Origin of the sequence: Streptomyces flaveolus, assembly GCF_000716535.1 — a bacterium.
Lineage (GTDB): Bacteria > Actinomycetota > Actinomycetes > Streptomycetales > Streptomycetaceae > Streptomyces > Streptomyces flaveolus_A.
The window spans coordinates 1-56,427 of record NZ_JNWV01000027.1 but is presented as its reverse complement, the minus strand read 5'-3'; the positions used below and the strand labels follow the sequence as shown (position 1 = coordinate 56,427).

The window sequence follows — 56,427 nt, the reverse complement described above, 5'->3', positions numbered from 1 at the left end:
TTTCCAGGACACGCACGCCACCGCCGAGAAGGTCGCCGAGGTGCTCGGCCGGGGCGCCATCGAGGTCGCCGTCTGCTCCACCGGCCTGATCGGTGTGCTGCTCCCCATGGACAAGCTCCTCAAGGGCGTGGAGACGGCCGCCGCCTCCCTGAGCGAGCACGGCGGCGAGAAGGCCGCCATCGCCATCAAGACCACCGACACCGTCCACAAGACGTCGGTGGTGACCAAGGACGGCTGGACCGTCGGCGGCATGGCCAAGGGCGCCGGCATGCTCGCGCCGGGCCTCGCCACCATGCTCGTCGTCCTCACCACCGACGCCGACCTGGACGACGAGACCCTGGACAAGGCGCTGCGCGCGGCCACCAGGGTCACCTTCGACCGCGTCGACTCCGACGGCTGCATGTCCACCAACGACACCGTCCTGCTGCTCGCCTCCGGTGCCTCCGGCGTCACCCCGGAGTACGAGGAGTTCGCCGAGGCCGTGCGGCAGGTCTGCGCCGACCTCGGCCGGCAGCTCATCGGCGACGCCGAGGGCGCCAGCAAGGACATCAAGGTCGAGGTGATCAACGCGGCGAGCGAGGAGGACGCCGTCGAGGTGGGCCGCTCCATCGCCCGCAACAACCTCCTCAAGTGCGCGATCCACGGCGAGGACCCCAACTGGGGCCGCGTGCTCTCCGCGATCGGCACCACGAAGGCCGCCTTCGAGCCGGACCAGCTCAACGTCGCCATCAACGGCGTCTGGGTCTGCAAGAACGGCAGCGTCGGCGAGGACCGCGACCTGGTCGACATGCGCTACCGCGAGGTCCACATCGTGGCCGACCTCGCCGCCGGCGCCGAGACCGCGACCATCTGGACCAACGACCTGACCGCCGACTACGTCCACGAGAACAGCGCCTACTCCTCATGACCACGACGCGGAAACACACGGCACTGCCGAAGGCACAGATCCTCATCGAGGCGCTGCCCTGGCTGACCCGGCACCACGGCAAGATCGTCGTCATCAAGTTCGGCGGCAACGCCATGGTGAACGAGGAACTGAAGGCCGCCTTCGCCCAGGACGTCGTCTTCCTGCGGCACGCCGGCCTCAAGCCGGTCGTCGTGCACGGCGGCGGCCCGCAGATCAGCGCCGCCCTCGACCGGCACGGCATCGTCAGCGAGTTCAAGGCGGGCCTGCGCGTCACCACCGAGGACGCCATGGACGTCGTACGGATGGTGCTCGCCGGGCAGGTGCAGCGCGAGCTGGTCGGCCTGCTCAACCAGCACGGCCCGTTCGCCGTGGGGCTGACCGGCGAGGACGCGCACACCATCACCGCCACCAAGCACACCCCGGAGATCGACGGCGAGCCGGTCGACATCGGACGCGTCGGCGAGATCACCGCCCTCGACACGGGCGCGATCGAGGCGCTGCTGGCCGACGGCCGCATCCCGGTCGTCTCCTCGATCGCCCGCTCCCAGGACGACGGACATGTCTACAACGTCAATGCTGATACGGCGGCTGCGGCACTCGCTGCGGCACTGGGCGCCGAGACCCTCATGGTCCTCACCGACGTCGAGGGCCTCTACGAGGACTGGCCGAACTCCGACGAGGTGATCAGCCGGCTCACCGCTTCCCAGCTGGAGAAGCTGCTGCCGGAGCTGAGTTCCGGCATGGTGCCGAAGATGGAGGGCTGCCTGCACGCCGTGCGCAACGGCGTGACGACCGCCCGCGTGATCGACGGCCGGGTCCAGCACTCGATCCTGCTGGAGATCTTCACCGACGAGGGCATCGGCACCATGGTCGTGCCCGACGAGCTTGAGGGGGACGCGCAGTGACGGGCAACCAGGAGCTGACCGAGCGCTGGCAGGGCGCGCTCATGCACAACTACGGCACCCCGCGGCTGCCCCTCGTCCGCGGCGAGGGCACCAAGGTGTGGGACGCCGAGGGCCGGGAGTACCTCGACTTCGTCGGCGGCATCGCCACCAACGCGCTGGGCCACGCCCACCCCGCGATCGTCGAGGCCGTGACCCGGCAGATCGGCTCCCTCGGCCACATCTCCAACTTCTTCATGGCCGAGCCCACCGTCGCCCTCGCCGAACGGCTCCTGGCGCTGTTCGGCCGGGAGGGCCGGGTCTTCTTCTGCAACTCCGGCGCCGAGGCCAACGAGGCCGCCTTCAAGATCGGCCGGCTCACCGGGCGCACCCACATGGTCGCCACCGACGGCGGCTTCCACGGCCGCACGATGGGCGCCCTCGCGCTCACCGGCCAGCCCGCCAAGCAGGAGCCCTTCCGGCCGCTGCCCGGCGAGGTCACCCACGTCCCCTACGGCGACGCGCAGGCGCTGGCCGCCGCGGTCACCGAGGACACCGCCCTGGTGGTCATCGAGCCCGTCCAGGGCGAGAACGGCGTCGTCGTGCCCCCGGCCGGCTACCTCAAGGCGGCCCGCGCGATCACCGCCGCCACGGGTGCGCTGCTCGTCCTGGACGAGGTGCAGACCGGCATCGGGCGGACCGGCACCTGGTTCGAGTACCAGGCCCACGAGGGCGTGCTGCCCGACGTCGTCACCCTCGCCAAGCAGCTCGGCGGCGGGCTGCCGCTCGGCGCGACCGTGGCCTTCGGCCGGGCCGCCGAACTGCTGCGGCCCGGCCAGCACGGGACCACCTTCGGCGGCAACCCGGTCGCCTGCGCCGCCGGACTCGCCGTGCTCGACACCATCGAGGGCGAGGGCCTGCTCGACAACGTCAAGCGGCAGAGCGGGAGGTTGCGGGACGGCGTCGAGGCACTGAACCACCCGTTGATCGATCATGTCCGGGGTGCGGGCCTGCTCCTGGGTATCGTGCTCACCGGGCCGCGCGCACCGCAGGTGCAGCAGGCGGCCCAGGAGGCCGGGTTCCTGGTGAACGCGCCCGCCCCCGACGTCGTACGGCTCATGCCGCCGCTGAATCTCCGCGACGACGAGGTGGGTGCGCTGCTCCGGGCGCTGCCCGGCATCCTCGACGCGGCGAGCCCTGTGGACGGGGACGGACGATCCGGAGAATGAGACGACGATGAGCGAGGCGCAGGACCACGAGGCGGCCAACGGGGCCGGCCCCGCCGTGCCGCAGACCCGCACCGCACGGCACCGCCGGATCGTGGACATCCTCAACCGGCAACCGGTGCGGTCGCAGAGCCAGTTGGCGAAGCTGCTCGCCGACGACGGGCTGAACGTCACACAGGCGACGCTCAGCCGGGATCTCGACGAGCTGAACGCGGTGAAGATCCGCAACACCGACGGCGACCTGATCTACGCGGTGCCGAGCGAGGGCGGCTTCCGTACCCCGCGGGCTCCGCTGGGGGAGTCGGCCAAGGAGGAGCGGATGCGCCGGCTCTCCCAGGAGCTGCTGATCTCCGCGGAGGCCTCGGCGAACCTGGTGGTCCTGCGGACTCCTCCGGGGGCCGCGCAGTTCCTCGCCTCCGCCATCGACCAGGCGGAACTGCACGACATCCTGGGGACGATCGCCGGTGACGACACGCTGCTGTTGATCAGCCGCGATCCCAGCGGGGGCCAGGCCCTGGCGGACCATCTGCTGCGGCTGGCGCAGAACGGGCACTGACCGCGTGCGGGGCCCGGCCGACGGACGCAGAATGGGCATGTGATCTTCCGCGGCGAGCGGCCAGGGGGACGGTCAATCCCCTGGCGGCCGTCGAACGTATACAGAGGTGTGTCGGGATTTCGGTTCCCCGTCGGCCGCCTCCCGGACGAGGCTCTGCTGTCCGGGCTGGCCGCCGGAGATCCGGAGCTGGCCGTCATCTTCGTACGGAGGTTCCAGCACCGGGTCTTCGGCGTGGCCGTGGCCGTCACCGGGGACCAGCAGCTCGCCGAGGACGTCGCCCAGCAGACGTTCGAGCGCGCGTGGCGTCACGCCCAGATCTACGACTCCCGTCGAGGCTCGGTCATGACCTGGCTGACGACCATCGCGCACAACCTGGCCGTCGACGCGGTCCGGGCCCGGCGGACGGAGCCGCTGGCGCCCGAGGACCTCGAAGAGCTGCTGGACGTCGTCACCGAGACCCCCGAGCGGTGGGCGCTGGCCGACGAGGCCTCCGCCCAGGTCCGGGCCGCCCTGGCACGGCTGCCACGGGAACAGGCCAGGGCACTGATGATGGCCGGCATCTACGGCATGACGGCCCAGCAGGTCGCCGACGTGGAGCGGATCCCGCTGGGTACCGCCAAGACGCGGATCAGGACGGCGATGGCACGGCTGCGCACCACCGTCGCTTCTCCGGAACGAGGCGACCATGTCCAGTGACGCGAACTGCGAGAAGCTGCGGGAGATCGGTCCCGAGCTGGCGCTGGGCGTGCTGCCCGGCCGGGAGCGGGCCGAGGCGGTCGCCCATCTGGACCGGTGCGCGGACTGCCGGGAGTACATCCGGCAACTGACGCTGGTCGGCGACCGGCTGGTCGGCCTGCTGCCGGACCGCGAGCCGCCGCCCGGTTTCGAGACCCGGGTGGCGCGTGGCCTCGCCCAGTCGATGACGGCGCCCGAGGGGCAGCGGCGGCCGGCGGGCGTCTTCGGCCGCTCGCGCCGGGGCCTGCGCCACGGCGCCCGGCGGGCCCGGGTACGGGTCGCCGCGGTCGGCGCCGCGTTCGCCGTCGCCGTCGGATTCGCCGGCTGGGCGGTCGGCACCGCCGTCGAGGAGGTCACCGCCTCGCCGCCGCCCGCCGTCGAGTCGGAGCCGGTGCTGGTCGGGGACATGACCCCGGTCGGGCGCGGCGGGGAGCCCGTCGGCGAGGTCTACGCCCACCCCGGCAGCCCCGGCTGGATCTTCGTGTCCGTCGCCATGACCCGCCCCGGCACCCGGTACACCGGAACGGTCAGCTGTCTCCTGGAGCGCACCGACGGCACGCGTGTCCGCGTCGGCGACTTCGCCGTGCGCGACGGACACGCCAACTGGGGCGTGGCGGTCCCCGTCGACCTCACCCGGTACTCCGGCGCCCGTCTGACGTCGCCCGACGGCACCGTCCTCGCCACCGCGCAGCTACGGAAGGGGGAGGTCCGCACTCCGGAGGCGTGAACCGGCCGCTCAGCCGCCGCGGGGCTGGACGGGCAGCGCCGCCTCCAGGGCGGCGGCCAGCGCGGCGACGGTGGGCCGCGCCGCCGGATCGGCGCGCAGACAGCCGTCGACGGCGGCGGCGAGAGGGGCCGGCAGGCGCCGCCGGGACGCGATCGGCGGCGCCGCACGCTCCAGTTGCGGGTACCAGTCGCCCGGGTCACCGGTGCCGGTGCCGTCACCCGGCTCGTCCCCGGCGTAGGGCCGGTGTCCCGTCCCTCCGGTCGTGCGGCACTCGAAGGGCAGGTCACCGCACGCGACCTCGTACAGGGTGACCCCGATGCCCCACACGTCGGCGGCGGCCGTGAGCGTCCCGCCGCGGGCCTGCTCCGGGGCGAGGTAGCAGCAGGTGCCCAACCCCGCCGGAGCGGGCCCCGGAGGCCGCGCGACGCTCAGGTCCAGCACCTTCGCGAGACCGCGGTCCACCACCACGTTCGACGGCTTGAGGTCCAGGTGCAGCAGGCCCCGGCCGTGCAGATAGTGGACGGCGGAGCAGAGCTGCGCCCCGAGGAGCGCCACGTCGGCCGCGGACGGCCGGCGCCGCAGCCGGTGCAGCAGGTGGGACAGCGTCTCGCCGGTCAGCGTCTCCAGGACGACGAGCGGCTCGGGCTCGGTGAAGACGTCGTAGGCGCGGACCAGATGGGGATGGGTGAAGTCGCGCAGCCACCGTCCCTCGCGCAGCAGCCGCTCACCGAGCCGCCGTTCGCCCCGCCGGTCGGGACGCACGGTCTTGAGCACACACCGGCAGTGCCGTTCCTCGCTCCAGGCGTCGTAGACGTCGAGCCAGCCGGTGCGCGTGAGCCCCGCCAGGACCCGGTAGCCAGGGACCGGCTGTGCGCCGGGGGCCAGGGGCGGCATGGCCGTCCCGGTGGTGACGCTCATGACCGCGCCGCCCCCGAGTGCAGCCGGTGCAGCCGGGCGTAGGTGCCGTCGTGCCCCAGCAGGTCGTCGTGGGTGCCGTGCTCGATGATCCGGCCGTGGTCGAGCACCAGGATGCGCGTGGCGTCGCGGACGGTCAGCAGGTTGTGGGAGATGACGACGGTCGTCCGCCCGGCCATGAGCCGGCGCAGCGGGTCCATGATCCGCCGGCCGGAGCGGACGTCGAGCCCGGCCGTCGGTTCGTCAAGGAGCAGCACGGGCGCGTCCCGGATCATCGCGCGGGCGATGGCCAGGCGCTGGCACTGTCCGCCCGAGAGGGTCCGGCCGCGCTGGCCGACCAGGGTGTCGTAGCCCTCCGGGAGCAGCTCGACGAACGCGTGCGCGTCGGCCGCCCGTGCCGCCGCGACGATGTCCGCGTCCGTGACGCCCGGCCGCCCGTAGGCGATGTTGTCCCGGACGGTGCCGTGGAAGACGAGCGTCTCCTGCAGCACCACCGCCACGCTCTCCCGCACGTCGGACAGGCTGATCCGGCGCAGATCCGTCCCGTCGAGGCGGACCGCGCCCCGGTCGGGGTCGTAGAAGCGGAGCTGGAGCTTGGCGATCGTCGACTTGCCCGCCCCGCTGGCCCCGACCAGCGCCAGCGTCTCCCCGGGCGCCACGTGGAAGGACACGTCCGCGAGCGCCCAGGAGGAGCCGCCCGGGTAGCGGAACCACACGCCGTCGAACTCCACGTCCCCGCGGGCGCGGCCGGTCCGCCGGGCGTCCGGGGCCTCGGTCACCTGGGGCCGCTGGTCCAGCAGTTCGATGATCCGTTCCGCCGAGGCGGAGGCCGTGTAGAAGGTCGTGCCGAGGTGGGACAGGCCGCGGACCGGGCCGTACAGCTTGCCGATCAGCGCGAGGAAGACCAGCAGTCCGCCGAGCGTGAGCTGCCCCTGGGCCAGCTTCCAGGTGCCGAGGCCCATCACCGCGAGGCCGCCGGCCACCTCGATGACCTCCACGACGGGTCCGTACACGGCACGGATCCGCGCCGAGGCCATCGCCGCCCGGAACCGGCCGAGGTTCTCCCGCTCGAACCGGTGCTCCTCCCAGCCCTGCCGGTTGTACGCCTGCACGAGGGCGACATTGCCCAGCGACTCCTCGGCGATCGCGCTGAGCGAGCCGCTGCGGCGCCTGCGCTCCCGCGACGCCTCCTTGAGCAGCCGCGAGAAGTGCCGGGCGGCACCCCAGAACAGGGGCACGATGACCAGGGCGAGCACGGTCAGGTCCCAGCGCAGGTAGAACAGCAGGCCGAGGAAGACGGCGAGGCGGACGACGTAGTAGAGGGCGTCCGCCACCCCCGAGAGCAGGAACGTCTCCACCGCGTCGACGTCGCCCGTGACCCGGGACAGCACGTCACCGAGCCTGCGGCGCTCGAAGAAGCCCAGCGACAGCCCCTGGACGTGCCGGAACACGTCGGAGCGCAGCGCGAGCAGGAAGCGCTCGCCGACCCAGGTGGACGTCACGTCGTCGGCGAAGCCGAGGATTCCGGAGCAGAGGACCAGGCCCAGGTAGGCCGGCGCGATCCACAGGAAGGGGTGCAGGTCCCGGGGGACGAGCACGTCGTCCACGAGGACCTTGAAGAGCCACAGCTCCGCGGCGTCGACGGCGGGACCGGTCAGGCTGAACAGGACGACGGGCGCCAGCCAGCGCCGGCCGCCGCGGGTGTACGGCCAGAACCGCCGGAACACCTCGCGCGGCGGCACCGGGGGCGCGGCCGCGACGACGGCGTCGGAGGTCTCGCCCGCGGAGAGCAGACGCCGCAGGACGTGCGCCATGGCAGCGTTCCTCGTCGCGTTCTTCGGTGCGTTCCCCGTCGCGTCTCGGGGATCGGCCGAGCGGACCGGGTCCTTGGGCCCGCGGTCCGCTCAGCGTCGTACGCGATCAGTAGTTGTCGTGGCCGTGGCGGTCGCCGTGGTCATTGCCGTGGCCGTGGCCGTGGCCGTGGCCCCGGCCGGTGTGGCGGTCGCCGTGGCCGTGACGGTGCCCGTGCCCCGAACTGTCGTGCCGGGACGTGTCGTTGTCGCGGTCCCGCATCGCGGGCAGCAGGCTGCTGAAGATGGCCATGTCGTTTCCTCCTGGAACTTGCCTCACAGGGGATACGTCCCAGGGCGGAAGTCGGATGGCGTCACGGAGGAAAAACTTCCGGACGGTCGACCGGGAGCCGCGTGAACCAGGAGCCGGCCGCTCTCAGCCCAGCCGTGCGGCCAGCCCCCCGGTGCACCGCACCTCGTCGCCCGCGGTGATCAGCAGGGCCTCCACGTCCGGCAGGGACTCCAGCCACGCCAGCCCCGCCCGCGAACCCATCGCGAACGCGGCCGTGGCCCAGCAGTCGACGAACGTCAGACGCGGCCCCACCACCGTGACCGCCACCAGGTCCGTCACCGCGGACCGGCCGGTGCGCGGATCCACGATGTGCGCACCCCGCTCCGCCGTACCCGAGGTGGCCACGGCCAGCTCCTCGGTGCCGGCCGCCGAGACCACCGCCGCCAGCCCGCCGGGCCGGAGCGGATCGGACACGCCCACCCGCCAGGGGCGCTGCGGCTCCGGCGCGCCCAGCAGCTGCACGTCCCCGCCCCCGTTGACGCTCACCCCCCGCACCCCGGCCACCGCCGCCAGCACCCGCGCCGCACGCTCGGCCGCCCAGCCCTTGACGATGCCGGTGGGGTCGAGCGACCCCCGGTAGCGCGTGCTGAACCATCCCTCGCTCACCCGCTCCGCCTCGGCCGCCAGCTCCAGCACCTCGGCCACCTCGGGAGCGCACCGCGAGACGTCCAGCTCACCCCGGGCCAGCCGCGACACCTCGCTGTCCTCGCGGTAGGTGCTGAAGAGCGCGTCCGCCCGGTGCAGCCCGGCGACGGCCTCGGCGAGCGCCGCCCGTACCGCGTCCGGATCCCCGCCGCGGACGTCGAAGGAGAAGACCGTCCCCATGACCTCCTCCGCGTGACGCACCGCGGCGGGTGCCTTCGCCGGCTCGGCCACCGTGTCAGCCACCGCCGCCACGGCTTCCTGGTTGAGCCTGGGGACGGCGAGCTGCGTCTTCTGGTCGCTGAGGCCGCCCTTGGGCGCCTGCACCGCCTCCGCCTTCGTGATCTTCCCGCCGCTGACCGTGATCCGCACCTGGACCGGCCCGTACTGGGTCCGCACGGCCTTCCCGGTGACGGTCCGCGCCTGCGCCGCGCCGGAGGAAGCCGGGGTACCGGACGAGGCCTGCTTGCCGCCACGGCTTCCTGGTTGAGCCTGGGGACGGCGAGCTGCGTCTTCTGGTCGCTGAGGCCGCCCTTGGGCGCCTGCACCGCCTCCGCCTTCGTGATCCTGCCGTCACTGACGGTCAGCCGTACCTGCACGGCCCCGTACTGCGTCTGCGCCGCGTCACCGGTCACCGTGCCGGAACCGGCCCCGGCGGCGCCCCGCGTTCCGCCCTGCGGCGACTCCTGCCCGGCCGCCGTCGCCTGCGGGGCCGCGCCCGCCGCCGACGCGGCGGCCGGATCCGACGCCGGCTTCAGCGACAGCAGCAGCACGACACCGGACACGGTCGCGGCGGTGGCCAGCACGACCCGCCGCACGGGGTGGCTCTTCCTCATCGCTTCGCAGCTCCGCTCACATCTCGAACGACTCGTGGTGGATACGGCGGGCGGGCACACCCGCCTCGCGCAGTGCCTCGTACACCGACTGCGCGAACCCGGGCGGACCGCACATGAAGACGTCGTGCCGGTCGATGTCCGGCATCTTCCGCCGGAGGTTCTCCGCGGAGATGTCCGGCCGTTCGCCCTCCGGGCTGTTCACCGCGTACATCAGCCGGGCCCCCCGCTCCTCGGCGATGGCCGCCAGCTCGTCCCACAGCGCCAGGTCCTGGGTGGTGTTCGCCCGGTACAGCAGCGTGATGTCACCGGCGGCACCGGGCAGTGTCTCGAACAGCGCCCGCATCGGCGTGATGCCCACCCCGCCCGCGACCAGCAGCACCTTGCCCCGGCTGCGGCGCTGCGCGGTGAGCGCGCCGTACGGGCCCTCCGCCCACACCTTCGTCCCCGGCGCCAGCTCGCGCAGCCGGGCGCTGTGGTCGCCGATCGCCTTCACCGTGATCCGCAGCATGCCGGGACGCGGGGCGGCCGACAGGGAGTACGGGTGCGAGCTGAACCGCATCCCCGGGGCGAGGAACCGCCAGCGGAAGAACTGGCCCGCCTCCGCGCCCATCCGGTGCAGCTTCCGCCCGCCGATCAGCACCGACACGATGCCCGGCGTCTCCTCGATCACCGCCTCCACGTACATGCGGTGCCGGAGGTTCAGCCGGATCGGGGTGAGGACGCGGTACCAGACCACCAGCGCGGTGACCGCGCCGTACAGGCCGTACCAGAAGGTCTTGGCGGCGGGCTCCACCGCGAAGTCGTTGCCGGTGGTGATCTGGTGCCAGAACGTCAGGAACACCGCCGCGTAGGTCAGCAGGTGGACGTGGTACCAGGTGTCGTACGGCAGCCGGCGGCGGATCCCGCTGACGGACGTCAGCCCGATGACCACGAACAGGCCCGTGCCGATCGCCGCCTTGCCCATGTCCGGCAGCTGGCCGATGGAGTCGGTCGTCTGCTGGACGATGTCGCCGAGCGACCGGCCGGCCTGGCGCGCGTACCCCCACATGACGAGGAAGACGTGGGCGACGACCAGGCACAGCGTGTACCGGCCGCTCATCGCGTGCCAGCGGGCCACCCGGTCCGAACCGACCCGCCGCTCCAGCGCCGGGACGCGCGCCATCTGGAGCACGACCAGCGCCATCAGATAGCCGGCCAGCAGACCGGTGATCCGGCCCGCACCGAGGATGCGGCCGGTGTCGTCGGCGATGGAGGGGGTGTTGTGCCACCAGAGCCACAGCACGGCCACCGCGCCCGCCCAGACGGCGAGCAGCAGCGGGACGGCCGGGGAGCGGCGCGGGCGGATGCGGCGCATCGTCTGTCGTCGGGCGGCACGTCCGCCTGCGAGCGTGGTGGTCACGGTTCCTCCGTGGGGACTTGACCCTTGGCCCACAGATACGTGCCACAGGGCGGGAGTGTTCAGAGCCCCGCCGAGTCCAGCGCGGACTGGAGTGACTGCCGGTAACCGTCACTGGTGTACGTCGCTCCCGACACCGTGTCGATCTCCGCGCTCTGCGCCGCCAGCGCCTCGCGCCGCAGTTGGGGCAGGGCGTAGCTGTTGATCTCCTCGTCGCGCGGGTTGTCCTGCGGGTAGGCGACGGCCGTGACGTCGGTGAGCCGGCCGTCCCGCACGGTGACGCGTACCTGGACCGGGCCCCAGCGGGTCTGCGCGGTGTCCCCGGTGGCCGTCCTGGTCCCGGAGGCGGAGCCGGGCGCCGAACTGCTTGACGCGGCGTGGGACTTGGCGCTCGCCGTCGCCACCGTGGGCGCCGTGTGCGGCTTCAGCGCCAGCAGCAGCACCATCCCGGAGACGGTGGCGGCGCTCGCCAGCACGATCCGGCGCAGGGGACGATTCTTGTTCAACGCGTGCATGTCCGGCCCTTCTGGCGTCTGTGACGGCTCACAGCTCGAACGACTCGTGATGGATACGGCGGTCCGCCACCCCGGCCCCCCGCAGCGCCCGGTACACGTCCTGGGCGAAGCCGTGCGGCCCGCAGAGGAAGACGTCGAGGTCGTCGAGGCCGGGGAAGGTGGCGCGCAGGGAGTCCGCCGTCAGGGGCGGGCGCTCCCCGCCCGGACCGTTGAGCGCGTACAGCACCCGCCCGCCGCGCCAGCGGGCGATCGCCTCCAGCTCGCCGCCGAGCGCCAGGTCCTCGGCGGAGCGCGCCCGGTACAGCAGGGTGACCTCGCCGGGCAGTGTCTCGAACAGCGCCCGCAGCGGGGTGATGCCGACGCCGGCCGCGATCAGCAGGGTGCGCCGGCCGGTGGCCCGGTCGGCGGTCAGGGCGCCGTACGGGCCCTCCGCCCACACCCGGGTACCGGGACGCAGCAGGGCCACGGCCGCGCTGTGGTCGCCGAGCGCCTTGACCGTGATGCGCAGCAGGTCCGGGCGCGGCGGCGCCGACAGGGAGTACGGCGTCGACGTCCGGCGCATGCCCTCGGCGAGGAACCGCCAGCGGAAGAACTCGCCCGGCCGCGCCCCCAGTTCGTCCAGGCGGCGCCCTCGTACGACGACCGAGTACACACCCGGCGCCTCCCTGTGGACCGACTCCACGCGCAGGCGGTGACGCAGGTTGAGCCGTACCGGGGCGAGGATCCGGAACCACAGCACCAGGCCCGCCACGCCCAGGTACAGCGCGTACCAGGCGGCGGTCGCGACCGGCTCGCCGTTGAACTCGTCGCCGAGGGCGAGCTGGTGCCCGAAGGCGAGGAATACCGCCGCGTACGTCAGCAGGTGCATGTAGTACCAGAACTCGTGGCTCGTCCGGCGGCGCACGGCCCGCGCCGACGTCACGCCGACCGCGAGGAGGATCACCGTGCCGGCGGTGGCCTTGAGCATCTCCGGGTAGTCGAGGACGACGGTCACCGCCTCGCGCCCCAGGGAGGCCCGGTCCTGGGCGGCGTACCCGGCGAGGATCAGCACGACGTGCGCGAGCAGCAGGCACACGGTGTACCGGCCGGCCAGCGCGTGCCAGCGCGCCACCCGGTCCGAGCCGACGCGCCGCTCCAGCAGCGGCACCCGCGCCATCAGGCCGACCAGCACCGCGCAGGCGTACCCGCACAGCAGTCCGGCGATCCGCCCGGCCCCCGTCAGCCACCCGGCCGCCCCGACCACGGACCCGGTGTCCGCCCACCAGAGCGCGAGTACGGCCGCCGCCCCCACCCACAGCAGGGCCAGCACGGGCCCGGCGGGGGAGCGCCGCGCGGTCACGGGCAGCGGCGGGGCCGGAGCCGCCCGCCGCGCATCCACGGTGGTCATCTGATGTCGCCATCCTTTCGTCCGTCGGCCAGCCCACTGTGCGGGGCGAAGCTCTGAGACAGCTCTGAGCGGGGCCCCGGCCGGACGGACTCAAAGGAAACTCAGAGGTTCCCGGGACGCCGGGACCGCTTCGGACCGGCGATGCTGGAAGGCGCGATGAACACCACCCGCTCCGGCCGCCCCGCCCTCACCCGCCCCGACGGCACCCCGCTGCGCGTCCTCGTCGTCGACGACGACCCCGACCTCGCGGAGGTGCTCACCGGAGCCCTGCGCTACGAGCGCTGGGAGGTGCGCGCGGCCGGCGACGGCGCCGCCGCCGTCGCCGCCGCGCGGGAGCTGCTGCCCGACGCCGTCGTCCTCGACGTGATGCTCCCGGACACCGACGGCTTCGCCGTGCTGCGCCGCCTGCACGAGGTGAAGCCCGATGTGTGCGTGCTCTTCCTGACCGCCCGGGACGCGGTCGAGGACCGCATCGCCGGGATCACCGCGGGCGGCGACGACTACGTCACCAAGCCCTTCAGCCTGGAGGAGGTCGTCGCGCGGCTGCGCGGCCTGCTGCGCCGGGCCGGCATGGCCCGCACGCAGGAGGAGGGCCCGCGGCTGGTCGTCGGCGATCTGGTGATGGACGAGGACGCCCGCGAGGTCACCCGGGCCGGCGAGCTGATAGAACTCTCGCCGACCGAGTTCGAACTCCTCCGCTTCCTCATGCGCAACCCGCGCCGCGTGCTCAGCAAGGCGCAGATCCTCGACCGGGTCTGGTCCTACGACTTCGGCGGCCGGGCCCATGTCGTCGAGCTGTACATCTCCTACCTGCGCAAGAAGGTCGACGCGGGCCGCGAGCCCATGATCCACACCATGCGCGGCGCCGGGTACGTCCTGAAGCCGGTGACCAGGTGACCCGGCTCGGCCCCCGCACCCTCCGGACCCGGCTCACCGTGGGGCTGGTGACGCTGCTGGCGGTGAGCTGCGCGGCCGTCGGCCTGGCCGCGGTCGTGGAACTGAACGGCTTCCTCACCCAGCGCCTGGACGAACAGCTCACCCAGGTCGGCACCCGCTTCCCGGAGAGCCTGGAACACGACGGCCGGCTGCCCCACGACCGCGACGACCACGACGGCGACGAACAGGGCGACACCCGCCGCATGGCCACCGGCACGTTCGGCGCCCGTCTGCTGAACGGCGAGGTCACCCACAAGGGGCTGATCCGCTCCGGCGACCCCGCCGCCGACCTGGACGTGGACCTGACCGCGCGGGACGCCGAGCGGCTGGCCCGGGTTCCGGCCGACGGCAGGCCGCACACCGTCGACCTGTCCGCCCTGGACGACTACCGGGTCGTCGCCTCGCCCGGCCGGGACGGGGACGTGCTGCTCGTCGGCCTCCCCCTGGAGCCGGTCCAGGCGACGGTCCACCGGCTGGAACTGGTGGCGGGCGTCGTCTTCGGCCTGGCCCTGGTCGTCACGGGCGTGGCCGGAGCCTGCTGGGTGCGCTGGTCGCTACGACCGCTCAGCCGGGTCGCCGCCACCGCCACCCGGGTCAGCGAACTGCCGCTGGCCAGCGGGGAGGTCGCGCTGCCGCCACGGGCGCCGGACACCGACCCGCACGGCGAGGTCGGCCAGGTGGCCACGGCCTTCAACCGCATGCTCGGCCACGTGGAGGACGCGCTCACCAAGCGGCACGCCGTGGAGGAGCGGCTGCGCCGCTTCGCCGCCGACGCCAGCCACGAACTGCGCACCCCGGTCGCATCGGTCCGCGGCCACGCCGAACTGGCCCTCCTGCACCCCGGCCCAGTGCCACCGGAGGTGACCCGTGCCCTGCGCCGCATCACGGCCGAGTCCGCGCGCATGGGCGACATGGTCGACGACCTCCTCCTCCTGGCCCGCCTCGACGCGGGCCGCCCGCTGGAACGCCGGCCGGTGGACCTGACCCGCCTGGTCCTGGACGCGGTGACGGACGCCCGCGCCGCCGGCCCCGCCCACCGCTGGACCCTGGACCTGCCCGAGGAACCGGTGACGGTGCCGGGCGACGCCCACCGCCTCCACCAGGCGCTCGCCAACCTGCTGGCCAACGCGCGCCTGCACACACCGGCCGGCACGAAGGTGACGATCACCCTGGAGGCCGACGCGGAACAGGCCACCCTCTCGGTCCACGACGACGGCCCCGGCGTCCCGGAGGACGTCCGGCCCACCGTCTTCGAACGCTTCACCCGGGCGGAACACCGCCGCCGGGCCGACGCCTCCGGCGGGGGAGCGGGCCTGGGCCTGTCGATCGTGGCGGCGGTGACGGAGGCGCACGGGGGGAGCGTGGAGCTGGAGAGCCGGCCGGGGGCGACGACGTTCACGGTGATCCTGCCCACGGCACCCTGAGGGGCCCGTCACCGAGCGCTTCAGTAGCGGCTGACCGCCGTCGCCCCCTTCTCCGTGCCGATCGCGATGTGCGGCCTCGCCGCCGGGTCGGTCCAGGTGAGGATCCGGCGCATGGCGTCCTCCGGCACCGACACGCACCCGGCCGTCGCCGCCCGGCCGTTGACGTGCAGGAAGATCCCGGCTCCGCGTCCCCGTACGGGGCGGTCGTAGTTGAAGGCGATGACGAGGCCGTGCGCGTACTGGGTGCCGTAGTCGATCAGGTGCTCGGCCTCGGCGGCGCGGCAGTCGGCGGGGAGCGGGTCGACCCAGCGGTTGTAGGAGCGCGAGTCGTTGTCCTGGCACCACCAGGAACTCTTGCGGACCGGACGGTACGTGACCTGTGTGCCGGCCGGCGCGGCCTTGATCCCGAAGCCGAACGGGAGGCCGTACAGCCCGGTCGGGGTCGAGTTCGTGCCCTGCTCGCGGGTGGCGCCGTCGACCAGCCCACCCGCTCCGAACCTGGCCGGTGCGGAGCCGGCCCGGACCCACTGGCCGTCCCGCAGGTCCCACCAGCTCACCGTGCCCGTCGTGGCCTTGGTGTCCGGGGCCTGGGCGACGATCAGCTGGCGGCCGCCGCCCGTGTCCGCCATCCCCGCGGGCAGCGGCACCGGGCCGCGGCCGGGCGCGGCGCCGAGCAGGGCGAGGGCGGAGGCGGAGACGAGGGCGAGGACCACACCGGGGCGCATGGCTCAGACGGTAGAGGGCGGCAGCGGCAACGGCAGCCCGGGTAGGCCGTCCAGGCTAGTCGCGATGTGCTCCTTCTTCTCGAAGTACGCGCTCAGCGAGGCGTCGTCCTCGCGGGCGAAGCGCCTGCCGTGCACGTCGCGGTCCTCCTCGTACGCCATGTGGGGCACGGCGTATCCGCAGCTGTCCCGGACCAGTTCGGCGCGGACGACGATGACCGCGCGCAGCCCGTGCGGGCTCGGGTCGATGTCCGGGAAGTGGGTGAGCAGTTCCGGGAAGCGCGGGTCGTCGCGGAAGACGGGCTCGCCCCGGCCGTGCACGCGCACGATGTTCGGCGGGCCCTGGAAGGCGCACCACATCAGCGTGATCCGCCCGTTCTCCCTGAGGTGCGCGACGGTCTCGGCGTTGGACCCGGCGAAGTCCAGGTAGGCGACGGTGAGTTCGTCGAGCACGGCGAAGGAGCCCTTGAGGCCCTTGGGGGAGAGGTTGACCGTGCCGTCGCCGGAGAGCGGGGCGGTCGCGGTGAAGAAGAGGGGCTGCTCCTCGATGAACGTGCGCAGCCTGCCGTCTATGCGCTCATAGGTCTTTCCCATGACTGCGAGTATCGGCGGAAGTTCTTCGGCCGTCTAAGTAATTGGCGGATCCGGCACAGGGGGGGCGCCGTGGCCGCCCCGGCCGGCGCTTCCCACGGGGCGGCCACGGCTTGCCTGTCACCTCACTGGGTGAGGGTGCAGGCGGCCAGCGAGTCCAGGCCCGTGGGCCTGGCGGAGGTGCGGCCGATGGCGATGGCGATGCGGTCGATGGTCGAGGCGCGCTTGCCCTTCAGCGGGCCGAGGATCGCGTTGTCGACGAAGTTGGGGCCGCCCTGGCCGACGGTGTCGGCCAGCCGGGTGTTGGCCTCCTTGATCTGGGTCTGGAGGAGGGTGAGGTTCCGGTCGACCTCGGCCTTCGCGGAGGCGGGGACGGCGGGCAGCTTCGAAGCGATGTCGGGGCAGGTGATCGTCCCCGCCCCGGTGTTCCCGCCGGTCGCGCCGCCCCCGCCCGCCGCCGCACCGCCCCCGCCCGCCGTGCCGGCGCCCGGCTGCTGGCTCGCCGGGGCGTCCGGGGCGGCGCCGGTGGATGCCCCGCCGCCGTTCGCGTTCAGGGTGCAGGGCGCCAGCGCGTCCAGCCCGGCCGGCTTGGCCGCCGTACGCCCGATCGCCGTGGCGATGCGGTTGACGGTGGCCACGCGCTTGTCCTTCAGCGGTCCCAGGATCGCGTTGTTGACGAAGTTGGGGCCGCCTTGGCCGACGGTGTCGGCCAGCCGGGTGTTGGCCTCGTTGATCTGGGTCTGGAGGAGGGCCAGATTGCGGTCGACCTCGGCCTTCGCGGAGGCGGGGACGGCGGGCAGCTTCGAGGCGACGTCGGGGCAGGTGATCGTCCCGGGGCTCGCCAGGGTGCGGGCACCGGTCGCGCCGTCGCTCTCGGCGGGGGTGCCGGCGAGGGCGGAGCCGGCGATCACCGCGCCGGACAGCACCACGGCCGCGGCGCCGCCGATGATCGCCACGCGGCGCTTGTCGTACTTCGGAAGAGCCCTGGACATGCGAATGCCTCACTCGGGTCGGGAGTGTCGTCGTCGGACGAACGCGGCGCCTGCGTTCGGCGAGGAGTACGAGAAAGCGGTTGCACGCGTTCAACCGAAAGGGAGATTGACGAATCATGCAGAGTTCTGCATACTCATGCATGTCAGCGAATGCACTGTGAGGAGAAACCCGTGACCGAGCGCGTCGTACTCGCCTACTCAGGCGGTCTGGACACCTCCGTCGCCATCGGCTGGATCGCCGAGGAGACGGGCGCCGAGGTCATCGCCGTTGCGGTCGACGTCGGCCAGGGCGGCGAGGACCTGGACGTCATCCGCAAGCGCGCCCTCGCGTGCGGCGCCGTCGAGGCCGAGGTCGCGGACGCCAAGGACGAGTTCGCCGACGAGTACTGCCTCCCGGCGATCAAAACCAACGCCCTCTACATGGACCGCTACCCGCTGGTCTCCGCGCTGTCCCGGCCGACGATCGTCAAGCACCTCGTCGCCGCCGCCAAGAAGCACGGCGCCACCACGGTCGCCCACGGCTGCACCGGCAAGGGCAACGACCAGGTCCGCTTCGAGGCCGGCATCGTCGCCCTCGCCCCCGACCTCAAGTGCATCGCCCCGGTCCGTGACTACGCCATGACCCGGGACAAGGCGATCGCCTTCTGCGAGGAGAAGCAGCTCCCGATCGCCACCACCAAGAAGTCCCCGTACTCCATCGACCAGAACGTCTTCGGACGCGCGGTCGAGACGGGCTTCCTGGAGGACATCTGGAACGCCCCGATCGAGGACATCTACGAGTACACCTCCAACCCGGCCGTCGCGCGCGAGGCCGACGAGGTGGTCATCAGCTTCAAGGAGGGCGTCCCGGTCGCCATCGACGGCAAGCCCGTCACCGTCCTGCAGGCCATCCAGCAGCTCAACGAGCGCGCCGGCGCCCAGGGCATCGGCCGGATCGACATGGTCGAGGACCGCCTCGTCGGCATCAAGTCCCGCGAGGTGTACGAGGCCCCGGGCGCGATCGCCCTGATCACCGCCCACCAGGAGCTGGAGAACGTCACCGTCGAGCGTGAACTCGCCCGCTACAAGCGGCAGGTCGAGCAGCGCTGGGGCGAACTGGTCTACGACGGCCAGTGGTTCTCCCCGCTCAAGCGCGCCCTGGACGGCTTCATCAACGAGGCCAACCAGCACGTCACCGGCGACATCCGGATGACCCTGCACGGCGGCCGTGCCGTCGTCACCGGCCGGCGCTCGACGGAGTCCCTGTACGACTTCAACCTCGCGACCTACGACACGGGCGACACGTTCGACCAGTCGGCGGCCAAGGGCTTCATCGACATCTACAGCCTGTCGTCGAAGATCGCGGCCAAGCGCGACCTCGCCTGACGCCGTACGGGTCACCTCACCCGCAACCGCCTGACAGCCGCCTCCCCGCCTGGAAGTGTGGGGAGGCGGTGGCACATCCGTACCTTCCCTAGGAGCAACGCAGTGAGCAGCAACAGCGGTGACGTACGGCTCTGGGGCGGCCGTTTCGCCGACGGTCCGGCCGAGGCCCTGGCGAAGCTGTCCGCGTCCGTCCACTTCGACTGGCGGCTCGCCCCCTACGACATCGCCGGATCGCGCGCCCACGCGCGCGTGCTGCACACGGCGGGACTCCTCACCGAGGACGAGCTCCGGCGCATGCTCGCCGGACTCGACGAGCTGGAAGCCGACGTGGCCGCCGGCACCTTCACGGGCACGATCGCGGACGAGGACGTGCACACCGCCCTGGAGCGCGGCCTGCTGGAGCGCCTCGGCCCCGACCTCGGCGGCAAGCTCCGCGCCGGCCGGTCCCGCAACGACCAGGTCGCCACGCTCTTCCGGATGTACCTGCGCGACCACGCCCGGATCATCGGCGGCCTGATCGCCGACCTCCAGGACGCCCTGATCGGCCTCGCCGAGGCCCACCCCGACGTGGCGATGCCCGGCCGCACCCACCTCCAGCACGCCCAGCCGGTGCTCTTCGCCCACCACGTCCTGGCCCACGTCCAGTCCTTGTCCCGGGACGCCGAGCGGCTGCGCCAGTGGGACGAGCGCACGGCCGTCTCGCCGTACGGCTCCGGCGCCCTCGCCGGTTCCTCCCTCGGCCTGGACCCGGAGGCCGTCGCCAAGGACCTCGGCTTCGAACGCGGCAGCGTCGGCAACTCCATCGACGGCACGGCCTCCCGTGACTTCGTCGCCGAGTTCGCCTTCATCACCGCGATGATCGGCGTCAACCTCTCCCGGATCGCCGAGGAGATCATCATCTGGAACACGAAGGAGTTCTCCTTCGTCACCCTGCACGACGCGTTCTCCACGGGCTCGTCGATCATGCCGCAGAAGAAGAACCCGGACATCGCCGAGCTGGCCCGGGGCAAGTCCGGCCGCCTGATCGGCAACCTTACCGGGCTCCTGGCCACCCTGAAGGCCCTGCCCCTCGCGTACAACCGCGACCTCCAGGAGGACAAGGAGCCGGTCTTCGACTCCTGCGACCAGCTCGAGGTGCTGCTCCCCGCCTTCACCGGCATGGTCGCCACCCTCACCGTCCACCGCGAGCGCATGGAGGAACTGGCCCCGGCCGGCTTCTCCCTCGCCACCGACATCGCCGAGTGGCTGGTCAAGCAGGGCGTGCCGTTCCGCGTCGCGCACGAGGTCGCGGGGGAGTGCGTCAAGGTCGCCGAGGCGGAGGGCAAGGAGCTGGACGACCTCACGGACGAGCAGTTCGCGAAGATCTCCGCGCACCTCACTCCGGATGTCCGCTCCGTCCTCAACGTCCCGGGCGCCCTCGCCTCCCGCGACGGGCGTGGCGGTACGGCCCCGAGCGCGGTCGCGGTCCAGCTCGCGGAGGTCAAGGCGGACGTGGCGGCTCAGCACGCGTGGGCGGCGGCCAAGGAGAAGCGGTAGGGAGCGCCCCCTGGCCGGCGCGGGGAACGGCGCGGGGAACCGCGGCGCACCCGCACTCGCCGGGACATCGCACCGACCGAGTCCTGAGGCGAAGGTCATCAAGGGTTACGTTGGTCGCGAGCCCCACCGGAGCCGACCGAACGGAGCCCGCGATGCCCTTCGCGCGACTGGCCACAGCGACCACCCCCACCTGCCACATCGGACTGGGCCTGGCCGCAGTGGGTCGCCCCGGCTACATCAATCTCGGCCGCGACGAGGACCTCGGCGAGAACCGCAGCGTCGAAGCGCTGCGCACCCGGACCCACGAACTCCTCGACGCCGCCTACGCCCAGGGCGTCCGCTACTTCGACGCCGCCCGCTCCTACGGCCGCTCCGAGGAGTTCCTCGCCGACTGGCTGAACGCCCACCCCGAGGCCGACGACGTGGTCGTCGGCAGCAAGTGGGGCTACACCTACACGGCCGGCTGGTCCACCGACGCCGAGCGGCACGAGGTAAAGGACCACAGCCTCGCCACCTACGAACGGCAGCGCGCCGAGACCGACGCCCTGCTCGGCGACCGGCTCGACCTCTACCAGATCCACTCGGTGACCCCGGACAGCCCGGCCCTCACCGACAAGGACCTGCACGCCAGGCTGGCGGAAGCCGCCGCCCAGGGCCTCACCGTCGGCTTCTCCACCAGTGGCCCCGCCCAGGCCGACGCCATCCGCGCCGCCCTCGCGGTCACGGTCGACGGCGAACCCCTCTTCCGTACCGTGCAGTCGACGTACAACGCCCTGGAGACGTCGGCCGGGCCCGCCCTCGCCGAGGCGCACGACGCCGGGCTCACCGTGATCGTCAAGGAGGGCATGGCGAACGGCCGGCTGGCCGAGCCGCACGCCCCGGACGCGCTGAAGGCCGTGGCCGCCGCGACCGGAATGGGCTGCGACGCGGTCGCCCTCGCCTGGATCCTGCGCCGGCCCTGGGCCGGAGTCGTCCTCTCCGGCGCCGCGACCGTCCCGCAGCTCGTCTCCAACCTGCACGCCCCCGCCGTCGACCTCGACGAGGACCAGCTGACGCGCCTCGACGCGCTGGCGGAGGACCCGCGCGCCTACTGGGAGCGCCGCGGACAGCTGCCCTGGCACTGACGAGCACCCGCCCGGACCGGCACCGACGAGACGACCGTGCCCAGTGTGAGACATCAATGTCTCACATGGGCTACTGTTGTCTCATGGCCCTCGATCGTGACCACGTGCTGCGCAGTGCCGCCGCCCTGCTGACCCGCAAGTCCACCGCGACCATGGACGAGGTCGCCAAGGCCGCCGGGATCAGCCGGGCCACGCTGCACCGCCACTTCGCCGGCCGGGACGCGCTCGTCCGGGCGCTGGAGCAGCTCGGCATCGCGGAGTGCGAGGGCGCGCTGGACCGGGCCAGGCCGGAGGAGGGGTCCGCCGCCGAGGCCGTCCGCAGGCTCGTCCGCGAGATCCAGCCGGCCGCCGGACTGCTCGCGTTCCTCTACGGCGAGAACCAGCTGTGGGAGGGCGACCGGCAGAACGAGGGCTGGCAGCGCCTGGACGCCCGGATAGGCGCCCTTTTCCAGCGCGGACAGCGCGACGGCGAGTTCCGCATCGACCTCAGCCCGGTCTGGCTCACGGAGGCGCTGTACGGGCTGATCGCCTCCTGCGCCTGGGCCACCCTGGACGGCCGTGTGGCCTCCCGGGACTTCCCGACCATGATCGCCGAGCTGTTGCTCGGCGGCGCCCTGCGAAGAGAGGAAGCATGACCAGCACCCTGCGGCCGGCCGACGCGACCGAGGCGGTGAAGCGCCCGGGCCGCTGGCTCGCGCTGTCCGTCCTCGTCCTGGCCGTGCTGCTGGTGGCCGTCGACGCCACCGTCCTCGGCCTGGCGACCCCCTACATCAGCGAAGACCTGAACCCCTCCGGCACCCAGCTGCTGTGGATCGGCGACGTCTACTCCTTCGTCATCGCCGGTCTGCTGGTCTCCATGGGCAGCCTCGGCGACCGCATCGGCCGCAAGCGGATCCTGCTGTGCGGGGCCACGGCGTTCGGCGCGCTGTCCGTGCTGGGCGCCTACGCGACGACACCGGAACTGATGATCCTGGCCCGGGCGCTGCTCGGCGTCGCCGGAGCGACCCTGATGCCCGCCACCCTGGCCCTGATCCGCAACATCTTCCACGACCCGCGCGAGCGCAGCCTCGCCGTCGGCGTCTGGGGCGCCACCGCCTCCGCCGGTACGGCCGTCGGCCCGATCGTCGGCGGACTCCTCCTCGAGCACTTCTGGTGGGGGTCGGTCTTCCTGATCAACCTGCCGGTGATGGCGGTCCTGGTGCTGGTCGGCATCCGCACCCTGCCCGAGTCCCGCAACCCCGACCCGGGGCCCTGGGACCTGAGCAGCGTCCTGCTCTCGCTGGTCGGCATGATCGCCCTGGTCTACGCGGTCAAGGAGGCCGCCACGCACGGCCTCACCGGGACGACCCTCGGCACCGCCCTGCTGGGCGCGGCGGCCCTGTACGGCTTCGTCCACCGTCAGCTGACCATGCCGGTCCCGCTGCTGGACATGCGGCTGTTCCGGCGCCGTGGCTTCAGCGGAGCGGTCCTCGCCGACCTGCTGACCGTCCTCGGCATGTCGGGCCTGGTGTTCTTCCTCTCCCAGTACCTGCAACTCGTCCAGGGCCGACGCCCGTTCGAGGCCGGACTTGCGGAACTTCCCGCGGCGGTGGGCGCGGTGACGGCCGGTCTGTTCGCGGGCCGCGCCGCCCGGCGCTTCTCGGTCCGCGCGGTGGTCTCCGGCGGCCTGGCCGCGGTCGGCATCGCCCTGGCCGCGCTGACGACGCTCGGCGCGTCCACCGGCTACCCGGTCCTCGGCGCCGCCCTGCTGGTCGTGGGCGTCGGCGCGGGCTTCTCCTTCACGGTGACCGCCGACGTCATCCTCTCCAGCGTCCCCAAGGACCAGGCGGGCGCGGCCTCGGCGGTGTCCGAGACGGCGTACGAACTGGGCGCCGCCCTGGGCATCGCGCTGCTGGGGTCCATCGTGACCGGCGTCTACCGCGGCTTCACGGGCCCGTCCGGCACCCCGGCCGGCGCCCACGAGTCCCTGGGCGCGGCGGTGGAGGCGGCGGCGCACCTCTCCCCGCCCCAGGCGGCGGCCCTGCTGGACGCGGCCCGGGACAGCTTCGTCCACGGCCTCCACCTGGCCTCCGGAGCGGGAGCGGCGGTCCTCCTGACGGCGTCGGCGGCGGCGTGGTTCCTGCTGAACGACCAGACGCTGGAAGGCGCAGGGTGATCCGGCCGACCAGGAGCGCGACGAGCCGCGGCGCGGCCGCCCCCGCAACACGTCCGGACCACCCCGCGACTCAGCGCTTGTAACCCAGCACCGTCATCATCCCGCTCTCCGAGTGGTACTGGTTGTGACAGTGCAGCATCCACAGCCCCGGATTGTCGGCGTCGAAGTCGATCACCAGCTTCCGGTGCGGCAGCACCATCGCGGTGTCCTTGCGCGCGCCCACGGAATCCAGGCCCGTCATCGAGAACGTGTGTCCGTGCAGATGCATCGGATGCCACATGCCCGTGGCGTTGATGAGGGTGAGCCGCACCCGCTCACCGGCGCGGACCGGGTGGCGCTGCTGCGGGGAGTAGGGCTTGTGGTCGAACCCCCAGTCGAACTTCTGCATGGTGCCGGTGATCCTGATGCGGATCTCCCGGTCGGGGTCCCGGTCGGCGAGGGCCACGGAGTCGTCGGGCAGGAGACGGCGCGCGGGCAGGGTGTTGCCGTCGAGTTCGTCGGGGTGGACGTCGGCCGGGGGAAGGTTCTTGCTCCCCTTGCCGGTGCGCAGGACGGCGACGGCCCTGCCCTTCTTCCCCTCGGGCAGTGCGACCAGGGGGAAGACCCCGTCCCGGGCGGTGATCAGCACGTCGTACCGCTCCGCCATGCCGACGAGGAGTGCGTCGGTCCTCTTGTGCTTCACGGGATAGCCGTCGGTGTGGGTGACGGTCATCGCGTGGTCGCCCAGCGCGACCCGGAAGGCGGTCTCGGAACCGGCGTTGATGATGCGCAGCCGCACCCGGTCGCCGGGGCGGCAGCGGAACACCGACGGGTTGTCGGGCAGGCGCCCGTTGACCAGGTAGTACGGGTAGGCGACGCTGCCGCCCTCGCCGTGCAGCATGCGGCTGTGGGAGTCGTGCAGCACCCGGTTGGGGCCCGTGGACTTCCCCGCGGACTTCTTGGACGCCGACGCGTGCGCGTCCGACCGGTGAGCGCTCGGGCCACCGTGGCCGGGCCCCATGGCCATGCTCCCCATGTCCATGGCGCCGCCGGGCTTGAGCTGGCTCAGGACGCCCTCGGGCGTGGAGCCCTCGACGCCGTCGAGCCAGTCGTCCAGGACCACGACCCACTCCTTGTCGTAGGCGAGGGGCTCCTTGGGGTCGTCGACGATGAGCGGCGCGTACAGTGCCCGGTCCGGCTGCATGCCCACGTGCGAGTGGAGCAGGTAGGTGCCGGGATGCTCGGCGACGAAGCGGTAGCGGAAGTCGGTCCCGGGGTGGATGGCCCGCTGGGTCAGGTCCGGCACGCCGTCCATGTCGCAGCGCAGCCGCACCCCGTGGGAGTGCAGCGTGGTCGTGGCGGGCAGCCGGTTGGCGAGCGTCAGGTCGAGCACGTCACCGGCCGTGACCCGCACCAGCGGGCCCGGTACCTCCTCGTTGTACGCCCAGGTGCGGACGGCCCGCCCGCCCAGGTCCAGCTTGGCCTCGGCGGCGGTGAAGCTGAAGGTGCGTTCGCGGCCGGACCCGCGTTTCCGCTCGGCGGCCAGCACTTCCGGATCCGACGGGTTGACGTACCCCCGGGGTCCGGCCGGGACGAACTTCTCCCCGCCGTTCATGTGTTGGGGGCCGGAACTGGGCTCGGAACCGGAGCTGGTGCAGGCTGCCAGGAGTCCCGCGCCGGCGACGGCGATCGGGGTACGGAGCAGAGTACGCCGAGAAGGTTTGGACATGTCTGAATCAGACATGTTGTGTGGTCATATGGCCGCCTGATACGGCCGAATGCCCGATGTGTCGGCGGCAGATTCCACCGGCAGGCGGACGCAAGCGGGTGCCACGCCGGTCCGTCAGAGGGTTTAGGCGGCCTTGGCCTTCGTGGCGTACATGTCCACGTACTCCTGCCCGGACAGCCGCATCACCTCGGCCATCACCGAGTCCGTCACCGCCCGCAGCACGTACCGGTCCCGGTCCATGCCGTCGTACCGCGAGAACTCCATGGGCTCGCCGAACCGGACGGTGACCCGGCCGGGCCGCGGGATGCCCCGGCCGCCGGGCTGGAGCTTGTCCGTGCCGATCATGGCGAACGGCACCACCGGAGCGCCGGTCATCAGGGTGAGGCGGGCGATACCGGTACGGCCCCGGTACAGGCGCCCGTCGGGCGACCGCGTGCCCTCCGGGTAGATCCCGAAGATCTTGCCCTCCTCCAGGATCCGCCGTCCGGTCATCAGCGCGGCGACCCCGCCGCTCGCCCCGTCCCGGTCCACCGGGATCATGCCGACGCCGGTGAAGAACCACGCCATCAGCCGGCCCTTGACGCCCTTGCCGGTGACGTACTCGTCCTTGCCGATGAAGAACACCTGCCGCTTGGTGACCAGGGGCAGCACGATCGAGTCGATGAACGTGAGGTGATTACCGGCCAGAATCACCGGGCCGTCCCCGGGGATGTGCTCCACGCCCTCCACCTGTGGGCGGAACATCAGGCGCATGATCGGTCCGAGCACTGCCTTGATGAGCGCGAAGCGGGACAACGGGTCCTCCGATGTCAAAGGGGGCGATATGAGTCTGTGCAGGTGAGGACATTACTCGCGGCGCCGGGCCGTGCGCACATCGGGGACGCGCGGTTCACCGAGGTCTTACGAACTGTTGACGCGGGTTTACCTGCGGTGGCGCGCGGAGGACGGCGGGTAACGGCCTTGCGACGGTGTGACGGACATCGCGCCGGCCGGGGGGCGGCCGCCTCCGACGGCCCGTCACCTTCCGCCGTTCGCAGGACATCCGACCGCACCCGGGTGTTCGGACCGGGGCCTCCCTCTCGTCATGTGCACGCCCCTACGATCGGGCCGCACCGACGGACGAAGGCGGCAGGAGGGTGCTCATGGACAGCGACCAGGCGAACGAGCAGACGCGGGGAACGGGACGGCGGGCGCTCCTCGGCGCCGCGGTGCTCGGCGCGGGCGGAGCGGTCCTCGGACTGTCCGGCACGGCCCGGGCGGCCGAGGCCCGGACGGCCGGACACGGGGGCGGCGGGCTGAAGAGCCTGCCGGTGCCGACGATCATCGGCCACCGGGGTGCCAGCGGCTACCGCCCCGAACACACCTTCGGCTCGTACGAGCTGGCCCTGGACCTGGGCGCCGACGTGGTCGAGGCGGGCGACCTGGTGCCCACCAAGGACGGTCACCTGGTCTGCCGGCACGAGCCGGAGATCGGCGGCACGACGGACGTCGCCTCCCACCCGGAGTTCGCCGACCGCAGGACCACCAAGGTGCTCGACGGGGTCCCCACCACCGGCTGGTTCACCGAGGACTTCACGCTCGCCGAGCTGAAGACGCTGCGCGCCGTCGAGCGCATCCCGGCCAACCGGCCGCACAACACCCTCTACAACGGCCGCTGGGAGATCCCCACCTTCGAAGAGGTCCTGCGGTGGCAGGACGAGCAGACCCGCAAGCGCGGCAAGCAGGTCTGGATCTACCCCGAGACCAAGCACCCCACCTACTTCCGCAAGCTGGGCCTCGGCCTGGAGGAGCGGGTGGCCAAGCTCCTGCGCAAGTACGGCAAGGACGGCCGGAACTCCCCGGTCATCCTCCAGTCCTTCGAGCCCACCAGCATCGAGCGGCTGAACCGGCTGGTCGACAACCCGCTCGTCGTCCTGCTCTCCTCGGCGAACAGCCGCCCGTACGACTTCGTCGAGGCGAACGACCCGCGTACGGTCGCCGACCTCGTCACGCCCAAGGGCCTGCGCGAGATCGCCGGTTACGCCCAGGGCATCGGCCCGACGCTGGACCTGATCATCCCGAAGAAGGCGGACGGCACGCTGGCCGAGCCGACCACGCTGGTCTCCGACGCGCACAAGGTCGGCCTGATCCTGCACCCGTACACGATGCGCAACGAGAACCCCTTCCTGCCGGCCGAGTACCGCAAGGGCACCGCGGCCGACGCCTACGGCGATGTCTTCGGCGCATTCAAGACGTACCTCGCGACCGGGATCGACGGCGTCTTCACCGACAACGCCGACACCGGACTGCTGGCCCGCGCCGACTTCCTGAAGGACTGACGGCCCGTCCGGACGTCCCTTGGCGCCCTGGCCGTCAACCGCAGCACCTCCCGGCACTCCGTTCGGGCTGACTGCACGCCGCCCCGGCAACCCGCCGCCGGGGCGGCTCGTCGTTCCGCATATGACGCACGACCTGGTAGCCGCGCTGCATCCCCTGCTCACCGCCGAGGCCTCCGCCGAGGCATATGCCGGGGGAGGCGAACCGGGCGACCTGGAGCAGGCCGTCTGGCTCCGGCTCCTGGAGCGGCTGGAGACCGACGGGCCGCCGCCGGACCCGCACGGCTGGCTGCGCAAGGCCGTCCGCGCCGAGGCCCGCCGCACCCGCCGCACCGTCCGCCTTGAACGGCCGTACGGCACCGACCCGGCCGACGACCTCCGGCCCGGGCCGGAACAGCACGTCCTGACCGCCGCCCGCTACCGCGCCCTGCGGGACGCGGTCCGCCGCCTGCCCGGCCGCTGCCCCCGTCTGATCGAGGCGCTGCTCTCGCCGAAGGACCTCACCTACCGGGAGATCGCGGGGGAGTTGGGTATCTCACAGGGCAGTCTCGGCCCGGAACGTTCCCGATGTCTGGGATGTCTGCGCCGATTGCTCACGCCGGAGGTTGCGGCGTGCGAAGCGCGGGGATAGGAGTGGGGGACGACAGATGATCAGGTGAGCGGGAGGCATGCGCACATGGGCATGAGCGTGACCATCTCGGTGGCGACCGAACAGGACGCGGAGCAGATCTTCCGGCTCCAGTACCTGTGCTTCCAGAGCGAGGCGGCGCTGTACGGCAACTACCGCATCGACCCGCTCGTGCAGAGCCTGGAATCAGTCCGTCAGGAGGTCGCGGCCGACTGCGTCTTCGTCGCCCGGCTCGGCGACGAGGTGGTCGGCTCGGTGCGCGGCAAGGTCACCGAGGACGGCGCCGCGGCCATCGGCAAGCTCTGCGTCCACCCCCGCCTCCAGGGCCACGGCATCGGCGCGAGGCTGCTGCGCACGGCCGAGGCCGCGCTGGCGGACGAGCGCGGCGCCACCAGGTTCCGCCTCTTCACCGGCCACCGCAGCGAGGGCAACCTCCGGCTGTACCGCCGGTCCGGCTACGAGACGGTCGGCCGGGCCAAGGGCGCCGACGGCGTGGAGATGATCATCCTGGAGAAGCAGGCGGGCGCGTACGCGCAGACGGCGTGAGGCGAGGCGCCCGCCGACAGCCCTCAGGCACCCCGCAGGGCGGGCGCCTTCCGCAACCAGTACATCGCGGAGAGCGGCAGGAGCACGGGAATGAAGACGTACCCCATCCCGTACTTCGACCACACCGTCGCGTCCGGGAACGCGGACGGCTCGATCAAGGTCCACGTACCGACGATCAGCACGCCCGCGAGCTCCGCCGCACAGCACACCAGTGCCGCCCGGCGCGCCGTCTCCCCGCCGCGCACCAGCGTGTACGTGATGAACCCGTAGACCACGCCGGCCACGGCGGACAGGGAGTACGCGAGCGGCGCCCGGTCGAACTCCGTGGAGATCTGGTAGGCGGACCGCGACACCGCGCCGACCACCATCACGCCGTAGAACCAGACGAGCAGCATGCCCGGCCCGCTGATCAAACGGGCCGGCTTCTCCTGTGCCGCCGTCACCTCAGCCTCCCCAGATGTCGAAGAGCCGCACTTCCAGCACGGCCAGCACCACACCGCCGGCGGCCACCGTCACCGAACCCCAGCGGGTCCGCTCGGCCAGCGACATGAAGCCCGCCGCCGGAACGCACGCGAACGCGCCCAGCAGATAGGCCACGAAGATCGTCGTGCCCTGCTCCGGCTTCTCGCCCCGCGCCAGCTGCACGACCCCGATCACCAGCTGGACCAGGGCCAGCAGCGACACCACGGCCATGCCGATGAAGTGCCAGTCCTTCGTCGGCTGGTCGCGATACGCGGCCCAGCCGCACCAGGCGGCGAGCAACAGCGCGGCGACCCCGGTCACCAGCGTCAGGGCATTGAGCATGCCGTGACCTTATTACGGCGGAAACAGCCCATCGCCGCCGCCCCCGCCGTACGCGGCGGGGTCCCGCCCGCCCGGTGCCGGAAGGCAGTGGCCCGGCCCGTCGCGGCCGGCGTGACCACCGTGGCATTGGCCACAGCCCACCGGGCGGCCGGGCCGGACGCCGACCTGGTGCAGAGGCCCCCTCGGCCTTGTCCGCGCTGGTGAAGGGCGGGAGAGCGCAGGTCACCGAGGGTGGCCGGGCATCCCGTCACCCCTGTCCGCGGCTGTCCACCATGCGGACAGAGGCGGCGGGTCAGGACCGTTCGTCTGCTTTACTTCTCACATGACCACGACGAGCTGCCGCACCTTTGCGACCGAGGCGACCCTGACGCCCGGTGCTCGTTGTATGTGTCGCCTGATGTGTCGAATGTGCGCCTTCTAGAGGGCCCCCGCATCAGCTGAGCCTCGCGCCCCGAAGCGAGACCCGTGGCATGTCCGTGCGCCGTAGGCCGTACGAGACGCACATCCATCTCCCCATGCCGGAACCGCATGCACCCGTGCCCGGGCACACCCACGCCCGCGCACTCGACAGTGACGGAAACCCACGTGATCACCACCTCGGGCCTGACCAAGGTCTACCGCTCCCGCGGCCGTGAGGTCACCGCCCTCGACGGCGTCGATCTTCACGTCCGCGAAGGCGAGGTCTACGGCGTCATCGGCCAGTCCGGCGCCGGAAAGTCCTCGCTCATCCGCTGCGTCAACCTGCTGGAGCGCCCCACCTCCGGCACCGTGACCGTCGCCGGGCAGGACCTCACCGCCCTGGCCGGGCGCGGCCCGCGCGCCGGCCGGGAACTGCGCCGGGCCCGCAGCCGGATCGGCATGGTCTTCCAGCACTTCAACCTGCTGTCCTCGCGGACCGTGCAGGACAACGTCGAACTGCCGCTGGAGATCCTCGGCCAGTCCGGCCGGACCCGCTCCCGCAAGGCGCTGGAGCTGCTCGACCTGGTCGGCCTCGCCGACAAGGCGAAGGCCTACCCCGCCCAGCTCTCCGGCGGCCAGAAGCAGCGCGTCGGCATCGCCCGCGCCCTCGCCGGCGACCCCAAGGTCCTGCTCTCCGACGAGGCCACCAGCGCCCTCGACCCGGAGACCACCCGCTCCATCCTCCAGCTGCTGCGCGACCTGAACCGGCAGCTCGGCCTGACCGTCCTGCTCATCACCCACGAGATGGACGTGGTGAAGTCGATCTGCGACTCCGCCGCCCTGATGGAGAAGGGCCGGATCGTGGAGTCCGGCACGGTCAGCGAGCTGCTGGCCACCCCGGGCTCGGAGCTGGCCGCCGCGCTGTTCCCCGTCGGCGGCGAGGCCACCGGCACCGACCGGACCGTCCTCGACATCACCTTCCACGGCGAGGCCGCCACCCAGCCCGTCATCTCCCAGCTCTCGCGCACCTACAACATCGACATATCGATCCTCGGCGCCGCCATCGACACCGTCGGCGGCCTCCAGATCGGCCGCATGCGCATCGAACTGCCCGGCCGCTACGAGGACAACGTGGTGCCGGTCGGCTTCCTGCGCGAACAGGGCCTGCAGATCGACGTGGTGGGCCAGGAGGCCCTGCTGGTGAAGGAAGGTGCCAAGTGACCTGGTCCGAGATGCAGCCGCTGCTGTCCCAGGCGTGTTCCGAGACGCTCACGATGGTGCTCTGGTCCACCCTGATCGCCGTCGCGGCCGGCCTCCCGCTGGGCCTCCTCCTCGTCGTCACCGACCGGGGCGGCCTGGTCCAGAACGTCGTCGCCAACAAGGTGGTCGGCCAGGTCGTGAACATCGGCCGGTCCATGCCGTTCATCATCCTGATGGTCGCGCTGATGAGCTTCACCCGCTGGGTCACCGGCACGACCATCGGCACCACCGCCGCGATCGTGCCGCTCGCCATCGGCGGCATCCCCTTCTTCGCCCGCCTGGTCGAGACGGCCGTCCGCGAAGTGGACCACGGCCTGGTCGAGGCGGTGCAGTCCATGGGCGGCAACACCTGGACGGTCGTCCGCAAGGTCCTGATCCCCGAGGCCCTGCCCTCGCTGATCGCCTCCACCACGACCACGCTCATCGCCCTCATCGGCTACTCCGCCATGGCCGGCACCGTCGGCGGCGGCGGCCTCGGCGACCTCGCCGTCCGCTACGGCTACCAGCGCTTCGAGACCGAGCTCATGTGGATCACCGTCGCGGTCCTCGCCGTCGCCATCTCCCTCATCCAGTTCGCCGGCGACTTCGCGGCCCGCACCCTGCACAGCCGGGGCGGCCGGTCGGGCCCGGCGCCCAAGCTCCGCCTGCTGAAGGCCCAGGAGCCGGCGGCGGCCGACGTCAGCAAGGTCGCCTGAGCTTCCGCAGAGTTCCCCGTTCGCCCACCCGTCACCCGACCACCACCCCTCAACGACGGCGCTTCGCGCCGACAGCCCCTGAATCCGGGGTCGCACCACCCTTAAGGAAAGGCACTTTTCGTGCGTAACACCGCCAAGTTCACCACCGCCGTCCTCGCCGCCGGAGCCGTCACCTTCGGGCTCACCGCCTGCGGCTCGGACAAGGACTCCGCCTCCTCCGACTACAGCGGCCCGCTCGTCGTCGCCGCGAGCCCGACCCCGCACGCCGAGATCCTGAACTTCGTCAAGGACAAGCTGGCGAAGAAGGCGGGCCTCGACCTGGAGGTCAAGGAGTTCACCGACTACATCACGCCGAACACGGCGACCGAGGACGGTTCGGTGGACGCCAACTACTTCCAGAACCAGCCGTACCTCGACGACTTCAACAAGAAGCGCGGCACCCACATCGCGCCCGTCGTCACGGTGCACCTGGAGCCGCTCGGCCTGTACTCCCACAAGGTCAAGAAGGCCGACGCCCTCAAGAGCGGTGCGACCATCGCCGTCCCGAACGACGCCGTCAACGAGGCCCGCGCCCTGAAGCTGCTCGCCGCCAACGGGCTCATCACCCTCAAGGACGGCGTCGGCACCGAGGCGACCCCGCAGGACATCACCAAGAACCCCAAGGACCTCAAGTTCAAGGAGGTCGAGGCGGCCCAGACCGCGCGCTCCCTGGACGACGTGGACGCGGCCGTGATCAACGGCAACTACGCCATCTCCGCCGGCATCAAGCCCGCCCAGGACGCCCTGGTCCTGGAGTCCGCGAAGAACAGCCCGTACGGCAACTTCCTCGCGGTCAAGGAGGGCAACGAGAAGGACCCGCGCGTGAAGAAGCTCGCCAAGCTCCTCACCTCGCCCGAGGTCAAGAAGTTCATCGAGGACAAGTACCAGGGCTCGGTCATCCCGTCCTTCTGAGCCCCGAGGGGACCGAACCGATGCGCATGTCCGTCATCGCCGTCGCGGCCCTGGCCCTCGGCCTGACCGCCTGCGGCTCCGGCACGGACTCCGGCAAGGGCGGTGGCGAGGACGACACCCTCGTCGTCGGCGCCACCGCCGTCCCGGCCGGCGAGGTGCTCACCTACGTCAAGGACCACCTCGCCGCCAAGGCCGGCCTGAAGCTGGAGATCAAGGAGTTCACGGACTACGTCCTGCCGAACACCGCCCTCCAGGAGGGCGAGCTGGACGCGAACCTCTACCAGAACCAGCCCTACCTGGACGACTTCAACAAGTCCAAGGGCACCGACCTCGTCCCCGTGGTCAAGCCCTACCTGCCGCCCATGGGCGTCTACTCCCACAAGGCGAAGAAGGTCACCGAGCTCGCCGACGGAGCCACCGTCGCCGTGCCGAACGACATCACCAACGAGGGCCGCGCCCTCAAGCTGCTGGCCGCGGGCGGCGTCATCGGACTGAAGGCCGGCGCCGGCACCGACGCGTCCCCCGCGGACGTCACGTCCAACCCCCGGCACCTGAAGTTCCGGGAGCTGGAAGCCGCGCAGCTGCCCCGCTCGCTCGACGACGTGGACGCCGCGGTCGTCAACAACAACTACGCCCAGGACGCGGGCCTCAGCCCCACCAGGGACGCGGTCCTCCTGGAGTCGGCGAAGGACAACCCCTACGCCAACCTCCTCGCCGTGAAGCGCGGCGACGAGGACGACCCACGGGTGAAGAAGCTCGCGAAGCTGCTCCTCTCGCCCGAGGTGCGGACGTTCATCCAGGACAAGTACCACGGGTCCGTCCTGCCGGCGACCGGCGGCTGACGGCGCGCACACGGCGTTTCGCGACGCACGGGGTCCACTCCCTCACCGGGTGTGGACCCCGTCGTGCGGTTCAGTGGTTTCATGCTGCATGCTGGGCAGTTCAGCAGACCTGACGGTCCTGACGGTCTTTCGAGGAACTTCCGAAGGTTACGGAGCGGCGCATGACGAGCACCTTCCCCAACATCTCCATCAGCACGGAGCGGTTGGTGCTGCGTCCCCTCGACGAGGACGACGTGCCCGCCCTGGCCGACATGATGAACGACGAGCAGGTCGTCGCCTGGACCACCGTCCCCCACCCCTACACCGAGGCCGACGCCCACCGGTGGATCACCCGCGTCGCCCCGGACGAACGCACCGAGGGCCGCGGCATAGTCCTCGCCGTCACCGAGTTCCTCACCCAGAGGCTCGTCGGCATCGTCCACCTCAGGAACACGGACTGGCGCGTCCGCGCCAGCCAGATCGCCTACGTCATCGCCCCCTGGGCGCGCGGCGAGGGCTACGCCTCCGAAGCCGTCCTCGCCACCGCCCAGTGGCTCTTCCACGACCAGAAGTTCGAACGGCTCGAACTGCGCACCGCCGCCGACAACACCGCCTCCCAGCAGGTGGCCCAGAAGATCGGCTGCATCAGCGAGGGCGTCCTGCGCAACGCCTGGATAGCCCGCGCCAGGACCGAGGACGGTGCCTGGACCGAGGTGCGCACGGACGTCATCGTCTGGAGCCTGCTCCCGGAGGACCTCGCCGGGGTCGGCGAGCAGCTGGCCGACACCGGGGGTTTCACGTCGTACTCGGACTGGAACTGAGCCTTCCGAGCTTCACCAGGTACCCTCACGGAGCCCGCCCCGGGCATTCCCCCCTCGAAGACCTGCGCAGAACCACGGGAGACTGACGACGATGGCCGACCGGGTCACGGTGATCGGCTGGGACGGCTCGCCGCTGACCGACGCGGGACGGGCCGCCCTCGGCGCCGCCACCCTCGTGGCCGGCGCCGCCCACCACCTGGCGCTGCCCGAGGTCCCGCCCACCGCCGAACGCGTCCGCCTCGGCAGCCTCGCCCTGGCCGCCCGCCGCATCGCCGCCCACCGCGGCACCGCGGTCGTACTCGCCGACGGCGACCCCGGCTTCTTCGGTGTGGTCCGAACCCTGCGCGCGCCGGAGTTCGGCCTGGAGGTCGAGGTCGTCCCCGCCGTCTCCTCCGTCGCCGCCGCCTTCGCCCGCGCCGGCATGCCCTGGGACGACGCCCAGGTCGTCGTCGCCCACCCGCGCACCCTGCGCCGGGCCGTGAACGTGTGCCGCGCCCACACCAAGGTCGCCGTCCTCACCTCGCCGGGCGCCGGCCCCGCCGAACTCGGCCTCCTCCTGGAGGGCGTGCACCGCACCTTCGTCATCTGCGAGGAACTGGGCACCGAACGCGAACAGGTCAGCGTCGTCACCTCCGACAAGGCCGCCGACCACAGCTGGCGCGACCCCAACGTCGTCATCGTCATCGGCGGACCGGCCGCCGCGCAGGAGGGCGGCGGCTGGATCGCCGGACGCGACCCCGGCGCCGGCCCGCGCGGCTGGGTGCAGCCCGACCAGAGCTACGACGCAGGACCGGCCGGCGGTCTCGGCGAGGGCGAGACCCAACTGCTGCGCGCCGCCCAACTCGCGCGCCTCGGGCCCCGCGTCGGCGACCTCGTCTGGGACATCGGCTGCGGCAGCGGCGCGTTCGCCGCCGAGGCCGCGCGCGCCGGCGCGGCCGTCATCGCCGTCGACCACGACCCGGCTGCCTGCGCCCGCACCGAGAGTGCCGCGCGCCGCTTCGGCGTCCAGCTCCAGATCGTGCACGGCAGCGCCCCGCACGTCCTCGAAAACCTTCACGAACCGGACGTCGTACGGGTCGGTGGCGGGGGACCGGCCGTCGTCTCCGCGGTCGCCGACCGGCGCCCGCAGCGCATCGTCACGCACGCCGCCACCCGGGACGCCGCCGAACGCGTCGGCCGCGACCTGGCCGAGCACGGATACCGGGTCGAGTGCGCCCTGCTCCAGTCCGTCGAACTCGACACCCGGGCCTGGACCGAGACCGAGCGGAACGTTGCGTTCCTGCTCACCGGGGTGCTTCCGGACCGCGCCCCGTGATCCTGTTGTCGTACCGCGCGCGGTAGGCTGGCCGATCGTTGTACCGCACCGGTGGGCCGAACTTCGTTCACCAATGTCCGGAACGCGCGCCCGTTTTGGGGTGGGTGTGGTACGGCGGAACCGGAGGACGCGCAACGTGGCGCAGTCCACAGCGGGCTGTCGCGGATCTTGCTGTCGCGACGGTGCGACGACCGGGACAATGCCACTGAATGGCTTTGTCGCCTTTTCCGGCGGGTCGTCGTGCCGCTGGGCACGGACGCTCGTTCTTCACTGCGGGCGGTCGGTGCGCCGTTCCGGGTGAGCTGGTCGTAGGAGCACTAACCGATGGGCGAGGGGTACGCATGACCGACACCGGCCAGGTCCCGGGCGAGGGGCAGCCGGAGAGCGCAGGCATGGTGGAGCAGCCGGGCGTCCCCGCGCACGGTGCGTACACCTACCTCTCCGAGGCTCCCGCCGAGGACGAAGACCTGCTGCTGCCGGGTGCCCAGGGCGCGTGGGGCAACGAGGTGCCGCCACCCGCTCCGGAACCGGTGGTGGAAGCCGTCCACGAGCCGGGCCCGCACGAGACGTCCGGCCGTGACAGCGGCTCCGTCGACCTCAGCGGTGTCCGCCTGCCCGACACGGGCCCGGCGTCGGTACCGCCGTCACCCATCCTCTCGGCGCCGCACGACCCGACGGCCGCCCCGCAGCCGCCGCGCCGCCCGCTGCACCTCGGCCCGCCGATCCCCGACACCTCCGCCAGCCCGGTCCGCTCCCTCGCCGACCGCGGCCCCGCGGGAGCGCCGGTGCGGCAGCCCGGACCGGCGGCGAGCGGCCCCGAATACCTCGACGCCCAGTCCCAGGCAGCCCCGCAGAGCGCTGCCCCCTGGGGCGCGGCCCAGGTCGCCACCCAGGCCCCGGCTGCCGAAACGGTTGGCCCGTCCGACGCGGCCCAGGCGGCGGTGGCCCGCCTCACCAGCCAGGCGTCGTCCCCGACCGGCGACACCGGCCACGTGCAGGTCGTCCACGGCCACGACGGGGTCCAGCCGGTCCACGCGCACGACGGGGTGTACACGGCACCGGCGACGCAGGGCACCGAGGCCGCGCAGGCTCTAGGGGAGCCGGGTGCGGAGGCTGCCCAGATGAGCGTGACCGGGGCGGACGTGGCTTCCGGTGAGGGCGGTGCCGTCGCCGACGCGGCGCCCGCGGCCGAGGCGAACCCGGCGGGTCAGGCCGTACAGACCGCTGACGCCGAGTCCGGGCCGGCGCAGGTCGCCGGGGTTCCGGGCGGTGTGCGGGGAGCTGAAGCGGGCGCCGAGCAGACCGCGGCCGGTCAGGTACCCCCGCTGCCGGAGGCCGCCGGGGCGGACTCGGCGGACCAGAGCGCTCCGGCCGAGACGGCGCCGGAACAGGCCGCACCGGCCGGCGCGCTGCCTTCGGAGACCACCGGTGCCGAGGGGGCTGCGGACGCGGCTCCGGTCGCCGGTGCGCCTGCCGAGGCGACGGCTCAGCCGCCGGCGCCGGCGGAGACAGCCGATGGCGCACAGCCGGGCGAGGCTTCGCAGCCCAGCGATGCCGGGCCGGCCCCGGCTGCCGGGGAGGTGGCCGCTGTGGACGCTACGGACGCGGCGCAGCTCGCCGACCCCGCACAGGCTGCTGTTGTCGGGCAGGCTGCCGACGTGGCGCAGGTTGCCGACGTGGCGCAGGCTGCCGGTGGTGCCCGGAGTGTCGAGGCTCCGCAGGCTGCCGCGCAGCCCGCCGACCCTGCGCAGGTTCCTGTTGCTGAGCAGGCTCCCGACGCGGTACAGGCCGTCGACGGTGCGCAGTTTGCCGAGGCGCCGCAGGCTGCCGACGCGGCTCAGGTCGCCGGCGACGCGCAGCCCGCCGAGGCGCCGCAGGCCGTCGATGCCGGGCAGGTCGCCAGCACGTCGCAGGCCGCCGATGCCGCGCAGCCGTCCGGCGCCGAGCAGATTGCTGGTGCTCCGCAGCCGGCCGACGCCCCGCAGGCCAACAGCGGCGCGCAGACGCCCGAAGGGGCGCAGCAGGTTGCCGGCGACGCGCAGCTCGCCGAGGTGCCGCAGCCCGCCCACCCTGCGCAGCCGACCGGCGCCGAGCAGAGCGCCGAAGCCCAGCAGGCTGCCGCCGCGCACGCCGCCGGCGCCGCCCAGCCCCACCTTCCCGCCGAGGCCCACGCCCCCGTCGCTCCCCAGGGCGCGGTCGAGTCGCCCGATGCGGTCGCCCCCCACGGCGCGGGCGAAGCCACCGCCGCGGCTGCCGCCCGGAACGAGGTCGCGGCTCCCGACGCGGCCACCGCCCAGGTTCTCGACGCGCCGGTCGCCCAGGTGGCGGTCGACGGCGCCGACCCGGCCGCCCCCCAGACGCCGCAGCCCGCCACCCCGGCCGCGGAGGTGCCCCACGCCGACGGCACCCAGGCACCGGTCCCAGCCGTACCCGTGCCCGCTGAGGCCCCCCACGCCGATGCGGCACGGGCGAACCCGGCGCAGACCGCCGTACCCGCCCCCTCCGTGGGTGCCGGCGCCCCCGAGGCCGTCGAGGTGGTCGAGCCGGTCGTGCTCCAGGGTCCGCAGCTCGCCGAGAGCGTCCCGCACGCCACCGACGCCCCGGCCGCACAGGCCGTCCCGCACCCGGACGCGGCGCCGGGGACCGACGTACCCGACGCCCCGCACGCGCAGCACCCGGAGCAGCCGCTGCCCTCCGGGCTCCCCGTGGGGGCGGATCCGCGGCCGCTCGGGGAGTTCGTGCCGGTGGAGGGCCAGGTGCCGACCACCCCGCACCTGGCGCCCACCCCGCCGCACCCCCTCGTCGTGCCCGCGCCCCGCGAGGGCGAGCCGGCCGGGGTGCCCACCCCCGATGTCGTCCAGCACGCGGAGGACCTGCAGACCAGGGCCGCCGACCAGGAAGAGAGCGCGGTCCCAGTGGCGGAAGCACGACAGTCCCCGGGCCCCGCCGCACCCGGCTACGCCGACGCCGAGCGCGAGGCCGTCCTGAAGGTGATGCGCGAGCGCCGCGACATCCGCAACGGCTTCCGCAGCGACCCCATCCCGCACGAGGTGCTGCTCAGAGTCCTGGAGGCCGCGCACACCGCGCCGTCCGTGGGCCACTCGCAGCCCTGGGACTTCGTCGTCATCCGGTCCGCCGAGACCCGGCGGACGATGCACGAACTGGCGATGCGGCAGCGCGAGGCGTACGCCAAGTCGCTGCCGAAGGGCCGGGCCAAGCAGTTCAAGGAACTGAAGATCGAGGCCATCCTCGACACCCCGGTCAACATCGTCGTCACCGCGGACCCCACCCGCGGCGGCCGGCACACGCTCGGCCGTCACACCCAGCCGCAGATGGCGCCCTACTCCTCGGCGCTCGCGGTGGAGAACCTCTGGCTCGCCGCCCGTGCCGAAGGCCTCGGCGTCGGCTGGGTCAGCTTCTTCGACGAGCGGGAGATGGTCCGCGCGCTCGGCCTGCCCGAGCACCTGGAGGTCGTCGCCTACCTGTGTGTCGGGTACGTCGACGAGTTCCCGGACGAGCCCGAGCTGATGCAGGCCGGCTGGTCCAAGCGACGCCCCCTGTCCTGGGTGGTGCACGAGGAGACGTACGGCCGCCGCGCCCTGCCCGGAGAGGAACCCCACGACCTGCTTGCCGAGACCGTCGCACAGATCCGCCCGCTCGACGCCAAGGCGCTCGGTGAGGCATGGGAGCGCCAGAAGCGCATGACCAAGCCGGCCGGCGCGCTCGGCATGCTGGAGATCATCTCCGCACAGCTCTGCGGGCTGTCCCGGCAGTGCCCGCCGCCGATCCCGGAGCCCGCCGCCGTCGCCATCTTCGCCGGCGACCACGGCGTGCACGCCCAGGGCGTCACCCCCTGGCCGCAGGAGGTCACCGCCCAGATGGTGGCCAACTTCCTCGGCGGGGGCGCCGTCTGCAACGCCTTCGCCAGTCAGGTCGGCGCCGAGGTGTGCGTCGTGGACGTGGGCGTGGCCGCCGACCTGCCGGCCACCCCGGGCCTGCTGCCCCGCAAGATCCGCGGCGGTACGTCCGACATGACCACCGGACCCGCGATGACCCGTGAGGAGGCCAGGGCGGCCATCGAGGTGGGCATCGAGACCGCCCGCGACCTGGTGGCGGCCGGCAACAAGGCGCTGCTCACCGGTGAGATGGGCATCGCCAACACCACCGCGTCCGCCGCGCTGATCTCCGTGTTCACCGGCGCCGACCCGGCGGAGGTGACGGGGCGCGGCACGGGCATCAACGACGAGACGCTCGCCCGCAAGACGGAGGTCGTGCGCCGTGCCCTGGAACTCCACCAGCCGGACCCGGCCGATCCGATCGGCGTCCTCGCGGCGATCGGCGGCTTCGAGCACGCGGCCATGGTGGGCCTGCTGCTCGGCGGCGCCTCGCTGCGTACGCCGGTGATCCTGGACGGTGTCAGCGCCGGCGCGGCGGCCCTCGTGGCCCGCGCCATCGCCCCGGAGGTCCTCGCGGCCTGCATCGCCGGCCACCGCAGCGCCGAGCCTGGCCACGTGGCGGCCCTGAACAAGCTGGGCCTGCGCCCCCTGGTCGACCTGGACCTCCGCCTGGGCGAGGGCACCGGCGCCCTGCTCGCCCTGCCGCTGGTCCAGAGCACGGCGCGGGCGATGCACGAGGTGGCCACGTTCGATTCGGCGGGGGTCACGGAGAAGTAGGCCCCGCGGGACGGGTGGTCCGGTGTTCAGCTGTCGGACCACCCGTGTCCTGTGCCCTGCCCACAGCTTAAAATCTGCACGTCAGGGCCGCTCCGAAGGTGCAGCGCGCCCATCGCACCGCTGCACGAGGAGCCGCCCCTCATGGCCGAACACCCCGCATACCCCGTAGGCCTCCGCCTCTCCGGCCGTCGCGTGGTCGTTCTCGGCGGCGGCCAGGTCGCCCAGCGCCGCCTCCCGGCGCTCATCGCGGCCGGCGCGGACATCGTCCTCGTCTCCCCGGAGGCGACCCCCTCGGTCGAGGCCATGGCGGACACCGGCGAGATCACCTGGGTGCGGCGCGGGTACGAGGACGGCGACCTCGCCGACGCCTGGTACGCCCTCATCGCCACCAGCGACCCCGCGGCGAACGCGGCCGCCTCCGCCGAGGCGGAGCGCCACCGCGTCTGGTGCGTCCGCTCCGACGACGCCGACCAGGCGACGGCGTGGACCCCGGCGACCGGCCACAGCGAGGGCGTCACCGTCGCCGTACTCACCACGCACGCGCGGGGCCGCGACCCCCGGCACACCGCGGCCATCCGGGACGCGGTCGTCGAGGGCCTGCGCGACGGCACCCTCGTCGCCCCGCACCACCGCACCCGCACCCCCGGCGTGGCCCTGGTCGGCGGCGGCCCCGGCGACCCCGACCTGATCACGGTCCGCGGCCGGCGCCTGCTCGCCGAGGCGGACGTCGTCATCGCCGACCGGCTCGGCCCGCGCGACCTGCTCGCCGAACTCCCGCCGCACGTCGAGGTGATCGACGCGGCGAAGATCCCCTACGGCCGCTACATGGCCCAGGAGGCCATCAACAACGCGCTCGTCGAGCACGCCAAGCAGGGCAAGGCGGTCGTGCGGCTCAAGGGCGGCGACCCGTTCGTCTTCGGCCGGGGCATGGAGGAGGTCCAGGCGCTCGCCGAGGCCGGCATCCCGTGCACGGTGGTCCCCGGCATCTCCAGTTCGATCTCGGTGCCGGGCGCGGCCGGCATCCCGGTCACGCACCGGGGAGTCGCCCACGAGTTCACGGTCGTCAGCGGCCATGTGGCGCCGGACGACGAGCGCTCGCTGGTCGACTGGCCCTCGCTGGCCAGGCTCACCGGCACCCTGGTGGTCCTGATGGGCGTCGACAAGATCGGGAAGATCGCCGAGACGCTTGTCGCGCACGGCAAGTCGCCCGCGACACCGGTCGCCCTGGTGCAGGAGGGGACGACGGCCGCGCAGCGGCGCGTGGACGCCACCCTGGCCACGGTCGCCGAGACGGTCCGCGCCGAGGACGTGAAGCCCCCGGCGGTCATCGTCATCGGCGAGGTGGTGCGGGTCGGCCCGGAGCCCTCGGCGTGACCTTGGCCTGATCACGCGTAACCCGCCGGTAACCCACCCCTTCCCAGCCGTTGGCACCACACCCAGGACAAGGCAGTATCACCCTGTGGCCGATCTCATCACCGTCGAGGACCCCGACGACCCGCGCCTCGCCGACTACACGGGCCTGACCGACGTCGAGCTGCGCCGCAAGCGCGAGCCCGCCGAGGGCCTGTTCATCGCCGAGGGCGAGAAGGTCATCCGCAGGGCCAAGGAAGCCGGCTACGAGATGCGGTCGATGCTGCTCTCGGCCAAGTGGATCGACGTCATGCGCGACGTCATCGACGAACTCCCCGCGCCCGTCTACGCCGTCAGCCCGGAACTCGCCGAACGGGTCACCGGCTACCACGTCCACCGCGGCGCCCTCGCCTCCATGCAGCGCAAGCCGCTGCCGACGGCCGGCGAACTCCTCCGCTCCGCCCGCCGGGTGGTGGTCATGGAGTCGGTGAACGACCACACCAACATCGGTGCGATCTTCCGCTCGGCGGCGGCCCTCGGCATGGACGCGGTGCTGCTGTCGCCCGACTGCGCCGACCCGCTGTACCGGCGGAGCGTCAAGGTCTCCATGGGCGCGGTGTTCTCGGTGCCGTACGCCCGGCTGGAGACCTGGCCCAAGGGCCTGGACTCGGTCCGCGAGGCCGGTTTCACCCTGCTCGCGCTCACCCCGGACGAGAAGGCCCGCACCCTCGACGAGGCCGCCCCGCACAGGATGGACCGGGTGGCGCTCATGCTCGGCGCCGAGGGCGACGGGCTGTCCACGCAGGCGCTGGTCGCCGCCGACGAGTGGGTCCGCATCCCGATGTCCCACGGCGTCGACTCGCTCAACGTGGGCGCGGCGGCCGCGGTGGCCTTCTACGCGGTGGCCACGGGCCGGCCGGAGTCCTGACCGGCCTTAACCCGCGCCCGCTGAACCCTCGCGGACGGCCCTCAGTTGCCGGCGTCGCGGCTCACGGCCGACCTGTTCGGGTTCGGTACGAACGTCACGTCGCCCAGCGGCGAGTGCTCCGGCCGGGTGTGCTGCTGCTGGGGGACGCCGTCGTCGCCGAGACCGCGCGCGGGGCCCTGGCAGCCCTGGGCCACCGCGATCCCGAGCGCCACGAGCAGCGTCACCACCACGAACACGAACAGCCGCTGCCGCAGCAGCCGCGGATTGGCCGGCCGCCGTAGGCTCCCCGTCGGGCGCTGCCCCGGCCGACCGGAACCGCCGCGCTGAGCGGGCCGGCCGCCACCGGAGCGCGGGCCGCCGCCGCGCGGCACCGGGGTGGGGCGCGCCGTACCCGGCCGGGAGGTCGCGGCACCGCCACCGCGCGCACCGCTGCCACCGCGTGAGGGCACCCCGCCGCGCGAGGACGCTCCGCCACGGGACGGCACATCGCCGCGCGCGGACACCCCGCCCCGGGAGGACACGGAGGGCGCACCGCCCCGGGCGGGGGTGCCGCCACGCGGCAGCGGCGTACCGGGGGAGGCGCGCCGCTGGGTGCGCTGCTGCTCGGGGTAGGTGTCGGCGAGCCGCCCGGTGGGCCGGTCCGCCTCGGCGGCACGCGGCGCGGGCGGCCGTACGCCGTCCAGGCCCTGCGCCTCCCGGGCGGCGATCTCCTTCAGCCGCAGCGACAGCTGGAGCGTGCTGGGCCGTTCGTCGGGGTCCTTCGCCAGGCAGGCCCGGATCAGCGGGGCCAGCGCGTCCGGTACGCCGTGGAGCTGCGGCTCCTCGTGCACCACCCGGTACAGCATCACCTCGGAACTGCCGTGCCCGAACGGCGAGTCGCCGGTCGAGGCGTACGCCAGGGTCGCGCCCAGCGAGAAGACGTCGGTGGCCGGTGTGACCGCCGCCCCGCGCACCTGCTCCGGGGCGAGGAAGCCGGGGGAGCCGACGGCCGTGCCCACGTGGGTGAGCGTGGAGGCCCCGGTGGCCCAGGCGATGCCGAAGTCGATGATCCGCGGCCCCTTCGGGGACAGCAGGATGTTGGAGGGCTTCAGGTCCCGGTGGACGACCCCGGCCTCGTGCACGGCGACCAGCCCCTCGGACAGGGCCGCGCCGATCGCCGCCGTGTCCGCCGCGCCGAGAGCGCCCTCCTCGGCGACCTTGTCGTGCAGGGACGGTCCCGGTACGTACTGGGTGGCGAACCACGGCCGCTCGGCCTCCAGGTCCGCGGCGACCAGCCGGGCCGTGCACCCGCCCCGGATCCGCCGCGCCGCCGACACCTCGCGCGCGAACCGCGACCGGAACTCCTGGTCCTCCGCCAGATCGGGCCGGATCACCTTCAGGGCGACCCGCTGCCCCTTCTTGTCGGAGCCGAGATAGACCACGCCCATCCCGCCCGCGCCGAGCCGTCGGTGAAGCCTGAACGAGCCGACGACGCGCGGGTCCTCGCGCCTCAGGCGCATCATCGCCATGTTCATCCCCGCTGCCCGGTCCCTGTGACGTGGCACAGCTTACGTTTCCACGGCCGCCTGCGCGCAGAGGCCGCGCCCTCTGGGCCGGATGGATTGTGTCGGCCGTCCGGGGGAGGTGAAACCCGGTCAGCAAGCTCCCGCCCGCGGCGACTTCGCGCCACCGGTGGCCTCAACCGGTCGGCGCGGCAGGGAGGTTGCCGTCCTGCTGGGCTGCGGTGCACGGGTACGCACGCCCACCGGCCCGTGGCCGGCGGCGACCTGCCGCCGCGCCCGCGCCCCGGAACTCGATCCACCCCCGGCACCCCCGCCGACCCGGACGGGAGTGATCGAAGTCACTCAACTCACCCCATAGAGCGCGTCGGAAATAACGGGACAGAGTGGGCTACCCCTCCGGGAAGACCCCGAGACACCGGCCCGCGCCTCCACCCAGGGGAGTACATCGCAGGTCATGGCTCATCCTCATGGAGGCCCGGCAATCGGTACGCGGGCATGACGCCCGGTGGTCGCCGCGCGCCTAGATTTGAGGTCAAGCGGCGGGTGCAGCACTCGTCCCCCGAGGTCAGACACCCGCCGCTGCCGACGACAACCGACACGGTCAGGAGAGGGACCATGGCCTACACGGCACCGCGACGCACGGCGTTCGCCCCCCGCCGGACGGGCCGTCGCCACCCCTTGGTGGCGACGCTCATGGCCCTTCCCCTGGCGGCCCTGCTCCTGCTCGTCTTCGACGGCTGGGAGACGGTGGCCACACAGGCGTCGTCCGTGGGTGCGATGCTGGGGCGCTGAGCGGCGACCCCAGGCCCGGAAGAGCGGTCCGGGCGGGGACATCCATCCATGAAACCCCGTGGGGACGGGGGTACGGCGGACGGCACAAATGCCGGCGCAGCTGGGGAGCTGCGCCGGCATTGGCCGTTTCCCAGGCGCCGTCGGCACGCGGGTCGCATGCCGGCTGCGGACGCGTGGGGGCACTCCGCGCGGTTCCCCGCGCTCCTGGGGAACCGCAGCGCGCCGCGCCGCACAGCCGTGAGCCCCAGCCGCCCCGGTACCCTCGCCCCGACACCCCACCCCGCCCGAGGCCCCCTTGACCGCAGACACCGACACCGGCAACCCCGCCCTCATATCCGCGCTGGCCGACCAGGCCAAGGCCGCGGCGCACCCCCGTACCCCCACCACCCCCTGCTCCTGCCGCAGCACCCCCCTCGCCGACCGCCAGGACGCCACCGTCGTCCGTCACGACGCCACCGTCGCCAAGGCCCACGCCCCGGACACGGACCCCGTCGCGCTCGCCCTCCGCGTCACGACGGCAGCCGGCGTTCCCGACCTGCTCCTGCCCCCGCTCACCCGGGACACGGCCACCCTGTACGACCGCCCGGTGACCTTCTGGCCGTACGGCGTCCCCGTGGACCCGGACGACCCGGACGCCGCCCCCTGGGAGGCCGCCGCCACCCTCCTCGCCCGCCTGCACCGCACCCCCGTCCCGGCCGGCCTCCCCCCGATGCGCGGCCCCGCCAAAGCCGCCCGCGCGCTCGACCGCCTCCGCGCGGCCCTGCGCGGAACGCCCGGAGCAGCCGCGCACCCGGTCGCCCGTCCCGTCCTGGACGCCTGGGCCGCCCTGCCCGCCTGGGCCCGCGCGGAGGCGCCGATGCCCGGCCCGTCGGCCCTGTGCCACGGCGACCTGCACCTCGGCCAGCTCGTCCGGCACCCGGCACCGGACGGCCCGTGGAAGCTGATCGACGTCGACGACCTCGGTGCCGGCGTCCCGGCCTGGGACCTCGCCCGCCCCGCCGCCTGGTACGCCTGCGGACTCCTCCCGCCCGACGAGTGGACCCGCTTCCTGACCGCCTACCGCGAGGCCGGCGGCCCGGCCGTACCCGTGGACGGCGACCCCTGGACCGCCCTGGACGTCCCGGCCCGCGCGCTCACCGTGCAGACGGCCGCCCTGGCGGTCACCAAGGCGCTCGCCGCCGGCCGCCCGCTGGACGAGGTGGAACAGGCCGTGGTGGACGCCTGCGCGCGCATGCCGTCCGTCCCCGCCGGCCTGCCGCGCCCCCCTCGGTCCGCGCCCGGATTCCGGGACTAGGCTGCAACCGCCCGGGGCCGGACGGAGTCTGTCCTGGGGAAACACCTGAGCAGGACCGACCGGCGAGGAGTTGAGCCGACCATGCAGTGTCCGAAGTGCCATGCGCCGATGCACACCTACAACCGCAACGGCGTCCAGATCGAGCAGTGCAGCGGCTGCCGCGGCATATTCCTCGACTACGGCGAGCTGGAGGCGCTGACCCGCCTGGAGGCCCAGTGGTCGCAGCCGGCCGCGCCGCCCCCGCCCGCCGCCCCGCAGGCCTATCCGGCGGCCCCGCCCGCGCCCGCCTGGGGCGCCCCGCACGGCGGCCACGGCGGTCACGGTCACTACGGCCACCAGCGCCACAAGAGCTTCGGCCACATGCTCTTCTCCAGCTGAGCACACGCAGAAGCCCCCGGCCGTGCGAGACGGCCGGGGGCTCCTTGCTGTGTGGACGATACTGGGATTGAACCAGTGACCTCTTCCGTGTCAGGGAAGCGCTCTCCCGCTGAGCTAATCGTCCGCGGGCTGTGACCCGAGAGTCACAGGCAGTGCGCGATACTGGGATTGAACCAGTGACCTCTTCCGTGTCAGGGAAGCGCTCTCCCGCTGAGCTAATCGCGCGGGTGGGATCTTCGAGAAGACCCAGGATCCGAAGATCCAGTGGACGATACTGGGATTGAACCAGTGACCTCTTCCGTGTCAGGGAAGCGCTCTCCCGCTGAGCTAATCGTCCTTGGAGGTGGAGACGGGATTTGAACCCGTGTAGACGGCTTTGCAGGCCGTTGCCTCGCCTCTCGGCCACTCCACCAGGAGTGTAAGGGGATCGGGACGACCCCTTCTCCTTCGAGCGGACGACGAGGCTCGAACTCGCGACCTCAACCTTGGCAAGGTTGCGCTCTACCAACTGAGCTACGTCCGCTTGTCGTTTCGGTCCGCTCCCGCGTCCCGGCGACGTGTTGAACTCTAGCGGATTCCCGGGCCAGTACAAAAACGCGTTTGCGCAGCGTGCTGCGGTGCACCCGGCGGACCCCGTGGCCAGGACCTCCTCCGGGACATCCCGGAGCCACCTCCCGGACACCCGCCCTAGACTCGACCACGTGCTCCACCACCCACCCGGACTCCCCCCGCTGGCCCGCTTCGGCGACCGCGTCGCCACCGGCCTCCTCGACGTCACCAGCGATCCGGCGGCCCTCGACTCCACCGGCTTCTGGGCCGTCTGCGCGGACTTCGAGGGCCGTTTGACCTGCGCGCGCTTCGCGGACGTACGCGAGGAGCCGGTGCCCGCGCCGGTGCCCGGCGGCTGGCGCGGCCCGCGGCCGGGGGGCTGGACCTCTTCCCTGGACCGCGCCGCGTACACGGCGGCCGTCCACCGCATCCGCGAGCACATCGCGGCCGGCGAGGTCTACCAGGCCAACCTCTGCCGCGTGCTCAGCGCGCCGGTCGGCCCCGACGCCGACGTGGACGCCCTGACCGCCCTGCTGGCCCGCGGCAACCCGGCGCCGTACGCGGGAACGATCCGGCTGCCGGAGCACGGCGTGGAGATCGCCACGGCCTCGCCCGAGCTGTTCCTGCGCCGGGACGGCCGTACCGTCGAGTCGGGACCGATCAAGGGCACCGGACGCACCGAGGCGGACCTCCTGGAGAAGGACCACGCCGAGAACGTGATGATCGTGGACCTGGTCCGCAACGACATCGGCCGCGTCTGCGCGACCGGCAGCGTGACCGTCCCCGACCTGTGCGCCGTGGAGAAGCACCCGGGGCTCGTCCACCTCGTCTCCACCGTCCGCGGCGAGCTGCGGGCGGACGCCGGCTGGCCGGAGCTTTTGGCCGCGGCTTTCCCGCCCGGCTCGGTCACCGGCGCCCCCAAGTCGAGCGCCCTCAGGATCATCGAGGCGCTGGAGACGGCACCGCGCGGCCCGTACTGCGGCGGAATCGGCTGGGTGGACGCCGACCGCGGCACCGCCGAGCTGGCCGTGGGCATCCGGACCTTCTGGATCGACCGCGCCGCGGGCGCCCTGCGCTTCGGCACCGGAGCCGGCATCACCTGGGGGTCCGACCCCGAAGGGGAGTGGCGGGAGACCGAGCTGAAAGCGTCCCGGCTGCTCGCGGTAGCGTCGGGGACGTACGACGAGACCGAGGGGGCGCTGCTGTGAGGATCTGGCTGGACGGCGAGCTGCGGGACATGGAGTCCGCCAGGATCTCCGTCCTCGACCACGGGCTGACCGTCGGCGACGGCGTCTTCGAGACCGTCAAGGCGGTCCACGGCACACCGTTCGCGCTCACCCGGCACCTGGACCGGCTGACCCGCTCGGCCCGCAGCCTCGGCCTGCCCGACCCGGACCACGACGAGGTGCGCCGCGCCTGTACGGCCGTCCTGGAGGCGGACCCGGTGCCGCTCGGCCGGCTGCGGATCACCTACACCGGCGGCCACGGCCCACTCGGCTCCGACCGGGGCGAACAGGGCCCGACCCTCGTGGTCGCCGTCGGCGGGACCAGCCGCCGCCCGGACTCCACGGCGGCGATCACCGTCCCGTGGACCCGCAACGAACGCGGCGCCCTCGCCGGCGTGAAGAGCACCTCGTACGCCGAGAACGTCGTCGCCCTGGCCCGCGCCCACCAACACGGCGCCTCCGAGGCACTGTTCGGCAACACCGTCGGACAGCTCTGCGAGGGCACCGGGTCCAACGTCTTCGTCGTCCTGGACGGCGAGATCCACACCCCGCCGGTCACCTCCGGCTGTCTGGCCGGCATCACCCGGGCCCTGGTGATCGAGTGGGTCGGCGCCAAGGAGACCGACCTGCCGCTGGACGTCCTCCAGCGCGCCGACGAAGTCTTCCTGACCTCCACCCTGCGGGACGTACAGGCCCTGCACCAGATCGACGACCGCGAACTGCCCGGCGCCGGGGGCCCGGTGGCCGCCGAGGCCATGCGGATCTTCGACGAGCAGGCCGGACGGAACCTGGAACCCTGAGCCGGAAAACGGGCTGACGCGGGCGGTCGTCGTGGGTAGAACACCTGTGATGACCACGACCCTGCGGCCGGCCGAGCCGCTCCAGCAGCACCCCGACGGATCCCGTTCCCGCCGTTACGCGGTGTGCGTGAACAGCCGTCCCGTCGGCGAGATCCACCTCGGCACCTCGCCGTCCCTCGGCGCCTCGGTGGCCCGCCTCATCGACCTGCGGATCGCCGAGCCCGACCGGCGGCGTGGCCGGGGCACCGTGGCCGCGCTCGCCGCGGAGGAGGCGGCCCGCGCCTGGGGCTGCGTACAGATGGAGGCGGTGGTGCCCGCCACGGCGGACGCCGCGCTGCGCCTGTTCGGAGCTCTCGGTTACACGGTGCGCAACCGCGGCATGGAGAAACGCCTCGGCAGCACCCCGCCCGCGCTGCCCCCGGGCAGCCACGCGCGACCCATGACCGAGGCCGAGTTCGCCGCCTGGCAGGAGGCGGAGAGCGAGCGGTACGCGCGCGGGTGGATCGGGCGGGGCATCCCCGAGGCCGCGGCCCGGGCCAAGGCCCGCGACGACCACGCGCGGCTGTTGCCGCACGGGCTCGCGACCGAGGGCGTGCTCTTCAGCGTGCTGGAGCACGCGGGCGTCCGGGTGGGCACCCTCTGGCTGGCCCTGGAGGAAACCAAGGCGTTCGTGTTCGACGTGGAGGCCGACGCCGCCCACCGCGGCCGAGGACACGGCCGCACGCTCATGCTGCTGGCGGAGCGCCAGGCGATCGAGGCCGGCCGGACGGTCCTCGGCCTCAACGTGTTCGCGGGCAACACCCCGGCCGAGCGGCTGTACGCGTCGCTCGGCTACGAGACGGTGACCCATTCCCTGAGCAAGCCGCTGCTGTAGGACTGCGAGCAAGCCGCTGCTGTAGGACTGCGCGTGCCCGTTCCCGCGCCTGTGCCCGTGCCGCTGCCGCGTGCCGTGGAGCGACGGGGCGCGAGCCGCCGGGCCCTCGTCAGCCGCCCGGAGCCTCGCCCCGCCCTCCGTCAGGCCTCCCGGCCGGCCAGCAGCCGGTCCGCGATCTCCTCGATGCGCTCGCGCAGGCCCTCCTGGCTCTTGCCCCCGTCGAGGCGCTCGCCGTCGATGACGTACGTCGGGGTGCCCGTGACGCCGATCGCCTTGCCCTCGGCCTGGTCGGCGTCGACGGCCAGGATGTGCCGGCCGTCGATCAACGCCGTGTCGAACTCCTCCGCGTCCAGGCCGAGTTCCCGGGCCACCTCGACCAGGAAGGGTTCTCCCTGACGGTCCAGCTCCTCCACCCGCTCCAGCACGGCCTCCACGTACGGCCAGCCCTTGCCCTGCTCCAGCGCCTCCTCGGCGGCCTGGGCGGCGGCGAAGGCGTGCTTGTGCTTCTCCAGCGGGAAGTGCCGCAGCCGCAGCTCCAGTCGGTCGCCGTAGCGGGCGCGCAGGGCGCGGACGTCTTCCAGGGCGGTGCGGCAGTCGGGGCACTGCAGTTCGCACCAGACGTCGAGGACGAGGGCTTCGGTGCGTGCGGGGGAGGAGTCGCTCATGGCCACCAGTCTTCCAGGCCGGGGCCGGGCGACCCAATCGGGACCTGGGCCGGCCCGCGGGGGCCGAGGACCGGTACTCCGGGCTTTGACCTGGAGCACTCCGGGCTTTGACCAGGACCGGCACTTCCGTAGGAGGTGACCCGGAGATGTCCCTGATGTCTGGCTGGGGCATGGCATCGCGGGCACGGGGCGGTGCACGATGGAAGCGACGAACGAGCCCGCCAGGAGGACGGATGATTGCCGAGACAGTCTGCTCCGCCGTGTCCGCGGCGGGCCTGGGTATCGCGGTGGTCACGGCCTACCGCAAGCGTTTCCTGGCGGCGGCCCGCCTCGCGGCCTACTCGCTGGTGCCGATCGGCCTGGTCATGACCGGGGTCGTCGGCTGGCTGGCCGACACCGCCCTCAGCCCCACCGCCTGGGCGGGCTTCGGAGTGCTGGGCGCGGCCTGGCTGCTGTTCGCCGGCACCCGCGCCGTGGAGCGACGGCGCGGAGGTGCGGGTCGCGAGGCGGCCGGGCGGGACGCGGTGGCACCCGCGGCCTCGGCGCCGTCCCTGGGCGAGGCTCCCCGGCCCATGGCGCGCCCCACGGCCGGGCCGCGGACCGGCACGCCCCGGGCCGCCGACTCGGCCGAGGACTTCAGCGACATCGAGGCCATCTTGAAGAAGCACGGCATATGACAGTCACATGACTCGCTGAAACGACACAGTGGGTCAGTGGACGTCCGGAATCGTTCACGACCCGAACGAGACCTCACGGTATTCGGCGAACTCCCCAAGATCCGTGAGCGTTGATCGCGGACGGCCCGTCGGGTGCGCCATCATCGGCCGCGAGATGCTGGACACGCAACAGAGCGAGGCCGCGCCGCCGAAGGACGAGCCGCGCGGGTGCCTCTTCGCCCTTTCCCAGCCACCGCTGATGATCTTCCTTGCGGTGATCGGGTGTCTGCTGCTCATGGCTGCGCTGCACGACCTGCTGTTGCTGTGAGCCGTACACGTCCGTCCCGGCGCCACCCGCCGGGACCGACGTCGCACCGGGGCGGGCGGAGAACACCTCGGCCCGCCGCCTTCTCGGCCCGTCGTCTTCTCAGCCCGCCGCCTCCTTGCGCCGGGCCCGGTAGGCGGCGACGTGCAGACGGTTGCCGCAGGTGCGGCTGTCGCAGTAGCGGCGCGAGCGGTTGCGGGACAGATCCACGAAGGCGCGCCGGCAGTCCGGTGCCTCGCAGCGCCGCAGCCGTTCCTGCTCGCCGGCCACGACGAAGAAGGCGAGTGCCATCCCGCAGTCCGCGGCGAGATGGTCCGCCACGGAAGCACCCGGGGCGAAGTAGTGCACATGCCAGTCATAGCCGTCGTGGTCGGTCAGACGGGGCGTGGTGCCCGCCGCGGCGACCAGTTCGTTGATCATCATTGCGGCGGACCGGGCGTCCGGGGCCGCGAAGATCGCCGCGAACCGCGCCCGGACCCTGCGCACCGCGGAGAGGTCGAACTCCGAGAGCAATCCGACATCGCTCATCTTGTGGCTTCGTACGAAATCCGCAAGAGCCGGGACATCGGGCAGTCCGTCCGCCGCCGCGTCGTCCTCCGGCGCGGTGTTCACCAGATCCACCACGGTGTCGAGGGCGCACCGGGTGTCGTGGGTGATCAGCACGTTTCGCTCCCTGGCCTGGGGGTCGGGCGGGCGCCCGCCGATGCTGGCCGATGGTAGCGACAACCGCGCCCACCGCACCCGTGTGTGCCCGACCTCTCGCTCGCCGGTGGAACGCGGCCCGTCCCCCGGGAGTTCCCGCGCCGGGCCACCCGGACGGAGCGCGGTCGGACGCACACGGAGCGCAGCCGGGCGCCCACAGCTGGACGCCGCCTCCGTGACGCTCACGGTGACGGCGCCGGCCTGTGCCGTATGCGGTTGTCTTGGCCCGAGCCGTCTCCCCGAGTGGACGGCGCCGGGCTGCTCGGAAGGGCCGCGACCTAGCTCTCCGCCAAGATGTGCGAGAGCTCCTGATCCAGGTCGAAGTGCCGGTGTTCCGTGCCGGGCGGCACGGCGGCGTCGGTTCGCTTCAGGAAGGACTCCAGGGCCCGCGCGGGGGCCTCAAGCAGGGCTTCCCCCTCCGGGGAGCTGAGGGCGATGCACACGACGCCCTGACCATGACTGCGGGATGGCCAGACGCGGACGTCGCCGGTGCCGGTGGGCCGGTGAAGCCCCTCGGCGAGGAGGTCGCGGGCGAACACCCACTCGACGGTCTCCTCGGCTCCGGTGTGGAAGGTGGCGTGCACGGCGTAGGGGTCGGCCGTGTCGTACCGCAGGCCTGCGGGGACAGGCAGGGAGGACTCGCTCGACACAACGAGGCGCAGGTGCAGCTCGCAGCTGACCGTGGTGTTCATAAGCGCCAGGGCCTTTCGCTCAGTGTGCGCTCGGGGATTCGCACGTCGGCGAAATCGACATGCCACCTACGGTGCCGTTGTAAACCCCTCTGAGGGTTTTGCGTGTGTTTACGTAACTCTTCCGGCCGAGAACTCGTACCAGACCTACGACCATTCCAGTGACTGGATTCACTCGGGTAGGGTTTGTCTGTATGAATACGGGGAGTGACGAGCCGGGCGAGGTCGCCGTGGCAGCGGACGAGGCGAGGACGGACCGGCCCGAGGGCGAGCAGCAGGCCGGGCACGAGGCCGAGCGCGGGCTCGGCTCACGCGCGCCGGAATTCATCAAGGCCCGCCGGCTCCTGCACCTGAGCTGGCAGGTCGGGGTCTTCGTGGTCGGCCTCGCGGTGGTCGGCGCGGGGATCGTCATGCTGCCGCTGCCCGGGCCCGGCTGGGTGGTGATCTTCGGGGGCATGGCCATCTGGGCGACCGAGTTCGTCTGGGCCCAGCTCGTGCTCCGCTGGACCAAGCGCAAGGTCACCGAGGCGGCCCACCGGGCCCTCGACCCCAAGGTGCGCCGCCGCAACATCGCACTGACCGTGATCGGGCTGGTGATCATCGGCGTGCTCGCCGGGATCTACCTGTGGAAGTTCGGCTTCGTCATGCCGTGGAAGATCAAGGACCAGTGACGGAACTTCCGGGGCGGACGGCCCTCGCCGCCCCGCTCCGGTCGGAGGCACCCCCTGACATGGGGTAATGTTCTTCCTGCGCCCGGGCGATTAGCTCAGTGGGAGAGCGCTTCGTTCACACCGAAGAGGTCACTGGTTCGAACCCAGTATCGCCCACCCGGACCGACGGCCCACCTGCGACCAGCAGGTGGGCCGTCGGCGTGTGCGGGCGCCTTCGACGGCGACCCAGAGGCGGCCGGCCGCGGTGCCCTCGCACACCGTCGCCTTTTGCCGAACGGGCAACAACCCTCGTGCTCGCCGGACCCGTCCAGCGGATCATCGTCGCGCGGGCCCCGACCGACCGTCCGAGCGCGAGCCGTCGGACACCGGCGCGCCCGCGCACACCGTCCCGACGGGCGGCCCGCCCCCAGAGCCACGAGCCCGGCACCGACGGCCCGCCCACACCGCTGGGCCGCGGCCCGGCGCCGACGGTCCGCCCGGCTCCGTCACCGACCGCGCGCCCCGACCGATGATCGTCCCCGTCACCGACTGCACGGAACCGGCGCCCCACCCGGGCCGACCACACCGGCACCACCCACACCGCAGATTCGGCTCGCGCAGGCACACCATCACCAGAAGGCCCCATGCCGCCCACCACCCCCAGCGCCGCCCCCGCAGCCTCCGCCGGGACTCCGGGCGGCACCGCCCTCACCCACCACCTCCTCCCCACCGCCGCCGGCCGCACCCACGCCGTGCAGCAAGGCGATCAGGGCCCCCTCGTGCTGCTCCTGCACGGCTTTCCGGAGTCCTGGTACGCATGGCGTCACCAGTTGCCGGTGCTCGCCGCCGCCGGTTACCGGGCGGTGGCGATCGACGTGCGTGGGTACGGGCGTTCGTCCAAGCCGGAGTCCGCGGACGCGTACCGGATGCTGGACCTGCTCGCGGACAACGTCGCCGTGGTGGAGGCGTTGGGTGAGCGGTCCACGGTGGTCGTCGGGCACGATTGGGGCGCGTCGATCGCCGCCGTGTCCGCGCTGACCAGGCCGGACGTGTTCCGGGCCGTGGGTCTGCTGAGCGTGCCGTACACCCCGCCGGGCGGCCCGCGGCCCAGCGAGGTCTTCGCGACGATGGCGGGGGACGGGACCGGAGACGGCGGCGGGGAGGAGTTCTACGTCTCGTACTTCCAGCGGCCGGGCCGCGCGGAGGCCGAGATCGAGCCCGACGTGCGGGGGTGGCTCGCCGGCTTCTACGCGGCCCTGTCCGCCGACACCATGCCCGCGCCGGGCGCCCCCGCCCCCTACTTCGTCAGCCCCGGCGGCACTCTGCGTGACCGTTTCCCGGTCGGCGTACTGCCGTCCTGGCTGGGGGAGCGGGACCTCGACGTGTACGCCGGTGAGTTCGAGCGGAGCGGGACGACCGGGGCCCTGAACCGGTACCGGAACATGGACCGGGACTGGGCGGACCTGGCCGATCACGCGGGCGCCCCGATCACGCAGCCGTCGCTGTTCATCGGGGGTGAGCGGGATGCCTCCCCGGCCTGGCCGGCCGGCGCCCTGAAGGCCTCCGCCGAGACCCTGCCGGGGCTGCTCGGCTCGCACATCCTGGACGGATGCGGGCACTTCGTGCAGCAGGAACGCCCGGACGAGACGAACCGAATCCTGCTCGACTGGCTCGCGTCCCCGCCGGCCTGATCGGCCTCGGCCTGGCGGATTCTCCGGTCTGTGGTCCGCCGGCCTGATCTGTCCCGGCCTGGCGGCTCTGCGGTTTGCGGTCCGCCGGCCTGATCGGTCCCGGCGTCGCGGATCTGCGGTCGCCGGCCTGATCGGCCCGGCCTCCGGGTACGGAGTCTGCGTGGATTGGCCCCTGCCTGGGGGCCACGGTCTGCCGGGCTGATCGGTTCAAGCCTGGCGGGTCTGCGGTTTGCGGTCTGTCGGCCTGCTCGGTCCCGGCGTCGCGGATCTGCGGTCGCCGGACTGATTGGCCCCTGCTTCGGGGTCCGGAGTCTGCCACGTTGATTGGCCCCTGCCTCGGGGGCGGGGGGCGCGGTCTGCCGTCCTGATCGGTTCAAGCCTGGCGGGTCTGCGGTCTGCCACGCTGATTGATCCCTGCCTCGCGGGGCCGCGGTCTGCCTTTCTGATCGGTTCAAGCCTCACGGTCTGCGGTCTGCGATCTGCCGGCCTGATCGGCCCCAGCCTCGCGGATGCCATCTGTGGTCTGTCGGCCGGACCGGTTCCAGCGGCACGAGTTCGCAGCGTGTCGGCCTGACTGGCCCCAGCCTCGCGGTCTGCGGTCTGCGGCCGACCGGTTGCGTCCTGAGAAGTGGTGTACGGGTTCCCACCTGATCCGGGCGTTTGCCCCGGCGTCGGAGTGAGAGTCCGGATACAAGAACGGCCACCGGCTG

53 protein-coding genes, 6 tRNA genes and 1 pseudogene (1 of these 60 only partly in view) are annotated in these 56,427 nt (G+C 72.8%); 36 read left to right on the top strand and 24 right to left on the bottom strand.

What is annotated here, in order from left to right; genetic code table 11:
* The 6 genes from argJ to OO52_RS27810 form a co-directional block, all read left to right on the top strand.
* Positions 1-907, top strand: partial view of a bifunctional glutamate N-acetyltransferase/amino-acid acetyltransferase ArgJ gene (gene argJ / locus OO52_RS27835; RefSeq protein WP_030654802.1) — the 3' portion only. It extends 245 nt beyond the left edge of the window; only the last 907 of its 1,152 coding nucleotides appear in the window; its start codon lies beyond the left edge, outside the window; its stop codon occupies positions 905-907.
* Positions 904-1,812 (top strand): acetylglutamate kinase, encoded by a 909-nt coding sequence (gene argB, locus OO52_RS27830; RefSeq protein ID WP_030654807.1) that lies wholly within the window; start codon positions 904-906, stop codon positions 1,810-1,812. Before argJ ends, argB begins: the two co-directional genes overlap by 4 nt.
* A complete protein-coding gene (locus OO52_RS27825; protein ID WP_030654809.1) occupies positions 1,809-3,017 on the top strand; it encodes an acetylornithine transaminase in 1,209 nt (402 codons plus the stop codon). The genes argB and OO52_RS27825 overlap by 4 nt, the downstream gene beginning before the upstream one ends.
* 7 nt (positions 3,018-3,024) lie before the next feature.
* Positions 3,025-3,570 carry an arginine repressor gene (locus OO52_RS27820; RefSeq protein ID WP_030654810.1) on the top strand — a complete coding sequence of 182 codons (546 nt, stop codon included), beginning with the start codon at positions 3,025-3,027 and terminating at the stop codon, positions 3,568-3,570.
* Positions 3,571-3,678: 108 nt separating this feature from the next.
* Positions 3,679-4,266 (top strand): RNA polymerase sigma factor, encoded by a 588-nt coding sequence (locus OO52_RS27815; protein ID WP_030654811.1) that lies wholly within the window; start codon positions 3,679-3,681, stop codon positions 4,264-4,266.
* On the top strand, positions 4,256-5,032 hold the full coding sequence (locus OO52_RS27810) for a hypothetical protein (protein WP_030654813.1): 777 nt from the start codon (positions 4,256-4,258) through the stop codon (positions 5,030-5,032). The genes OO52_RS27815 and OO52_RS27810 overlap by 11 nt, the downstream gene beginning before the upstream one ends.
* A 9-nt stretch (positions 5,033-5,041) precedes the next feature.
* On the opposite strand, the gene OO52_RS27805 is transcribed toward OO52_RS27810, so the two are convergent.
* The 8 genes and pseudogenes from OO52_RS27805 to OO52_RS27775 all read right to left on the bottom strand — a co-directional run bounded on the left by OO52_RS27805 (position 5,042) and on the right by OO52_RS27775 (position 12,865).
* Positions 5,042-5,950 (bottom strand): serine/threonine-protein kinase, encoded by a 909-nt coding sequence (locus tag OO52_RS27805; protein WP_030654815.1) that lies wholly within the window; start codon positions 5,948-5,950, stop codon positions 5,042-5,044.
* Positions 5,947-7,761, bottom strand: a complete 1,815-nt coding sequence (locus OO52_RS27800; RefSeq protein ID WP_030654818.1) for an ABC transporter ATP-binding protein — start codon at positions 7,759-7,761, stop codon at positions 5,947-5,949. Before OO52_RS27800 ends, OO52_RS27805 begins: the two co-directional genes overlap by 4 nt.
* 106 nt (positions 7,762-7,867) lie before the next feature.
* Positions 7,868-8,050, bottom strand: a complete 183-nt coding sequence (locus OO52_RS52195) for a hypothetical protein (RefSeq protein WP_030654821.1) — start codon at positions 8,048-8,050, stop codon at positions 7,868-7,870.
* A 123-nt stretch (positions 8,051-8,173) separates the two neighbouring features.
* On the bottom strand, positions 8,174-8,977 hold the full coding sequence (locus tag OO52_RS27790) for an FAD:protein FMN transferase (protein ID WP_030654824.1): 804 nt from the start codon (positions 8,975-8,977) through the stop codon (positions 8,174-8,176).
* Positions 8,978-9,567, bottom strand: a pseudogene (locus OO52_RS47955) (FMN-binding protein); the annotation flags it as partial.
* Between the two features lie 16 nt (positions 9,568-9,583).
* Complete coding sequence (locus OO52_RS27785) at positions 9,584-10,966, bottom strand: ferredoxin reductase family protein (RefSeq protein WP_030654827.1); 1,383 nt, start codon at positions 10,964-10,966, stop codon at positions 9,584-9,586.
* Between the two features lie 59 nt (positions 10,967-11,025).
* Complete coding sequence (locus tag OO52_RS27780) at positions 11,026-11,478, bottom strand: FMN-binding protein (protein WP_030654830.1); 453 nt, start codon at positions 11,476-11,478, stop codon at positions 11,026-11,028.
* Positions 11,479-11,506: 28 nt separating this feature from the next.
* Positions 11,507-12,865 (bottom strand): ferredoxin reductase family protein, encoded by a 1,359-nt coding sequence (locus OO52_RS27775; protein WP_030654833.1) that lies wholly within the window; start codon positions 12,863-12,865, stop codon positions 11,507-11,509.
* A 156-nt stretch (positions 12,866-13,021) separates the two neighbouring features.
* On the opposite strand from OO52_RS27775, the gene OO52_RS27770 reads away from it, so the two are divergent.
* Positions 13,022-13,762, top strand: a complete 741-nt coding sequence (locus OO52_RS27770; protein ID WP_030654836.1) for a response regulator transcription factor — start codon at positions 13,022-13,024, stop codon at positions 13,760-13,762.
* Positions 13,759-15,225 (top strand): sensor histidine kinase, encoded by a 1,467-nt coding sequence (locus tag OO52_RS27765; protein ID WP_030654837.1) that lies wholly within the window; start codon positions 13,759-13,761, stop codon positions 15,223-15,225. The genes OO52_RS27770 and OO52_RS27765 overlap by 4 nt, the downstream gene beginning before the upstream one ends.
* A 20-nt stretch (positions 15,226-15,245) precedes the next feature.
* Here the strand turns inward: OO52_RS27765 and OO52_RS27760 are convergent, their stop codons facing one another.
* From OO52_RS27760 to OO52_RS27750, 3 genes are all read right to left on the bottom strand, one after another.
* A complete protein-coding gene (locus tag OO52_RS27760; RefSeq protein ID WP_030654839.1) occupies positions 15,246-15,950 on the bottom strand; it encodes a L,D-transpeptidase family protein in 705 nt (234 codons plus the stop codon).
* 3 nt (positions 15,951-15,953) lie between these two features.
* Positions 15,954-16,541 (bottom strand): pyridoxamine 5'-phosphate oxidase family protein, encoded by a 588-nt coding sequence (locus OO52_RS27755; RefSeq protein ID WP_030654841.1) that lies wholly within the window; start codon positions 16,539-16,541, stop codon positions 15,954-15,956.
* A 122-nt stretch (positions 16,542-16,663) separates the two neighbouring features.
* A complete protein-coding gene (locus tag OO52_RS27750; protein WP_030654843.1) occupies positions 16,664-17,530 on the bottom strand; it encodes a hypothetical protein in 867 nt (288 codons plus the stop codon).
* Between the two features lie 171 nt (positions 17,531-17,701).
* On the opposite strand from OO52_RS27750, the gene OO52_RS27745 reads away from it, so the two are divergent.
* From OO52_RS27745 to OO52_RS27725, 5 genes are all read left to right on the top strand, one after another.
* Positions 17,702-18,895 (top strand): argininosuccinate synthase, encoded by a 1,194-nt coding sequence (locus OO52_RS27745; RefSeq protein ID WP_030654845.1) that lies wholly within the window; start codon positions 17,702-17,704, stop codon positions 18,893-18,895.
* A gap of 102 nt (positions 18,896-18,997) precedes the next feature.
* Positions 18,998-20,431: an argininosuccinate lyase gene (gene argH / locus OO52_RS27740; RefSeq protein WP_030654846.1), complete on the top strand. Its 1,434-nt coding sequence runs from the start codon at positions 18,998-19,000 to the stop codon at positions 20,429-20,431.
* Positions 20,432-20,583: 152 nt separating this feature from the next.
* Positions 20,584-21,555, top strand: a complete 972-nt coding sequence (locus OO52_RS27735; RefSeq protein WP_030654848.1) for an aldo/keto reductase — start codon at positions 20,584-20,586, stop codon at positions 21,553-21,555.
* 83 nt (positions 21,556-21,638) lie between these two features.
* Positions 21,639-22,190 carry a TetR/AcrR family transcriptional regulator gene (locus OO52_RS27730; RefSeq protein WP_030654851.1) on the top strand — a complete coding sequence of 184 codons (552 nt, stop codon included), beginning with the start codon at positions 21,639-21,641 and terminating at the stop codon, positions 22,188-22,190.
* The gene (locus tag OO52_RS27725; protein ID WP_030654855.1) at positions 22,187-23,710 is read left to right on the top strand and encodes an MFS transporter; all 1,524 of its coding nucleotides are present in this window, start codon (positions 22,187-22,189) and stop codon (positions 23,708-23,710) included. Before OO52_RS27730 ends, OO52_RS27725 begins: the two co-directional genes overlap by 4 nt.
* A gap of 70 nt (positions 23,711-23,780) precedes the next feature.
* Here OO52_RS27725 and OO52_RS27720 read toward each other — a convergent pair whose 3' ends face one another.
* Both OO52_RS27720 and OO52_RS27715 read right to left on the bottom strand, forming a co-directional pair.
* Positions 23,781-25,418: a multicopper oxidase family protein gene (locus OO52_RS27720; RefSeq protein ID WP_030654857.1), complete on the bottom strand. Its 1,638-nt coding sequence runs from the start codon at positions 25,416-25,418 to the stop codon at positions 23,781-23,783.
* 123 nt (positions 25,419-25,541) lie between these two features.
* Positions 25,542-26,231, bottom strand: a complete 690-nt coding sequence (locus OO52_RS27715) for a lysophospholipid acyltransferase family protein (protein ID WP_078629573.1) — start codon at positions 26,229-26,231, stop codon at positions 25,542-25,544.
* Positions 26,232-26,560: 329 nt separating this feature from the next.
* On the opposite strand from OO52_RS27715, the gene OO52_RS27710 reads away from it, so the two are divergent.
* From OO52_RS27710 to OO52_RS27700, 3 genes are all read left to right on the top strand, one after another.
* Positions 26,561-27,736, top strand: a complete 1,176-nt coding sequence (locus tag OO52_RS27710) for a glycerophosphodiester phosphodiesterase (protein ID WP_030654863.1) — start codon at positions 26,561-26,563, stop codon at positions 27,734-27,736.
* Between the two features lie 121 nt (positions 27,737-27,857).
* Positions 27,858-28,364, top strand: a complete 507-nt coding sequence (locus OO52_RS27705; RefSeq protein ID WP_030654865.1) for a sigma-70 family RNA polymerase sigma factor — start codon at positions 27,858-27,860, stop codon at positions 28,362-28,364.
* A gap of 45 nt (positions 28,365-28,409) precedes the next feature.
* Positions 28,410-28,907, top strand: coding sequence for a GNAT family N-acetyltransferase (locus OO52_RS27700; protein ID WP_030654869.1), 498 nt, complete (start codon positions 28,410-28,412; stop codon positions 28,905-28,907).
* 23 nt (positions 28,908-28,930) lie between these two features.
* Here the strand turns inward: OO52_RS27700 and OO52_RS27695 are convergent, their stop codons facing one another.
* Together OO52_RS27695 and OO52_RS27690 are read right to left on the bottom strand one after the other, a co-directional pair.
* Positions 28,931-29,350 (bottom strand): hypothetical protein, encoded by a 420-nt coding sequence (locus OO52_RS27695; protein ID WP_030654872.1) that lies wholly within the window; start codon positions 29,348-29,350, stop codon positions 28,931-28,933.
* A gap of 1 nt (position 29,351) precedes the next feature.
* Positions 29,352-29,711 carry a hypothetical protein gene (locus OO52_RS27690; protein WP_030654875.1) on the bottom strand — a complete coding sequence of 120 codons (360 nt, stop codon included), beginning with the start codon at positions 29,709-29,711 and terminating at the stop codon, positions 29,352-29,354.
* Between the two features lie 585 nt (positions 29,712-30,296).
* On the opposite strand from OO52_RS27690, the gene OO52_RS27685 reads away from it, so the two are divergent.
* The 9 genes from OO52_RS27685 (at position 30,297) to OO52_RS27640 (ending at position 42,924) form a co-directional block, all read left to right on the top strand.
* On the top strand, positions 30,297-31,331 hold the full coding sequence (locus tag OO52_RS27685) for a methionine ABC transporter ATP-binding protein (protein ID WP_030654878.1): 1,035 nt from the start codon (positions 30,297-30,299) through the stop codon (positions 31,329-31,331).
* Positions 31,328-32,065: a methionine ABC transporter permease gene (locus OO52_RS27680; RefSeq protein ID WP_030654881.1), complete on the top strand. Its 738-nt coding sequence runs from the start codon at positions 31,328-31,330 to the stop codon at positions 32,063-32,065. The genes OO52_RS27685 and OO52_RS27680 overlap by 4 nt, the downstream gene beginning before the upstream one ends.
* A 120-nt stretch (positions 32,066-32,185) precedes the next feature.
* Positions 32,186-33,016, top strand: coding sequence for a MetQ/NlpA family ABC transporter substrate-binding protein (locus OO52_RS27675; protein ID WP_030654883.1), 831 nt, complete (start codon positions 32,186-32,188; stop codon positions 33,014-33,016).
* Between the two features lie 20 nt (positions 33,017-33,036).
* Positions 33,037-33,858, top strand: a complete 822-nt coding sequence (locus tag OO52_RS27670; protein ID WP_030654885.1) for a MetQ/NlpA family ABC transporter substrate-binding protein — start codon at positions 33,037-33,039, stop codon at positions 33,856-33,858.
* Between the two features lie 161 nt (positions 33,859-34,019).
* Positions 34,020-34,658, top strand: coding sequence for a GNAT family N-acetyltransferase (locus OO52_RS27665; protein WP_030654888.1), 639 nt, complete (start codon positions 34,020-34,022; stop codon positions 34,656-34,658).
* A 91-nt stretch (positions 34,659-34,749) separates the two neighbouring features.
* Complete coding sequence (cbiE, locus tag OO52_RS27660) at positions 34,750-35,973, top strand: precorrin-6y C5,15-methyltransferase (decarboxylating) subunit CbiE (RefSeq protein ID WP_030654891.1); 1,224 nt, start codon at positions 34,750-34,752, stop codon at positions 35,971-35,973.
* 341 nt (positions 35,974-36,314) lie between these two features.
* On the top strand, positions 36,315-40,646 hold the full coding sequence (gene cobT, locus OO52_RS47945; protein ID WP_078966017.1) for a nicotinate-nucleotide--dimethylbenzimidazole phosphoribosyltransferase: 4,332 nt from the start codon (positions 36,315-36,317) through the stop codon (positions 40,644-40,646).
* A gap of 141 nt (positions 40,647-40,787) precedes the next feature.
* Positions 40,788-42,020: a uroporphyrinogen-III C-methyltransferase gene (gene cobA, locus OO52_RS27645; RefSeq protein ID WP_030654897.1), complete on the top strand. Its 1,233-nt coding sequence runs from the start codon at positions 40,788-40,790 to the stop codon at positions 42,018-42,020.
* 85 nt (positions 42,021-42,105) lie between these two features.
* Entirely contained in the window at positions 42,106-42,924 is an 819-nt protein-coding gene (locus tag OO52_RS27640; protein WP_030654900.1) for a TrmH family RNA methyltransferase, read from the top strand.
* A 41-nt stretch (positions 42,925-42,965) separates the two neighbouring features.
* Here OO52_RS27640 and OO52_RS27635 read toward each other — a convergent pair whose 3' ends face one another.
* The gene (locus tag OO52_RS27635) at positions 42,966-44,438 is read right to left on the bottom strand and encodes a serine/threonine-protein kinase (protein WP_030654902.1); all 1,473 of its coding nucleotides are present in this window, start codon (positions 44,436-44,438) and stop codon (positions 42,966-42,968) included.
* Positions 44,439-45,041: 603 nt separating this feature from the next.
* Between OO52_RS27635 and OO52_RS51700 the strand changes: the two genes are divergently transcribed.
* The 3 genes from OO52_RS51700 to OO52_RS27620 all read left to right on the top strand — a co-directional run bounded on the left by OO52_RS51700 (position 45,042) and on the right by OO52_RS27620 (position 46,890).
* Positions 45,042-45,218 carry a hypothetical protein gene (locus OO52_RS51700; RefSeq protein WP_030654904.1) on the top strand — a complete coding sequence of 59 codons (177 nt, stop codon included), beginning with the start codon at positions 45,042-45,044 and terminating at the stop codon, positions 45,216-45,218.
* A gap of 295 nt (positions 45,219-45,513) precedes the next feature.
* Positions 45,514-46,512 (top strand): phosphotransferase family protein, encoded by a 999-nt coding sequence (locus tag OO52_RS27625; protein WP_030939337.1) that lies wholly within the window; start codon positions 45,514-45,516, stop codon positions 46,510-46,512.
* An 81-nt stretch (positions 46,513-46,593) separates the two neighbouring features.
* Positions 46,594-46,890 (top strand): zf-TFIIB domain-containing protein, encoded by a 297-nt coding sequence (locus tag OO52_RS27620; protein WP_078877259.1) that lies wholly within the window; start codon positions 46,594-46,596, stop codon positions 46,888-46,890.
* A 52-nt stretch (positions 46,891-46,942) separates the two neighbouring features.
* Here the strand turns inward: OO52_RS27620 and OO52_RS27615 are convergent.
* From OO52_RS27615 to OO52_RS27595, 5 genes are all read right to left on the bottom strand, one after another.
* Positions 46,943-47,014: transfer RNA gene (locus tag OO52_RS27615), tRNA-Val, on the bottom strand.
* Positions 47,015-47,043: 29 nt separating this feature from the next.
* Positions 47,044-47,115 (bottom strand) — tRNA-Val (locus OO52_RS27610).
* A gap of 40 nt (positions 47,116-47,155) precedes the next feature.
* Positions 47,156-47,227: transfer RNA gene (locus tag OO52_RS27605), tRNA-Val, on the bottom strand.
* A 1-nt stretch (position 47,228) separates the two neighbouring features.
* A tRNA-Cys gene (locus OO52_RS27600) sits at positions 47,229-47,302 on the bottom strand.
* A 38-nt stretch (positions 47,303-47,340) separates the two neighbouring features.
* A tRNA-Gly gene (locus OO52_RS27595) sits at positions 47,341-47,413 on the bottom strand.
* Between the two features lie 178 nt (positions 47,414-47,591).
* On the opposite strand from OO52_RS27595, the gene OO52_RS27590 reads away from it, so the two are divergent.
* Genes OO52_RS27590 through OO52_RS27580 form a run of 3 tightly spaced genes read left to right on the top strand, consistent with a single transcriptional unit; the run spans position 47,592 to position 50,339 of the window.
* A complete protein-coding gene (locus OO52_RS27590; protein ID WP_030659070.1) occupies positions 47,592-48,647 on the top strand; it encodes a chorismate-binding protein in 1,056 nt (351 codons plus the stop codon).
* Positions 48,644-49,465: an aminotransferase class IV gene (locus tag OO52_RS27585; protein ID WP_030659071.1), complete on the top strand. Its 822-nt coding sequence runs from the start codon at positions 48,644-48,646 to the stop codon at positions 49,463-49,465. Before OO52_RS27590 ends, OO52_RS27585 begins: the two co-directional genes overlap by 4 nt.
* 49 nt (positions 49,466-49,514) lie before the next feature.
* Entirely contained in the window at positions 49,515-50,339 is an 825-nt protein-coding gene (locus OO52_RS27580; RefSeq protein WP_030659072.1) for a GNAT family N-acetyltransferase, read from the top strand.
* A gap of 140 nt (positions 50,340-50,479) precedes the next feature.
* Here OO52_RS27580 and OO52_RS27575 read toward each other — a convergent pair whose 3' ends face one another.
* A complete protein-coding gene (locus tag OO52_RS27575; RefSeq protein WP_030659073.1) occupies positions 50,480-51,004 on the bottom strand; it encodes a DsbA family protein in 525 nt (174 codons plus the stop codon).
* Positions 51,005-51,237: 233 nt separating this feature from the next.
* Here OO52_RS27575 and OO52_RS27570 point away from each other — a divergent pair, with 233 nt between their 5' ends.
* Together OO52_RS27570 and OO52_RS27565 are read left to right on the top strand one after the other, a co-directional pair.
* Positions 51,238-51,681: a hypothetical protein gene (locus OO52_RS27570; RefSeq protein WP_030659074.1), complete on the top strand. Its 444-nt coding sequence runs from the start codon at positions 51,238-51,240 to the stop codon at positions 51,679-51,681.
* A 103-nt stretch (positions 51,682-51,784) separates the two neighbouring features.
* The gene (locus OO52_RS27565; RefSeq protein ID WP_037631165.1) at positions 51,785-51,988 is read left to right on the top strand and encodes a hypothetical protein; all 204 of its coding nucleotides are present in this window, start codon (positions 51,785-51,787) and stop codon (positions 51,986-51,988) included.
* Positions 51,989-52,087: 99 nt separating this feature from the next.
* On the opposite strand, the gene OO52_RS27560 is transcribed toward OO52_RS27565, so the two are convergent.
* Both OO52_RS27560 and OO52_RS27555 read right to left on the bottom strand, forming a co-directional pair.
* Positions 52,088-52,648, bottom strand: a complete 561-nt coding sequence (locus OO52_RS27560; protein ID WP_030659075.1) for a CGNR zinc finger domain-containing protein — start codon at positions 52,646-52,648, stop codon at positions 52,088-52,090.
* 317 nt (positions 52,649-52,965) lie between these two features.
* A complete protein-coding gene (locus OO52_RS27555) occupies positions 52,966-53,379 on the bottom strand; it encodes an SsgA family sporulation/cell division regulator (RefSeq protein WP_004002642.1) in 414 nt (137 codons plus the stop codon).
* A gap of 191 nt (positions 53,380-53,570) precedes the next feature.
* On the opposite strand from OO52_RS27555, the gene OO52_RS27550 reads away from it, so the two are divergent.
* The 3 genes from OO52_RS27550 (at position 53,571) to OO52_RS27540 (ending at position 55,717) form a co-directional block, all read left to right on the top strand.
* Positions 53,571-54,047 carry a TIGR02611 family protein gene (locus OO52_RS27550; RefSeq protein ID WP_030659076.1) on the top strand — a complete coding sequence of 159 codons (477 nt, stop codon included), beginning with the start codon at positions 53,571-53,573 and terminating at the stop codon, positions 54,045-54,047.
* 84 nt (positions 54,048-54,131) lie between these two features.
* Positions 54,132-54,203: transfer RNA gene (locus OO52_RS27545), tRNA-Val, on the top strand.
* Between the two features lie 467 nt (positions 54,204-54,670).
* Entirely contained in the window at positions 54,671-55,717 is a 1,047-nt protein-coding gene (locus OO52_RS27540) for an alpha/beta fold hydrolase (protein WP_051819138.1), read from the top strand.
* The last annotated feature ends 710 nt before the right edge of the window (positions 55,718-56,427 follow it).

Coding starts and splice junctions, on each gene's coding strand:
- OO52_RS27540 (WP_051819138.1), top strand. CDS start 54,671: ATGCCGCCCACCACCCCCAGCGCCGCCCCCGCAGCCTCCGCCGGGACT.
- OO52_RS27820 (WP_030654810.1), top strand. CDS start 3,025: ATGAGCGAGGCGCAGGACCACGAGGCGGCCAACGGGGCCGGCCCCGCC.
- OO52_RS27800 (WP_030654818.1), bottom strand. CDS start 7,761: ATGGCGCACGTCCTGCGGCGTCTGCTCTCCGCGGGCGAGACCTCCGAC.
- OO52_RS27555 (WP_004002642.1), bottom strand. CDS start 53,379: ATGAACACCACGGTCAGCTGCGAGCTGCACCTGCGCCTCGTTGTGTCG.
- OO52_RS27730 (WP_030654851.1), top strand. CDS start 21,639: ATGGCCCTCGATCGTGACCACGTGCTGCGCAGTGCCGCCGCCCTGCTG.
- OO52_RS52195 (WP_030654821.1), bottom strand. CDS start 8,050: ATGGCCATCTTCAGCAGCCTGCTGCCCGCGATGCGGGACCGCGACAAC.
- OO52_RS27770 (WP_030654836.1), top strand. CDS start 13,022: ATGAACACCACCCGCTCCGGCCGCCCCGCCCTCACCCGCCCCGACGGC.
- OO52_RS27805 (WP_030654815.1), bottom strand. CDS start 5,950: ATGAGCGTCACCACCGGGACGGCCATGCCGCCCCTGGCCCCCGGCGCA.
- OO52_RS27755 (WP_030654841.1), bottom strand. CDS start 16,541: ATGGGAAAGACCTATGAGCGCATAGACGGCAGGCTGCGCACGTTCATC.
- OO52_RS27735 (WP_030654848.1), top strand. CDS start 20,584: ATGCCCTTCGCGCGACTGGCCACAGCGACCACCCCCACCTGCCACATC.
- cobA (WP_030654897.1), top strand. CDS start 40,788: ATGGCCGAACACCCCGCATACCCCGTAGGCCTCCGCCTCTCCGGCCGT.
- OO52_RS51700 (WP_030654904.1), top strand. CDS start 45,042: ATGGCCTACACGGCACCGCGACGCACGGCGTTCGCCCCCCGCCGGACG.
- OO52_RS27690 (WP_030654875.1), bottom strand. CDS start 29,711: ATGCTCAATGCCCTGACGCTGGTGACCGGGGTCGCCGCGCTGTTGCTC.
- cbiE (WP_030654891.1), top strand. CDS start 34,750: ATGGCCGACCGGGTCACGGTGATCGGCTGGGACGGCTCGCCGCTGACC.
- OO52_RS27700 (WP_030654869.1), top strand. CDS start 28,410: ATGGGCATGAGCGTGACCATCTCGGTGGCGACCGAACAGGACGCGGAG.
- OO52_RS27665 (WP_030654888.1), top strand. CDS start 34,020: ATGACGAGCACCTTCCCCAACATCTCCATCAGCACGGAGCGGTTGGTG.
- OO52_RS27720 (WP_030654857.1), bottom strand. CDS start 25,418: ATGTCCAAACCTTCTCGGCGTACTCTGCTCCGTACCCCGATCGCCGTC.
- OO52_RS27635 (WP_030654902.1), bottom strand. CDS start 44,438: ATGAACATGGCGATGATGCGCCTGAGGCGCGAGGACCCGCGCGTCGTC.
- OO52_RS27705 (WP_030654865.1), top strand. CDS start 27,858: ATGACGCACGACCTGGTAGCCGCGCTGCATCCCCTGCTCACCGCCGAG.
- OO52_RS27710 (WP_030654863.1), top strand. CDS start 26,561: ATGGACAGCGACCAGGCGAACGAGCAGACGCGGGGAACGGGACGGCGG.
- cobT (WP_078966017.1), top strand. CDS start 36,315: ATGACCGACACCGGCCAGGTCCCGGGCGAGGGGCAGCCGGAGAGCGCA.
- OO52_RS27760 (WP_030654839.1), bottom strand. CDS start 15,950: ATGCGCCCCGGTGTGGTCCTCGCCCTCGTCTCCGCCTCCGCCCTCGCC.
- OO52_RS27580 (WP_030659072.1), top strand. CDS start 49,515: ATGACCACGACCCTGCGGCCGGCCGAGCCGCTCCAGCAGCACCCCGAC.
- OO52_RS27810 (WP_030654813.1), top strand. CDS start 4,256: ATGTCCAGTGACGCGAACTGCGAGAAGCTGCGGGAGATCGGTCCCGAG.
- OO52_RS27550 (WP_030659076.1), top strand. CDS start 53,571: ATGAATACGGGGAGTGACGAGCCGGGCGAGGTCGCCGTGGCAGCGGAC.
- OO52_RS27670 (WP_030654885.1), top strand. CDS start 33,037: ATGCGCATGTCCGTCATCGCCGTCGCGGCCCTGGCCCTCGGCCTGACC.
- OO52_RS27775 (WP_030654833.1), bottom strand. CDS start 12,865: ATGACCACCGTGGATGCGCGGCGGGCGGCTCCGGCCCCGCCGCTGCCC.
- OO52_RS27750 (WP_030654843.1), bottom strand. CDS start 17,530: ATGTCCAGGGCTCTTCCGAAGTACGACAAGCGCCGCGTGGCGATCATC.
- OO52_RS27780 (WP_030654830.1), bottom strand. CDS start 11,478: ATGCACGCGTTGAACAAGAATCGTCCCCTGCGCCGGATCGTGCTGGCG.
- OO52_RS27725 (WP_030654855.1), top strand. CDS start 22,187: ATGACCAGCACCCTGCGGCCGGCCGACGCGACCGAGGCGGTGAAGCGC.
- OO52_RS27575 (WP_030659073.1), bottom strand. CDS start 51,004: ATGAGCGACTCCTCCCCCGCACGCACCGAAGCCCTCGTCCTCGACGTC.
- OO52_RS27570 (WP_030659074.1), top strand. CDS start 51,238: ATGATTGCCGAGACAGTCTGCTCCGCCGTGTCCGCGGCGGGCCTGGGT.
- OO52_RS27620 (WP_078877259.1), top strand. CDS start 46,594: ATGCAGTGTCCGAAGTGCCATGCGCCGATGCACACCTACAACCGCAAC.
- argB (WP_030654807.1), top strand. CDS start 904: ATGACCACGACGCGGAAACACACGGCACTGCCGAAGGCACAGATCCTC.